The organism is Streptomyces deccanensis (genome assembly GCF_022385335.1).
GTDB lineage: Bacteria > Actinomycetota > Actinomycetes > Streptomycetales > Streptomycetaceae > Streptomyces > Streptomyces deccanensis.
The window spans coordinates 1,197,978-1,255,648 of sequence record NZ_CP092431.1 but is presented as its reverse complement, the minus strand read 5'-3'; the positions used below and the strand labels follow the sequence as shown (position 1 = coordinate 1,255,648).

48 protein-coding genes, 1 tRNA gene and 2 pseudogenes (2 of these 51 cut by a window edge) are annotated in these 57,671 nt (G+C 71.2%); 24 read left to right on the top strand and 27 right to left on the bottom strand.

The genetic code is table 11. The features are described from left to right. The 5 genes in view from L3078_RS05725 to L3078_RS05705 are tightly spaced (at most 57 nt apart) and all read right to left on the bottom strand, a layout consistent with a single transcriptional unit that may run on beyond the window. A protein-coding gene (locus L3078_RS05725) for an acetyl/propionyl/methylcrotonyl-CoA carboxylase subunit alpha (protein WP_239760226.1) crosses the window boundary here: on the bottom strand, positions 1-243 show its 5' end (the start). The gene continues 1,530 nt to the left of window position 1, outside the view; only the first 243 of its 1,773 coding nucleotides appear in the window; it begins with the start codon at positions 241-243; its stop codon lies beyond the left edge, outside the window. After that, a complete protein-coding gene (locus L3078_RS05720; RefSeq protein ID WP_239751456.1) occupies positions 240-704 on the bottom strand; it encodes a cobalamin B12-binding domain-containing protein in 465 nt (154 codons plus the stop codon). The genes L3078_RS05725 and L3078_RS05720 overlap by 4 nt, the downstream gene beginning before the upstream one ends. A gap of 38 nt (positions 705-742) precedes the next feature. Next, positions 743-955: an acyl-CoA carboxylase epsilon subunit gene (locus L3078_RS05715; RefSeq protein ID WP_239751454.1), complete on the bottom strand. Its 213-nt coding sequence runs from the start codon at positions 953-955 to the stop codon at positions 743-745. Positions 956-964: 9 nt separating this feature from the next. Next, positions 965-2,566 (bottom strand): acyl-CoA carboxylase subunit beta, encoded by a 1,602-nt coding sequence (locus L3078_RS05710; RefSeq protein WP_239751452.1) that lies wholly within the window; start codon positions 2,564-2,566, stop codon positions 965-967. A 57-nt stretch (positions 2,567-2,623) separates the two neighbouring features. Then, a complete protein-coding gene (locus tag L3078_RS05705) occupies positions 2,624-4,210 on the bottom strand; it encodes an acyl-CoA mutase large subunit family protein (protein ID WP_239751450.1) in 1,587 nt (528 codons plus the stop codon). Between the two features lie 101 nt (positions 4,211-4,311). Here L3078_RS05705 and L3078_RS05700 point away from each other — a divergent pair, with 101 nt between their 5' ends. Continuing rightward, complete coding sequence (locus L3078_RS05700; RefSeq protein ID WP_239751448.1) at positions 4,312-4,995, top strand: TetR/AcrR family transcriptional regulator; 684 nt, start codon at positions 4,312-4,314, stop codon at positions 4,993-4,995. A gap of 148 nt (positions 4,996-5,143) precedes the next feature. Next, complete coding sequence (locus L3078_RS05695; protein ID WP_239751445.1) at positions 5,144-6,472, top strand: cytochrome P450; 1,329 nt, start codon at positions 5,144-5,146, stop codon at positions 6,470-6,472. Positions 6,473-6,529: 57 nt separating this feature from the next. Here the strand turns inward: L3078_RS05695 and L3078_RS05690 are convergent. After that, positions 6,530-8,815: pseudogene (locus tag L3078_RS05690) on the bottom strand (family 43 glycosylhydrolase); the annotation flags it as partial. Between the two features lie 245 nt (positions 8,816-9,060). Then, the gene (locus L3078_RS05685; protein WP_239751441.1) at positions 9,061-10,491 is read right to left on the bottom strand and encodes a glycoside hydrolase family 43 protein; all 1,431 of its coding nucleotides are present in this window, start codon (positions 10,489-10,491) and stop codon (positions 9,061-9,063) included. A 578-nt stretch (positions 10,492-11,069) separates the two neighbouring features. Between L3078_RS05685 and L3078_RS05680 the strand changes: the two genes are divergently transcribed. Further along, positions 11,070-11,144: transfer RNA gene (locus L3078_RS05680), tRNA-Trp, on the top strand. Positions 11,145-11,278: 134 nt separating this feature from the next. On the opposite strand, the gene L3078_RS05675 is transcribed toward L3078_RS05680, so the two are convergent. The 4 genes from L3078_RS05675 to L3078_RS05660 form a co-directional block, all read right to left on the bottom strand. Further along, positions 11,279-12,580, bottom strand: a complete 1,302-nt coding sequence (locus L3078_RS05675) for a vanadium-dependent haloperoxidase (RefSeq protein WP_239751438.1) — start codon at positions 12,578-12,580, stop codon at positions 11,279-11,281. 194 nt (positions 12,581-12,774) lie between these two features. Then, on the bottom strand, positions 12,775-13,746 hold the full coding sequence (gene ligD / locus L3078_RS05670) for a non-homologous end-joining DNA ligase (protein ID WP_239751435.1): 972 nt from the start codon (positions 13,744-13,746) through the stop codon (positions 12,775-12,777). A 559-nt stretch (positions 13,747-14,305) separates the two neighbouring features. Continuing rightward, entirely contained in the window at positions 14,306-15,511 is a 1,206-nt protein-coding gene (locus L3078_RS05665) for a sensor histidine kinase (RefSeq protein ID WP_338059464.1), read from the bottom strand. Positions 15,512-15,838: 327 nt separating this feature from the next. Continuing rightward, positions 15,839-16,528, bottom strand: coding sequence for a response regulator transcription factor (locus L3078_RS05660; protein WP_239751432.1), 690 nt, complete (start codon positions 16,526-16,528; stop codon positions 15,839-15,841). Positions 16,529-16,708: 180 nt separating this feature from the next. Here L3078_RS05660 and L3078_RS05655 point away from each other — a divergent pair, with 180 nt between their 5' ends. The 6 genes from L3078_RS05655 to L3078_RS05630 all read left to right on the top strand — a co-directional run bounded on the left by L3078_RS05655 (position 16,709) and on the right by L3078_RS05630 (position 24,563). Next, positions 16,709-19,117 (top strand): MMPL family transporter, encoded by a 2,409-nt coding sequence (locus tag L3078_RS05655; protein ID WP_239760225.1) that lies wholly within the window; start codon positions 16,709-16,711, stop codon positions 19,115-19,117. 221 nt (positions 19,118-19,338) lie between these two features. Next, positions 19,339-19,680, top strand: coding sequence for a hypothetical protein (locus L3078_RS05650; RefSeq protein ID WP_239751430.1), 342 nt, complete (start codon positions 19,339-19,341; stop codon positions 19,678-19,680). A gap of 115 nt (positions 19,681-19,795) precedes the next feature. Then, positions 19,796-21,370 carry an alpha/beta hydrolase gene (locus L3078_RS05645; protein WP_239751427.1) on the top strand — a complete coding sequence of 525 codons (1,575 nt, stop codon included), beginning with the start codon at positions 19,796-19,798 and terminating at the stop codon, positions 21,368-21,370. Positions 21,371-21,951: 581 nt separating this feature from the next. Continuing rightward, positions 21,952-23,631: an MFS transporter gene (locus L3078_RS05640; RefSeq protein WP_239751423.1), complete on the top strand. Its 1,680-nt coding sequence runs from the start codon at positions 21,952-21,954 to the stop codon at positions 23,629-23,631. Positions 23,632-23,711: 80 nt separating this feature from the next. Beyond that, positions 23,712-24,233 carry a hypothetical protein gene (locus L3078_RS05635; protein ID WP_239751421.1) on the top strand — a complete coding sequence of 174 codons (522 nt, stop codon included), beginning with the start codon at positions 23,712-23,714 and terminating at the stop codon, positions 24,231-24,233. A gap of 132 nt (positions 24,234-24,365) precedes the next feature. Further along, entirely contained in the window at positions 24,366-24,563 is a 198-nt protein-coding gene (locus tag L3078_RS05630; protein ID WP_045560456.1) for a hypothetical protein, read from the top strand. A gap of 44 nt (positions 24,564-24,607) precedes the next feature. On the opposite strand, the gene L3078_RS05625 is transcribed toward L3078_RS05630, so the two are convergent. After that, complete coding sequence (locus L3078_RS05625; protein WP_239751418.1) at positions 24,608-26,023, bottom strand: DUF2252 domain-containing protein; 1,416 nt, start codon at positions 26,021-26,023, stop codon at positions 24,608-24,610. A gap of 227 nt (positions 26,024-26,250) precedes the next feature. On the opposite strand from L3078_RS05625, the gene L3078_RS05620 reads away from it, so the two are divergent. Next, positions 26,251-27,009 (top strand): HdeD family acid-resistance protein, encoded by a 759-nt coding sequence (locus L3078_RS05620; protein ID WP_239751382.1) that lies wholly within the window; start codon positions 26,251-26,253, stop codon positions 27,007-27,009. A gap of 267 nt (positions 27,010-27,276) precedes the next feature. On the opposite strand, the gene L3078_RS05615 is transcribed toward L3078_RS05620, so the two are convergent. Then, entirely contained in the window at positions 27,277-27,516 is a 240-nt protein-coding gene (locus tag L3078_RS05615) for a hypothetical protein (RefSeq protein ID WP_239751381.1), read from the bottom strand. Here L3078_RS05615 and L3078_RS05610 point away from each other — a divergent pair, their 5' ends adjacent. The 4 genes from L3078_RS05610 (at position 27,517) to L3078_RS05595 (ending at position 30,417) form a co-directional block, all read left to right on the top strand. Next, entirely contained in the window at positions 27,517-28,806 is a 1,290-nt protein-coding gene (locus L3078_RS05610) for a hypothetical protein (protein WP_239751378.1), read from the top strand. A gap of 112 nt (positions 28,807-28,918) precedes the next feature. Further along, positions 28,919-29,386 carry an SHOCT domain-containing protein gene (locus L3078_RS05605; protein ID WP_239751374.1) on the top strand — a complete coding sequence of 156 codons (468 nt, stop codon included), beginning with the start codon at positions 28,919-28,921 and terminating at the stop codon, positions 29,384-29,386. 46 nt (positions 29,387-29,432) lie between these two features. Beyond that, entirely contained in the window at positions 29,433-29,846 is a 414-nt protein-coding gene (locus L3078_RS05600; RefSeq protein WP_239751372.1) for a DUF7144 family membrane protein, read from the top strand. 115 nt (positions 29,847-29,961) lie between these two features. After that, on the top strand, positions 29,962-30,417 hold the full coding sequence (locus L3078_RS05595) for a BlaI/MecI/CopY family transcriptional regulator (protein WP_239751370.1): 456 nt from the start codon (positions 29,962-29,964) through the stop codon (positions 30,415-30,417). A gap of 164 nt (positions 30,418-30,581) precedes the next feature. Here the strand turns inward: L3078_RS05595 and L3078_RS44530 are convergent, their stop codons facing one another. Continuing rightward, positions 30,582-30,704 carry a hypothetical protein gene (locus L3078_RS44530; protein ID WP_275593125.1) on the bottom strand — a complete coding sequence of 41 codons (123 nt, stop codon included), beginning with the start codon at positions 30,702-30,704 and terminating at the stop codon, positions 30,582-30,584. Between L3078_RS44530 and L3078_RS05590 the strand changes: the two genes are divergently transcribed. After that, complete coding sequence (locus L3078_RS05590) at positions 30,647-32,032, top strand: LCP family protein (protein ID WP_468164599.1); 1,386 nt, start codon at positions 30,647-30,649, stop codon at positions 32,030-32,032. The genes L3078_RS44530 and L3078_RS05590 overlap by 58 nt on opposite strands. A gap of 60 nt (positions 32,033-32,092) precedes the next feature. Here the strand turns inward: L3078_RS05590 and L3078_RS05585 are convergent, their stop codons facing one another. After that, the gene (locus L3078_RS05585) at positions 32,093-32,956 is read right to left on the bottom strand and encodes a DUF4394 domain-containing protein (protein WP_239751366.1); all 864 of its coding nucleotides are present in this window, start codon (positions 32,954-32,956) and stop codon (positions 32,093-32,095) included. Between the two features lie 329 nt (positions 32,957-33,285). Between L3078_RS05585 and L3078_RS05580 the strand changes: the two genes are divergently transcribed. The 3 genes from L3078_RS05580 to L3078_RS05570 all read left to right on the top strand — a co-directional run bounded on the left by L3078_RS05580 (position 33,286) and on the right by L3078_RS05570 (position 36,836). Beyond that, positions 33,286-34,530 (top strand): PucR family transcriptional regulator, encoded by a 1,245-nt coding sequence (locus L3078_RS05580; RefSeq protein ID WP_239751365.1) that lies wholly within the window; start codon positions 33,286-33,288, stop codon positions 34,528-34,530. 93 nt (positions 34,531-34,623) lie between these two features. Further along, entirely contained in the window at positions 34,624-35,241 is a 618-nt protein-coding gene (locus L3078_RS05575) for a phosphoribosylanthranilate isomerase (protein WP_239751362.1), read from the top strand. Positions 35,242-35,402: 161 nt separating this feature from the next. Further along, positions 35,403-36,836 (top strand): cytochrome P450, encoded by a 1,434-nt coding sequence (locus L3078_RS05570; RefSeq protein WP_239760224.1) that lies wholly within the window; start codon positions 35,403-35,405, stop codon positions 36,834-36,836. A 96-nt stretch (positions 36,837-36,932) separates the two neighbouring features. Here L3078_RS05570 and L3078_RS05565 read toward each other — a convergent pair whose 3' ends face one another. Then, positions 36,933-37,838: an amidohydrolase family protein gene (locus L3078_RS05565; RefSeq protein WP_239751361.1), complete on the bottom strand. Its 906-nt coding sequence runs from the start codon at positions 37,836-37,838 to the stop codon at positions 36,933-36,935. 215 nt (positions 37,839-38,053) lie between these two features. Here L3078_RS05565 and L3078_RS05560 point away from each other — a divergent pair, with 215 nt between their 5' ends. The 5 genes from L3078_RS05560 to L3078_RS05540 all read left to right on the top strand — a co-directional run bounded on the left by L3078_RS05560 (position 38,054) and on the right by L3078_RS05540 (position 42,408). Further along, positions 38,054-39,160: an ABC transporter ATP-binding protein gene (locus L3078_RS05560; RefSeq protein WP_239751359.1), complete on the top strand. Its 1,107-nt coding sequence runs from the start codon at positions 38,054-38,056 to the stop codon at positions 39,158-39,160. Continuing rightward, positions 39,157-39,822 (top strand): ABC transporter permease, encoded by a 666-nt coding sequence (locus L3078_RS05555; protein ID WP_033532706.1) that lies wholly within the window; start codon positions 39,157-39,159, stop codon positions 39,820-39,822. The genes L3078_RS05560 and L3078_RS05555 overlap by 4 nt, the downstream gene beginning before the upstream one ends. Beyond that, positions 39,819-40,508, top strand: a complete 690-nt coding sequence (locus L3078_RS05550) for an ABC transporter permease (RefSeq protein ID WP_239751355.1) — start codon at positions 39,819-39,821, stop codon at positions 40,506-40,508. Before L3078_RS05555 ends, L3078_RS05550 begins: the two co-directional genes overlap by 4 nt. A 29-nt stretch (positions 40,509-40,537) precedes the next feature. Further along, positions 40,538-41,458, top strand: coding sequence for an ABC transporter substrate-binding protein (locus L3078_RS05545; protein ID WP_239760223.1), 921 nt, complete (start codon positions 40,538-40,540; stop codon positions 41,456-41,458). Between the two features lie 107 nt (positions 41,459-41,565). Further along, on the top strand, positions 41,566-42,408 hold the full coding sequence (locus L3078_RS05540) for a MurR/RpiR family transcriptional regulator (RefSeq protein ID WP_239751353.1): 843 nt from the start codon (positions 41,566-41,568) through the stop codon (positions 42,406-42,408). Positions 42,409-42,469: 61 nt separating this feature from the next. Here the strand turns inward: L3078_RS05540 and L3078_RS44715 are convergent, their stop codons facing one another. After that, positions 42,470-42,973 carry a peptidoglycan-binding domain-containing protein gene (locus tag L3078_RS44715; RefSeq protein ID WP_338059463.1) on the bottom strand — a complete coding sequence of 168 codons (504 nt, stop codon included), beginning with the start codon at positions 42,971-42,973 and terminating at the stop codon, positions 42,470-42,472. Between the two features lie 467 nt (positions 42,974-43,440). Next, positions 43,441-44,331: pseudogene (locus L3078_RS05535) on the bottom strand (serine/threonine-protein kinase); the annotation flags it as partial. Positions 44,332-44,962: 631 nt separating this feature from the next. On the opposite strand from L3078_RS05535, the gene L3078_RS05530 reads away from it, so the two are divergent. Beyond that, positions 44,963-48,337: a pyruvate carboxylase gene (locus tag L3078_RS05530; protein WP_239751351.1), complete on the top strand. Its 3,375-nt coding sequence runs from the start codon at positions 44,963-44,965 to the stop codon at positions 48,335-48,337. Between the two features lie 17 nt (positions 48,338-48,354). Here the strand turns inward: L3078_RS05530 and L3078_RS05525 are convergent, their stop codons facing one another. From L3078_RS05525 to L3078_RS05485, 9 genes are all read right to left on the bottom strand, one after another. Continuing rightward, positions 48,355-48,897: a hypothetical protein gene (locus tag L3078_RS05525; protein WP_239751348.1), complete on the bottom strand. Its 543-nt coding sequence runs from the start codon at positions 48,895-48,897 to the stop codon at positions 48,355-48,357. Between the two features lie 64 nt (positions 48,898-48,961). Then, entirely contained in the window at positions 48,962-50,590 is a 1,629-nt protein-coding gene (locus L3078_RS05520) for an ABC transporter ATP-binding protein (RefSeq protein ID WP_239751346.1), read from the bottom strand. After that, on the bottom strand, positions 50,587-51,459 hold the full coding sequence (locus L3078_RS05515; RefSeq protein ID WP_420864042.1) for an ABC transporter permease: 873 nt from the start codon (positions 51,457-51,459) through the stop codon (positions 50,587-50,589). The genes L3078_RS05520 and L3078_RS05515 overlap by 4 nt, the downstream gene beginning before the upstream one ends. After that, positions 51,456-52,448 carry an ABC transporter permease gene (locus tag L3078_RS05510; protein ID WP_239760221.1) on the bottom strand — a complete coding sequence of 331 codons (993 nt, stop codon included), beginning with the start codon at positions 52,446-52,448 and terminating at the stop codon, positions 51,456-51,458. Before L3078_RS05510 ends, L3078_RS05515 begins: the two co-directional genes overlap by 4 nt. A gap of 38 nt (positions 52,449-52,486) precedes the next feature. After that, positions 52,487-54,073, bottom strand: coding sequence for an ABC transporter substrate-binding protein (locus L3078_RS05505; RefSeq protein WP_239751344.1), 1,587 nt, complete (start codon positions 54,071-54,073; stop codon positions 52,487-52,489). A 39-nt stretch (positions 54,074-54,112) separates the two neighbouring features. Next, positions 54,113-54,907, bottom strand: a complete 795-nt coding sequence (locus tag L3078_RS05500; RefSeq protein WP_239751342.1) for a class I SAM-dependent DNA methyltransferase — start codon at positions 54,905-54,907, stop codon at positions 54,113-54,115. Further along, the gene (locus L3078_RS05495; protein WP_239751339.1) at positions 54,904-56,175 is read right to left on the bottom strand and encodes an MFS transporter; all 1,272 of its coding nucleotides are present in this window, start codon (positions 56,173-56,175) and stop codon (positions 54,904-54,906) included. The genes L3078_RS05500 and L3078_RS05495 overlap by 4 nt, the downstream gene beginning before the upstream one ends. Then, positions 56,159-57,244 carry a mandelate racemase/muconate lactonizing enzyme family protein gene (locus L3078_RS05490; protein WP_239751337.1) on the bottom strand — a complete coding sequence of 362 codons (1,086 nt, stop codon included), beginning with the start codon at positions 57,242-57,244 and terminating at the stop codon, positions 56,159-56,161. Before L3078_RS05490 ends, L3078_RS05495 begins: the two co-directional genes overlap by 17 nt. After that, positions 57,241-57,671, bottom strand: the end of a protein-coding gene (locus L3078_RS05485) for a PLP-dependent cysteine synthase family protein (protein WP_239751335.1). It continues 658 nt past the right edge of the window; 431 of the gene's 1,089 nt are visible here — the last part of the coding sequence; the start codon falls outside the window, past its right edge; its stop codon occupies positions 57,241-57,243. Before L3078_RS05485 ends, L3078_RS05490 begins: the two co-directional genes overlap by 4 nt.

Below are 57,671 nucleotides of genomic sequence, written 5' to 3'. Positions count from 1 at the left end.
ATAACCCGGGTGGACCGCGTCCGCGCCCGCGTCCTTCGCCGCCTGCAGGACCTTGCCCATGTCCAGGTAGCTGGTCGCCGGAGTGTCACCGCCCAACGCGAACGCCTCGTCCGCGGCCCGCACATGCAGCGCGTCCCGGTCCGGATCGGCGTACACGGCCACGCTCGCGATCCCGGCGTCCCGGCACGCCCGGGCGACGCGGACAGCGATTTCGCCTCGGTTGGCGATGAGCACCTTCGTCAGCATTCCGGCTCCAGCAAGTCGTTCGAAGTCGTAGTGAGTCTGCGCGCTGCGTCGACGATCCGGCCGATGTCCGAGCCGGGGGTGAAGACCGCGTCGACGCCCATGGCTTTGAGTACGGGGATGTCGCCGTCAGGGATGATGCCGCCGATGAGGATGCGGACGTCGCCGGCGTCTTCCTGCCTGAGCAGCTTGATCACCCGTTCCACGATCGTCAGATGGGCGCCTGACAGCACGGAGAGTCCCACCAACGGTGCGTCCTCGGCGATGACCGTGGCGACTATCTGTTCCGGTGTCTGGTGCAGGCCGGTGTAGATCACCTCGAAGCCGGCGTCACGCAGGGCCCGGGCGATGACCTTCGCACCGCGGTCGTGGCCGTCGAGGCCGGGTTTCGCGATCACCACGCGGGCATGCGGCGCCGGAGCGGTGCCGGCGCGCTCCGTGTGTTGTAGCAGGGCACTCATTCTCGCTCCAGGAGGGGTGGGGACCGGGGCTCGCTCGTTCAGTGGGGCCAGTAGGAGGTGCGCCAGGTCGTCGGCCCCGGCTGCGCGAGGGAGTCGCGGAGGATGTTGTGCTTCCTGTCCGCCCACTGGTTCAGGCGCTCGGGCCCCTCGATGACGGTTCCGGCCGCCGCCGCGGCGCGGGCTCGGACGACGGCGAGGGCGGCGGCGAGTTCCTCGGGGGTGGGGTTGCCCCGTACGACCTTGATGGTCACAGCGGCTCCTTACAGGGGGATGTTGCCGTGCTTCTTGGGGGGCAGGGATTCGCGCTTGGTGCGGAGTTGGCGCAGGCCGCGGACGAGGTGGCGGCGGGTGTCGGAGGGGGTGATGACGGCGTCGACGTAGCCGCGTTCGGCTGCGGTGTAGGGGTTGAGGAGGGTGTCCTCGTACTCCTGGATGAGGCGGGCGCGGACGGCTTCGCGTTCGGTTTCGGGGGTGGCGGCGATGGTGCGGCGGTGCAGGATGTTGACGGCTCCCTGGGCGCCCATGACGGCGATCTGGGCGGTGGGCCAGGCGAGGTTGAGGTCGGCGCCGAGGTGTTTGGAGCCCATGACGTCGTAGGCGCCGCCGAAGGCCTTGCGGGTGATGACGGTGATGAGGGGGACGGTGGCTTCGGCGTAGGCGTAGATGAGTTTGGCGCCGCGGCGGATGATGCCCTCGTGTTCCTGGCCGACGCCGGGGAGGAAGCCGGGGACGTCGACGAAGGTCAGCACGGGGACGTTGAAGGCGTCGCAGGTGCGCACGAAGCGGGCTGCTTTTTCGGAGGCGTCGATGTCCAGGCAGCCGGCGAACTGCATCGGCTGGTTGGCGACGATGCCGACGGGGTGGCCCTCGATGCGGCCGAAGCCGGTGAGGATGTTGGGTGCGAACAGGGCCTGGGTCTCGAAGAACTCGCCGTCGTCCAGGACGTGTTCGATGACGGTGTGCATGTCGTAGGGCTGGTTGGCGCTGTCGGGGACGAGGGTGTCGAGTTCGCGGTCCTCGTCGGTGACGGTGAGGTCGGCCTGTTCGGGGAAGGCGGGGGGCTCGCTGAGGTTGTTGGAGGGCAGGTAGGACAGCAGCTGCTTGACGTAGTCGATGGCGTCTTTTTCGTCGCCGGCCATGTGGTGGGCGACGCCGGAGGTGGCGTTGTGGGTGCGGGCACCGCCCAGTTCCTCGAAGCCGACGTCCTCGCCGGTGACGGTCTTGATGACGTCGGGGCCGGTGATGAACATGTGCGAGGTCTGGTCGACCATGACGGTGAAGTCGGTGATCGCGGGGGAGTACACCGCGCCGCCCGCGCACGGGCCGACGACGAGGCTGATCTGGGGGATGACGCCGCTCGCGTGGGTGTTGCGGCGGAAGATCTCGCCGTACATGCCCAGGGCCATGACGCCTTCCTGGATGCGGGCGCCGCCGGAGTCGTTGATGCCGATGACGGGGCAGCCCGTTTTGAGGGCGAAGTCCATGACTTTCATGATCTTCTGGCCGAAGACCTCGCCGAGGGAGCCGCCCAGGACGGTGAAGTCCTGGGAGAAGACGGCCACGGGGCGGCCGTCGACGGTGCCGTAGCCGGTGACGACTCCGTCGCCGTAGGGGCGGTTGTTCTCCATGCCGAAGTCGGTGGAGCGGTGGCGGGCGAACTCGTCGAACTCCACGAAGGAGTCGTCGTCGAGGAGCAGTTCGATCCGCTCGCGGGCCGTCAGCTTGCCCTTGGCGTGCTGCTTCTCCACCGCGCGCTCGGAGCCGGCGTGCGTCGCCTCATGGATACGGCGCTGCAGATCCGCGAGCTTCCCCGCAGTCGTGTGGATGTCGGTCTCGGGCGGATCTGGGAGGTCGGCGCTCACCGCATGGATCCCTTCTTGCTGAGGTTGTCGCGGGCTGCGGAATGTGACTCTGATGCGTCAGAAGGTGTCGCGAGGGACGTACACGCCCCAGACGTCGCGCAGGGCGTGGGAGACCTCGCCGACCGTGGCCCGCAGTGCCAGGGCCTCGCGCATCAGGGGCAGTACGTTGTCCGTGCCCCGCGCGGCGGACCGCAGGGCGTCGAGGGCGCGTGCGACGGCGTCGTTGTCGCGGTCGCGGCGCAGCACGGTGAGGCGTTCGCACTGGTCGGCCTCGATCTGGGGGTCCACGCGCAGGGGTTCGTAGGGTTCTTCCTCGTCGAGGACGTACTTATTGACCCCGACCACGGTGCGTTCCCGCTTGTCGATCTCCAGGGCGATCCGGTACGCGGACTTCTCGATCTCGGACTTCTGGAAACCCTGCTCGATCGCGGCGACCGCGCCGCCGCGGTCCTCGACGGCCTGGATCAGCTCCAGCGCCACCGCCTCCAGGTCGTCGGTCATCGACTCCATGACGTACGACCCGGCGAACGGGTCCACGGTGCTGGTCACGTCGGTCTCGTAGGCGATGACCTGCTGGGTGCGCAGGGCTAGCCGCGCCGCCTTCTGGGTCGGCAGGGCGATGGCCTCGTCGTAGGAGTTGGTGTGCAGGGACTGCGTACCGCCGAGGACCGCGCCCAGGCCCTGGAGGGCGACGCGGACGAGGTTGACCTCGGGCTGCTGCGCGGTCAGCTGGACGCCGGCGGTCTGGGTGTGGAAGCGCAGCATCTGGGACTTGGGGTTCCTGGCACCGAACTCGTCACGCATGATGCGGGCCCAGATACGGCGGGCGGCGCGGAACTTCGCGATCTCCTCCAGCAGCGTGGTCCGGGCGACGAAGAAGAACGACAGGCGGGGTGCGAAGTCGTCGACGTCCAGGCCCGCGGCGATCGCGGTGCGCACGTACTCCTTGGCGTTGGCCAGGGTGAAGGCGATCTCCTGCGCGGGCGTGGCTCCGGCCTCGGCCATGTGGTAGCCGGAGATGGAGATGGTGTTCCAGCGCGGCAGTTCCCGGTGGCAGTAGGCGAAGATGTCGCTGATCAACCGAAGGGACTGCTGGGGCGGGAAGATGTAGGTGCCGCGGGCGATGTACTCCTTGAGTACGTCGTTCTGGATCGTGCCGGTCAACTGGTCCCCGGAGACGCCCTGTTCGGCCGCGACCAGTTGGTACAGCAGAAGCAGGGTCGACGCCGGGGCGTTGATCGTCATCGACGTCGACACCTTGTCCAGCGGCAGCCCGTGGAACAGCGTCCGCATGTCCTCGATGGAGTCGATCGCCACGCCGACCTTGCCGACCTCGCCCCGGGCGATGGCCTCGTCGGAGTCGTAACCCATCTGTGTCGGCAGGTCGAAGGCCACGCTCAGGCCGCCGGTGCCGGCGCCGACCAGCTCGTGGTAGCGCTCGTTGGACTCCTTCGCCGTGCCGAAGCCGGCGTACTGCCGCATCGTCCAGGGCCGGCCGGTGTACATCGACGGGTACACGCCACGGGTGAACGGGAACCTGCCCGGAGCGCCCAGCTTGGCGTCCGCGTCGAAATCCGCCAGCGCCCGGCCGTCGTACACCGGCTGGATCGGCAGGCCGGACTCGCTCTCCGCTACGGAATCCACGCCGGAACCTCCTTGGTACTCGATATCTTCAGAACGGTACTCAGTACCATCGATGAGGGCAAGGGACATCCGGACACCGGGATGGGGGAGGATGAGTGGTCATGAGCAAGCCATCTGCGCGGATGCGACTCGCGGACGCCGCGTTCGCCCTGTTCGACGAGCGCGGATACGAGCAGACCACCGTGGACGACATCGCCGAACGGGCCGGTGTGGGACGTACCACGTTCTTCCGGCACTACCGGTCCAAGGAAGCGGTGATCTTCCCCGACCACGACCGGCTGCTGGAGCTGATCAGGGACCGGCTGGCGACCTCCAGCCACAGCACCGCACTGGTCGCCGTGTCCGACGCGGTCCGCCTGGTGCTGCTGCACTACATCGACGAAGGCGATCTCGCTCGGCGGCGATACGCGCTGACCAGCAAGGTGGCGGCGCTGCGCGACCGGGAGATCGCCAGTGTGGCGCGCTACCAGCGCCTGTTCCGTGAGTTCATCGCGGACTGGATGGGAGACCCGACGGAGTCGGCGTCGCTGAGGGCCGAACTCATGGCGGCGTCCGTCGTCGCGGCCCACAACCACGTGCTCCGCCGATGGCTGCGCGGAGACTCCTCCGATCCGGTCACCGAGGTCGACGAGGCCATGCGCGAGGTGCTCGCACTGTTCCCGGCACCCGGTTCCTCGCCGGAGGACGGGCGCGGTACCACCGTTGTCGCGTTCCGGACCGGTCGGGACATCGACGCCCTGCTCCCCGAGCTGCGGCGCCTCGTCGAGGGCGGGCTCGGGCGCTGAGCGTGTGGAGCCGTGCGTATGGGCGCGCGGCTCCGGCCGGTCGTCAGGCCGAGTCGGCGGATCCGGTGGGTGACCGACCCGGTGGGTGACCGAGTGATGCGGGGCACATACGCTCGGTACTGGATCCGGTGCGTGCTAGCTTCCGGCCGTGACTTCCCCAGCTCAGGACACATGGGAACCCGATGGAGGAGCGGCAGGGCACAGCCCTGGTCACGGATCTCCCCACACCGGTGATCCGCTCGGTCCGCTCAGTCCACTCGGTCTGCTCGACCTGTTCGGCGACCCTTTCGTCCGCGACCCCTACCCCTGGCTGGATCTCCTGCGGTCCGAGGCTCCCGTGCACCACGACCCGGTCACGGGGCTCTGGCTCGTCAGTCGCCACCGTGACGTGCGCCAAGTACTGCTGGACCCGGACGTTTTCCTTCCCGACAACGCCCAACACAGCGTCACCCCACTGCCCGTTGCCGTGTTGCGGATCCTCGCCCGTGGCGGTTTCTCCCTTCCGCCCGCGCTCGCCAACAACGGCAGTCCCACCCATGCCGGACTGCGTCGAGTGGTCACCCGGTTCTTCCACGCGAACCGTGTCGCGGACGCCGTACCGGTGATCGAGCGCATCGCCGACGAACTGCTCGACGAAGTACGGTCACGGATCGACTCGACCGGCGACAGCGACCTGTTCACCTCATTCGCCCAACTCCTCCCCTGCAGGGTGCTGATGGAGCTCCTCGGCATACGGGGAGTCGAACCGGACACCCTGATCCGCTGGAGCGACGCATCGCTGGAGCTGTTCTGGGGCAGGCCCACACCGGAGCGGCAACTGGAGCTGGCGAAACTCGTCGTGGACTTCCACCAGTGGCTCACCGCGACCGTGCGTGGCGGCATGGCCGCTTCGGACTCGTTCATCGGGGCGCTCGCCCGCCACCGGCTGCCCGACGGTGAGCCGTTGGACGTCGAGACCGCGGTCGGTGTGTGCTTCTTCGTCTTCATCGCCGGCCAGTCCACGACCGGGCAGCTGATCACCACCGTGCTGCGCCGGGCGTTGGCCGAGCCAGGCATGTGGTCGCGCGTGGCCGGCGAGGCGGGCCTGGCGGAGGCCTGGGTGGAAGAGGTTCTGCGGCGCGAGCCGCCCGTGACCACCTGGCGCCGGGTGACGGCGCGGGCCACCGAACTGAGCGGGGTACGACTGCCGGCGGGCGCACAGGTGCTGGTGATGCTCCTCGGCAGCGGATCCGATCCAGAGGTCTTCCCGTCCCCGGAACGCATGTGCCCGCACCGGGACAACATCCGCCACCACCTGGCCTTCGGCGCCGGCCGGCACCGCTGCCCCGGCGCCTCGCTGGCACGCACGGAAGCAGCAGTGGCCCTGCGGGCCGCAGCCCGCCGACTTCCGGGTATCCGACCGGCAGCCGGGGCCGGGGGACCGCCGATGCTCGGCCTGTTGTCGTTCCGAGCCCCCCTGAAGATGGTGGTGGAGTAGCCGCTGTGCGCCGAAGCCGTGAACCGTGCGGGGCAGCCGGCGAGTGAGGGAATGCGGTCAGGCCCAGGGGGTGACCGCCCTGAAGGAACTGTCGGCGCGGAAGGTGGCGTTGTCCTGGAAGGGGTCGAGGCGCAGCTCGTAGTTGTAGTGGCGGAGGTAGCGGCCGGGGTAGTTGGAGGACTCCAGGCTGACCGAGCCCGCGGCCGAGCCCGGCCGGGCGCAGTAGGTGGCGTCCTTGTGGAAGGCGGCCGTGCCGTTGTTCGCGTCGAAGCGGATCCGGAAGTCCTTGTGGCGCAGGTAGCGGCCGGAGGAGTCGCGGAACGAGTAGCAGGTGGGGTCGGCCAGGCCGGGGACGATGGTGAAGGTGGCGCTCTGCTTGACCGCCGTGGTGCTGGAGGAGGTCACCGGGTCGAGGTAGCCGAGGCCGTCCGACCGTACGTCGGCGTAGCGGCCGGTGAAGTTGACCGACTGGAGCGAGCGGTTGGTGTGCGTCGGCAGAGTGGCGCCGACGGAGACCGGGGCGATGCTGCTCAGCGTGGGGACGACCTTCTTGATCAGGCCATCGGCGTCGAACTCCAGCTTGTCGATGGTGGTTTCGCGGTGGGTGCCGTCGCCGCCGGGGATGGCGAAGCGGTGGTAGGCGATGTACCAGTCGTCGGTGTTCGGCACCTGCACCACGGAGTGGTGGCCGGGTCCCTTGATGCCCAGGTCGAGGCGTTTCTCCAGCATCACACCGCGCTTGGTCCAGGGACCGGTGGGCGAGGAGCCGGTGGCGTAGGCGACGCGGTAGTTCTCGTCACGTGTGTCGTTCTCCGACCACATGAAGTAGTAGATGCCGTCGCGCTTGACGACGAAGGCGCCCTCGCGGAAGCCGCTGGGGGTGATGTCGGTGACCTTGGAGGCGTCGAAGGAGACCATGTCGTCGTTCAGAGGGACCACGTACGCCCGGCCGTTGCCCCAGTAGAGGTACCGCTTACCGTCGTCGTCGGTGAAGACCGCCGGGTCGATCATCTGGCCGGTGTAGGCGCCGCCGGCGATCAGCGGTTTGCCCAGGGGGTCCGTGAACGGGCCGGTGGGCGAGTCGGAGACCGCGACACCGATGTTCGCGTCGGCGGAGAAGTAGAAGTAGTACTTCCCGTCCTTCTCGCCCATCGTCGGGGCCCAGGCCCGGGCATCGGCCCAGCTGACGTCGGGTCCGAGGTCCAGGATGACGCCGTGGTCCGTCCAGTGGACCAGGTCCTTGGAGGAGTACGCCTTGAACCGCGTGCCGCTCCAGCCCGCGAAGCCGTCGGTGGTCGGGTACATGTAGAAGGTGTCGCCGAACCGCACGATGTTCGGGTCGGCGGTGAGCCCGGGAAGTACCGGGCTCTTCATTTCCAGCGCCTCGACCGTCCAGGTGCGCTTCTCGCCGTCCGGGCCGGTCACCTCGTACGTCACGGGCGCGCTGAAGTCGCGTGGAGTGCCGGAGGACGGGCTGATGGACGCGTCCTGGGCGATGGTGAACTGCGGGGCGAGGGTGGTGAGGTCGGTGCCCTCGGTCAGTGGGAGGGTGATCTTGCTGTTGGCGTCGTCGACGATCGCGTCGATCTTCAGCTCGGGGTGGGTGGCCGCGCCGATGCCCGTGGTGTTCCCGCTGAGATCGAGAACCTCACCGGGTGCCAGCGCACGGTCGTAGACCCGGAAGTCGCGGATCTTGCCTTTGAAGAGCTTGTCACTGGTGTAGAGCGACTTGCCGATGTAGTTGGCCGTGGTGATGCCGGACCCGATGGAACCGGGGGTGAGGGTGACCGAGGTGTTGCGGGCCTTCTCGACGCCGTCCTCGTACAGGACACCCGTGGTGCCGGTCTGGGTGTAGGTGACGTGCTTCCAGACCGAGCGCTGCAGCGCGGCGGAGGTCCGGGTGTTCTGCTCGGTGGAATAGCCCCCGGAAGCGATGGCGGTCCGGAACGAGTCGCCGGTGGTGAACAGGTACCCGTTGCCGGTGCCGCCGCTCGCGGTGTTGCCGAAGCCGTAGAGGAAGTACGGCGTGGCCTGGGTCGCGTCGATCTGCACGTCCATCGAGACGGTGATCGAGTTCATGCCGCTCATGATGTTGTCCGGCACCTTGATGTAGGTGCTGGACCCGTTGAACGTGAGCCCCTCCCCGTTGCCCGACCAGTTCGCGGTGCCGTTGACGGTCCCGTTGCGGCCGTTGCCGGAGGCGTCCGCCGCCACGGTGCCCGAGGTGGCGTCGAGTTTGTACCAGAGAGCCAGGCCGTCGGTGATCTCCGCCGCCTGGGCGGGGGCCGCCGGGCCGACGACGCCGACCATGAGCGTGGCGGCGGCCGCGGCGGCCAGAGCGCCCTGCCTCATTCGTTGGCGGCACTGAAGTCCCACGCTGTGAAGTCTCACGCTGTGCATGGTTCACATCCCTGAAAAAGACATGCATGAGAAGGAGCGGGACGCGACGCCTCGGTCGAGGTGCCGCGTCCCGCCCCGAATGACATGTGGTGTCGCGTTGCGCTCGTGGGTGGGATGCCGGTGCCTTCCTCGCTCGAGGGCGGGCGGCAGGTGGGGCGTCGCCCGAGGGCGCCGGCATCCCTGTCGGGTCAGCTCGTCAGACGGAAGGTTGCGTCACCGCGTCCCGTCGCGGTGGTGATCGGTTCGAGCTTCAACTGGTAGGCGTAGTGGCGGATATAGCGGTCGGGGTGGTTGTACGACTGGAACGAGGACCAGGACGAGTCGGCGAGTCCGGCGACCTGACGGAAGGTGGCGTCCGCGGCGAACTGGGCGGTGCCGTCGTTGTAGGCCAGCTGGAAGTCGTAGTTGGAGTGCCGCAGGTAGTAGCCGGGGAAGTTGACCGACTCGAAGGAGACGGTGCCGGAGCCGGCCAGGCCCGGTCGGGGCCGGAACTTGGCGTCGTCGTTGGTGACGTTCTGGTCGATGCGCACGTCGAAGTTGGCGTGCCGCACGTAGCGGTCCTGGAAGTTGAAGGACTGCAGCCGCTGGGCCGGGGTGTTCGCCCAGCGCGCCTGGATCCGGGCGTCCTCTGCGGCCGTCAGGCTCAGGATCGAGCCGTGGCGCTTCTTGTTGCCGCCCAGGGAGTAGGTGCCCGACGTCGGGAGCTGGTAGGTGCCGGTGGCGGACGGGTTGGTCGTCGAGACCGGCATGTATCCCCTTCCGGCCGCGTACTGGTCGAGGTAGAGCGTCCACTCGTTGCGGTCCCGGAACTTCATCCACATCGGACCCTCGACCTGGGAGCCGGTCAGGCCGATGCCGGACAGGTTGCCGAGGTTGGTCCAGGTGCCGAGGATCGAGTTGCTGCCCTCAAGGGTGATCTGGCCGTCGCCGGAGGCGCGCACGTAGCGGTAGTTGCCGACGCCGGAGGGGACCTCGACGATCTGGGTGTCGATGATTTCCTGGGTGCCGGGGCGCTCGATGTAGATCTGCGGGGTGGTGATGGAGCGGAAGTCGGTGGTGCGGGCGTAGTAGATGCGGTGCTTCGTCGCGCCGTTGAGGGGCTTGTTCGTCGCCCAGTACAGGACATAGTTGTTGCCGGCCGGATCCCAGATCGCTTCCGGCGCCCAGGCGTTGCGTCCGTCGGGGATCGCGCCGGCGACGTTGAGCAGCCACGGCGCCGACCAGGTGACCAGGTCGCTCGACTCCCACACCACAAGACTGCGACTGCCGTCGTTGATGGACGAACTCCACGTCTGCCCGCAGTCGATGCACAGGTCGGTCGCGATGATCCAGTACTTGCTGCCGTCGGGCGAGCGGACCAGTGCGGGGTCGCGCACGCCGCGGGTGCCCACGGTGGAGCGCAGGGTCATCCCGCCGCCGTTGAGATCGGTCCAGTTCAGACCGTCCGCGCTGTACGAGAAGTACATCTGCTGACCGGTCGACCCCTCTCCGATGAAGTGCGTCATCAGGTAACCCGGGTCGGCGGCGGCGGCCCGCTGAGGTGCGGTCACGACTTGGGCGGTGAAGAGCAGGCAGGCGGCGACGAGTATCGCCGCCAGCCGGGAGAGAACCGCGGGCATGTGCGTTCCTGTCTTTTTGGGGTGCCGTGATCAGGTGCAGGTGCAGGTGCAGGTGCAGGTGCAGGTGTAATGGCAGGTGCGGGATCGAGGGTGGGGTCCGGCCTTCGTGCGGTTGGGGCAGGACCGGTTTCGCGCGAGGTGGGGGCGCCGCGTCGCGCTGGTCATCGGCCGACGTGGCGCGGTTTCCGCGTGAACGTGGCAGCGACCGGGGGCCCAGCCGTGGCGGGGCGGGTGTCGAAGGCAGCGGAGAGGGCCGCCGGAGCCGGCTCAGGAGTAGGCCGGAGACAGGTGCGTAACACGGGCAGTCCCCTTTGACGGCCGTGGTTCGAAAAATCGAACATTGTTCGCAAGTTCGATCAGAAGATAGGTCTCAGTCGGAAGCCCGTCAATGAAACCGGCAAGTTCGATTCCATGTGCTCGCACCCCGCAACCGTCCCATGACGGTGGGACTTTCTCTGCTGGACCTCTTGGATGCAGATCACCGGGCCCGTGCCGCCCGGCATCTGACCCTGAGCCCGCGTTCTGCCTGAAATCCGGTGGCGCAAGGATTCATCGCCGTGCCACGCTCCAACCACCGAAGGGGCGTAGCTCAGTTTGGCCAGAGCAGCGGACTCCAAACCCGCACGCCGCAGGTTCAAATCCTGCCGCCCCTGCGCGACAGCGAGTGGCCGGGTCCTCATGGGAACGCCGGCCACTCGCTCGTGCCGGACGAGCTGTGCTTCTGTCGCCGTCCCGGTGTTGGTGCTGTCCCGAGCTGTCCTGTCGGCGGTGGGGAGGGACGGCCGCGTCAGCGCCGCTCGAAGGCGCGGCTCAGGACGTCGGAGGTGACCGCCAGCCCGAGCCGGTGCCCGTGCTCGGAGGCGAAGCGGTAGTGCACGCCGGCCCAGACGCGCGCCTCCAGGAGTTCGGCCGTCGCCGCCCGAAGGCTGTCGTAGTGGCGGGTCGTGCCGGAGGCGGGGCTGTACGCGGCGAACGTGAGGTCGTCACGGCCGAAGAACGACCCCAGGGCCGTCATGACCGCCGTGGTGAAGCAGGCGTGGCCCGACGGGTACTCCGGCGACGGGGCGGTGACCCGCAGCGGCGTCCAGTCCGGGTCGGGATCGGTGGCCGCGTTGCCGTCGGTGCCGGCGAGCGGAATGGCCGTCACCGGGCGCCAGAAGTTCCAGTGCGCCTTGGCCTTGTAGCAGGCGATCAGGGTGTCGGCGGAGGCCACGTACACCATGGCGAGCAGCCGCGCCGTCCGGAGGCTGCCCAGGTGGTGCGCGCCGGCGAGTTGCCGGGTGATCGACCATTCGACCATCCGGGGGTCGTCCCACCAGATCGCCGCCTCGGTCTGGTCCTCGGTGCGGACGGTGCTGGTGGCCGCGCCGAGGCTCTTGACCTCGTTCAGGTCGCGGGCCCAGGCGGTACCGGTCAGGGCCGGCGGGGGCTTGACCCGGTAGGCGCCGGCGTCGGGGACGACGAACGGTTTCAGGTTCGGCACCCAGGCGCCGACGTTGACGTAGCCGGGCGGGGTGAGCCGGTATTGGCCCGGCTCGGTGCCGACGGTCCACGGCGCGGTGGGGTCGAAGCCGTCGGCACGGCGGCTCTCGGTCATCGCCGCGGCGGCGGCCCTGCCGACGGCCACCCCGCCGTCCTCGGCGCGGCCGTCGGGGATCGCGGCCAGCGCCTCCTCGTACCGGGCGTTCAGCGACTCGGCCTGCGCGGGGAAGAGCCACAGCAGCGTGTCGTGGGCGGCCGCGGCGACCGCCGCGGCGGTGGAGGACCCGGGGCGGCTGCGGGGCGCGCTGACCAGGGGCTCGTACGGACGGCCGGCGACGGCGTTGACCGCGTCGTACACGGCGCCCTGCACGATGGCGAAGCTGCGGGTGCTGGTGGTGGGCGACTGCTTGGCGGTGTCGTAGATGGCGCTCTGAGCGTGGATGTTCCAGGCGATGACGGGATTGCCCGGGGCAGCCTCCACGCCGCTGTGCGCCTGGGCGGTGGTGGCCGTCAGTGGGACGGTCAGGGCGAGTACGGTGAGGGCCGCGATACGGCGTAACCCTCTGAATGATCCGGTGAATGATCCGGCGAGCGGACGTTGTGTCACGAGACCCCCAGGGGCTTGTCGGTGACAGATTGTCCGAGCCTATCGGCGGGGGTGTTAGTTCTTGTCGTTACATCGACAATCCGACGGGATTCACACGCGGATGTCCTTGTCGCTCACCGTCAGGAAGCGCGACACCTCACCATGCGCGCCTACCGGTCGCACCCTCCAGGACACGCTTCTACGAGCGGTTGGCCTCAGCGGTTGGCCTCAGGCGAGTCGCCGGGGGTGAGGTCGGGACGGAGCCGGTGCCAGGAGGGGTGGCGCAGGTATCCGGCGCGGGTGCGGGTGGTGTAGGTGATCTCGGCGACGAGACGGGGCAGGACCCAGCGGGCTCCGGCCACCTTGGGGGCGGGGGTGAAGGGGCAGGTGGTCCAGGCGGCCACCGCGAGCAGGTCGGCGAGCCGGCGGCGTTCGCGGTCGCTCCAGCCGGTGCCGACCGAACCGATGTAGCGCAGCGGGCCGTCGCGGAGCTCGCCGAGGAGGACGGCGCCGGGCAGTCCGGCCAGCCGGCCGGTGCCGGGTACCCAGCCGCCGATGACGGCATCGGTGGTCCGCACGTTTTTGATCTTGATCCAGTCGGGGGAACGTACGCCCGGCCGGTAGGGCGACGTGAGCCGTTTCGCGATCACGCCCTCCAGCCCGGCTTCCCGGGTCGCCCGGAGTGCGCCTGCGGCGTGGTCGACGACGGCCGCGGGCACCGACCAGGCCGGTCCGTGCAGGCCGAGGCCGGTCAGGGCCCGGCGGCGTTCGGTCCAGGGCCGGCTGGTGAGGTCCCGGCCGTCGAGGTAGAGCACGTCGAACACCACCAGGTGCACGGGGACCCGCAGCGCCAGGCGGGCGGCGCGGTCGGGCTTGCGCGCCAGGCCCATGCGGGACTGAAGGAGTTCGAAGTCGGGGCGGCCGTCCGCGTCCGTGGCGATGATCTCCCCGTCCAGCACCGCCGACCGGCCGCCGAGCGCGGCGGGCAGGCCGTGCAGCTCGGGATAGGCGGCGGTGACCGCGTGCCCGCCCCGGGAGCGGATCGTCACCGTGCCGTCGCCGGGCAGGAAGGCCAGGGCGCGCTGGCCGTCCTGCTTGGTCTCCACCGCCCACTGTTCGTCGCCGCCGGGCAGCGGCAGATTCCCGGTGGAGGCGAGCATGGGTGCGAGGACGGGAAGCGGGTCCATGGGCCAGGTGTGGCCGCAGTCGTGCGCGGCGTCACCTGGGCAGCCGGACATTCCCCCGGACAGCCCCGCCATCAGCGCTGCGGATCAGCTGCGGCCGACCCTGCGGAGTGCTCTGCTGTCCATCGCCTGGACCTGCGGAGTGACTCTGCTGCTCGGCTCGTTCCCACCAGCCTCTGCCAGTGCCCCGGCATGCTTCTCCTCTCGGACGGACCCGGACCCGGACGGCCGGCACGTGGGAGGCGCGAGAGGTGACGACGTGCCTATGCACCGACGGTCAGCTGACGAGTAAGCGGCCGCGTTCTGGGACCGATTCGGCGGAGCATGGTCGATGAAGCGCTGGGGACGGCTCAGCCGCGAGTTCGTCCCGTGCCACGCCTGGGAAGCGCGGGTGTTTGCTGGGGCGGGTGTTCGAGAAGTCCGGGCGGGGGCTGTTCCTGGTGCGGCGCATCGTTTCCGCGTGGGCGGTGTGGAGCCGGGGGCGGCATGGGCAGACGGTTGGGTGCTTGTCGCTCCGCTCGGGGCGGGCTGACGCCTACGGACGTGGTGGGTCCTCGTGGGTTCACGGGTGTGCGTTGGTGGTGGTCGCTTGCGCGGTTCCCCGCGCCCGCAGGTGAGGGAGTGTGACCGTTGCCTTCAAGCCCTTGCCGGGAGTCGTGTGTACCTCCACCTCGCCACCGTGGGCTCGTACGACCCCCTGCACGATCGCCATCCCCAAACCGCTGCCCCCGCCCCCTCCCGCGCGGAAGAAGCGGTCGAAGACGCGGGAGGCGTCCTCCTCGGTGAGGCCCGGGCCCTCGTCCGCGACGCACAGGCGTACGGCACCGTCGGTGCGTTCCACGGTCAGCCGGACCGGGACGTCGGCGGGGGTGTGGGTGCGGACGTTGCCGATGAGGTTGCCCAGCACCTGGCGCAGCCCCGACTCGTCGGCGTGGACGAGGAGGCTGCCGTCCGCGTCGACGGTCACCGGGCGGTCGGGCTGCTGAGCGCGCAGGTCCTCGGCGGCGTCACGGACCAGACGCGCCAGGTCGACGTTGCGGAAGCGGAGTTCGGGGCTCTGGTCGAGGCGGGCGAGGGTGAGCAGCTCGTCGACGAGGCGGCCCATGCGGTCGGCCTCCCCGGTCATCCGGTCCCAGGCCCGCTCCCGCTCGGCCGGTTCGCGCAGCATCCCCTTGTCGAACAGCTGGTGGTAACCCCGGATCGCGGACAGCGGTGTGCGCAGCTCGTGCGAGGCGTCGGCGACGAAACGGCGCAGCTGGGCGGCGCTGCGCTCGCGCGTCCGGTACGCCGACTCGACCTGCTGGAGCATGGAGTTGAGGGCGAGCCGGAGCTGTTCGACCTCCTGCGCCGGGTGGGGGCTGGAAGGGACACGCCGCGTCAGGTCGCCCTCGGCGATCGCCGACGAGGTCTCCACCATGTCCTGCAGCGGCCGCAACCGGCGGCTCACACCGAACATCGTCAGGCAGCCGAGCAGAGCCAGCAGCAGTGCGCCGAAGACGAGGCCGACTTTGAGGGCCTTGGTGAGGACGTCGTGCAGCGTCCCGGTCGAAGTGGCGAGCAGCACGGTCGTACCGTCGTCGAGTCGGGCCGCCGTGACCCGGTAGGGGGAGCCCGCCACCCTGACGTCGTGCGGTTCGTCGTCCTTGACCAGTGCGGCCGGGTCGCCGACGGCGCCGGCGAGCGCGCTCTGCTGGGCGGTCGGCGTGAAACCGCCTACGGTCAGCGGCTTCCCCTTCTCGTCCAGGGCCGTGAAGAACGCGTGCCGCACGAGGGAGTCGGCGTCCTCGGCCGAGGAGGGGGGGCGAGTTGTCGTCCCGGACGGCGACCAGAGCGCCCAGCGAGTCGACCTGCTCCATGCCGATCCGTGCCTCGCCCATCGAGCCGCGCATCGACATCAACTCCGTGTCGACACTGTCGAGCAGGTACATCCGCATGCCCATCACGCTCACGGTGGTCGCGAGTCCGATGCCCAGGGTGAGCATGACCACGTACATCAGGGTGAGCTTGCCGCACAGGGAGTGGCTGCCACGACGGCAGCGGAAACGAGCGCGGAAGCGAGCGCGGGAACGGGTGACGAAGCGGGCGCGGCCTTCGCTCATGCCAGTCCGTATCCCACGCCCCGCCGGGTCGTGATCACCGGCGACCCGAGCGTGTCGAGCTTGCGGCGCAGATAACTGATGTAGGTCTCGACCACGGTCGACTCGGCCGGCGCGTGCTCGTAGCGCCAGACGTGGTGCAGAAGTTGCTCCTTCGACACGATGCGGCCGCGGTTGCGCACCAGGAATCTCAGCAGCGCGTACTCGGTGGGCGTCAGCTCCACGGTGCGGCCGGCGCGGTGCACCGAGTACGTCGTCTCGTCCAGCTCCAGGTCGCCGTAGGTCAGCGGCGGGCGCTGCGGCAGCACATCGGCCGGACGCGTACGGCGCAGGACGGCCGTGATCCGGGCGACCACCTCGTCGATGTTGAACGGCTTGGTGATGTAGTCGTCGCCGAAGCCGAGGGCGCCCACGATCTCCGCGGGCGAGTCGCGCGCGGTGAGGAAGACGAGCGCCAGGTCGGACCGGTCGGCGCGCAGTCGCTTTCCCAGGGCGCGGCCGTCGCCGTCGGGGAGCATCACGTCGAGCAGCGCCACGTCGGGCCGGGTGCGCTCGGCGAGTGCCAGCGCCTCGCGGACGGTGCCCGCCGTCATCACCTCGAAACGGTGGTAGCGCAGGGCGATGGCGAGGACGTCCGCGATGCTCTCCTCGTCCTCCACGACCAGCACGGTGCCAGGAGCCTTCGTCATGGCTCCAGTATCCGCGCGGCCGCTGACAGCAGGCCCTTTTCCTGCCTTGGAGTTTCTTGAGAGTCGTCGGCATGACGTTCCCACGCGTGCGTGCCGCCGCCAATTCTGTTGCCCAGGACCTGAGGGACCAACCGACCGACTCTTGACCAACGACTCTGGAGGAATACGAACGTGGTGGCATTGGCACGATGGTGCTATCAGCACCGGCTGGTGGTCCTGTTGCTGTGGGTGGGCGCGCTGCTCGGACTGGGCGCGGCGGGTGCGGCCGCCGGGACGACCTACACCAACGTCTTCTCCCTTCCGAACACGGACTCCCAGCACGCGAACGACCTGATGGTGAAGGCCTTCCCGCAGAGCTCCGGAGACACCGACACGGTGGTGTGGAAGGTGGAGGCGGGATCGGTACGGGACGAGTCCGTACGGTCCCGGATCCAGCCCGCGCTCGATGAGATCGGCAGGATGGAGGGCGTCGGGGTGGTCGCGAGCCCGTACGCGAAGGGGGGCGCCCCGCAGATCAGCCGGGACGGGCGGACCGCGTACGCCCAGGTGACGTTCGCCCATCAGGCCGACGCCGTCCCCAAGGAGCTGGTCGAGAACGTCATCGACACGGCCCAGAACGCCGAACGGGCCGGTCTGCGGGTGGAGTTGGGCGGCCAGGCCATCGCCACCGTCCAGCGACCCCCCGCGGGACTGTCCGAACTGGTCGGCATCGTGGCGGCGGGGGTGGTCCTCTTCCTCGCCTTCGGTTCGCTCTTCGCGATGCTGCTGCCGATCGTGGTGGCCGTCGCCGCGGTCGGCACCGCCACCATGGCGACGACGCTGCTCAGCCACGTCACGAACGTGCCCGAGATCGCCCCGCTGGTCGGCTCGTTGATCGGCCTGGGCGTCGGTATCGACTACGCCCTGTTCATCGTCACCCGGCACCGGCGCGGCATCCTGCGCGGGGTGAAGCCCGAGGATGCGGCGATCACGGCCCTGAACACCTCCGGTCGCGCGGTGCTGTTCGCGGGTGCCACGGTGTGCATCGCGCTCGGCGGCATGCTGGTGATGAACATGCGGTTCCTGGACGGGGTGGTCATCGCGGCCTCCTTGACCGTGGTGCTCAGCATCCTGGCCGCTGTCACCCTGCTGCCCGCCCTGCTGGGGATGCTCGGCATGCGGGTTCTCAGCCGCCGGGATCGGCACCGGCTCGCCACGTCCGGCCCCGAGCCGGAGGAGGCGAGCAATCTCGCGGCACGCTGGTCGTCGTACGTGCAGCGGCGCCCGCGCGCGGTCGCGGTGATCGCTTTCGTCGTCATGGCGGCCGTCGCCGTCCCCGTCCTGTCGCTCCGGCTCGGCACCTCGGACCAGGGCAACCAGGCGGAGTCGACGACGACGCGGCAGGCGTACGACCTGCTCTCCGAGGGGTTCGGCCCCGGCTTCAACGGGCCGTTGCAGGTGGTCGTGGACGGCTCGGCACCCGCGACGCTGGTGTCGGCCATCGGGAAGACCGAGGGCGTGGCCCAGGTCGCCGCCCTCCCGCCCGTGAACGGCGTCTCGGTGATCCGGGTGGTGCCCACGACATCACCACAGTCCGAAAGGACCGACCAGCTGATCGACCGCCTGCGCGACGAGGTGATCCCCCAGTCCGGGGCCACGGCTCACGTGGGTGGTGTCACGGCGGTCTACAAGGACTTCGCGACGGTGACCGGCGAACGGCTGCCGTACTTCATCGCGGCGATCGTCGCTCTCGGTTTCCTGTTGCTGCTGGTGGCCTTCCGCTCCCTGGTGGTTCCGCTGACGGCCGCGCTGATGAACCTCATCGCGGCGGCCGCGTCCTTCGGTGTGCTGGTGGCGATCTTCCAGTGGGGCTGGGGCCTGGATCTGCTCGGCGGCAAGGAAGGGCCGATCACGTCGTTCCTGCCGGTCATCATGCTGTCCTTGTTGTTCGGCCTGTCGATGGACTACCAGGTGTTCCTGGTGAGTCGGATCCACGAGGAGTGGGTCCACACGAAGGACAACGCACGGTCCGTGCGCGTGGGCCTCGCCGAGACGAGCCGGGTCATCAACTCCGCCGCCCTGATCATGATCTGCGTCTTCAGCGCCTTCGTCCTCAGTGGCACCCTCGATGGCGCGATGCTCGGCCTCGGCCTCGCGGCGGCGGTGGCCCTGGACGCGTTCATCCTCCGTACGGCGCTGGTCCCGGCGGCGATGCACCTGCTGGGCAAGGCGAACTGGTGGCTTCCGGCCGGGCTGGAGAAGCGGCTGCCGCATCTGGCGGTGGAACCGAAGGAGGACGAGGACGAGGTCCCGTCGCCGAGTGAGCCCGCTTCGGTGATCCGCGGCTTCATCCGCACGCAGGAGGGCGAGCCGGTGGAGGGCGCGGCGGTGACGCTCCTGACGAAGGAGGGGCGTCAGCTGGACCGGGTGACGTCGCTGGCGGACGGGTCGTACAGCGTTGCGGTGCCGGGGGCGGGGAAGTATCTGCTGGCGGCGACGGCGACGCCGTACGCGTCCCGAGCGGGCCAGGTGGTCGTGGGGGACGGACCCCTCGTGCACGACGTGGAGTTGGCGGAAGCGCCGGAGAACGAGGTGGACACGGTCAATTAGCTCAGGCCAGTGCGGCTTTGAGGACGCGCTCGACGTCCAGCACGCCCTTGCCGCCCACATCCCTGGGGAGTGTGACGAGCTCCCCGGGGATGTGGCTGCGGTGCTTGGCGTAGCGCCCCGGTCGGTTCGGTCAGCAGGTGGAGGCGCTGGTGCTTTCGGTCGACGATGACACAGGTTCGCCCTACCGGTAGTTCGGCACCTGTAGCGGTCTGCTGATCGCGGTGCTGGACGCTTTCAACCAACGGCTTGGTGCCGCGGCGGTCCTGCGCGAGTACGACTCGCTGGGAGGCCTGATCGGCGCCGCGGAGGTCGCCGCGGCCAACACACGTCAGCTGCACACGCTCATCGAACTGGGCGCCCGCGATATGGCGCATGCCCAGCACGCCGGCGGACTGTCGGCCGACCGCGATCCGGAATTCCTCGCCGATACTGCTCCGATGAGCGATGGTTCGGCCGGGCTCGCACCGCTGTCGACTGCGGTTGTCCGCTCTTACGGGCACACGCGGTGGCCCATTACCCGGCAGACGACCCCGATGCTTCGGAGTTGCGTGGGCACCATCTGATTCACCATCATTTCCTTGATTTATCAAGCACCTTGGGCCCATGCTCTGTTTCGTCTGTTGACTTCTGATGCACTGAGGAACACCTGTGCCATTCAACCCCCCACTGTTCCCGCGCGTGCAAGCGCGCAGACGACTGGCTGTCGGAGCGCTCGTCACCGCACTGTTCAGCCAGTTGCTCGTCGGGACGGCCGTGGCCGCCCCTTCCGCCAAGACCTCGTCACCTGGGCGAATAGCCTGGACGCCCTGTGAACCGTCCTCCGACCAGGGCGCTTCGGGCACTTTCGAGTGCGCCACCCTCAAGGTGCCCGTCAACTGGAAGCGACCCCACGGCGCCACCGTCGACCTGGCCCTCGCCCGCCACCTCGCCACCGACCCCGAGCGCCGGATCGGCTCGCTGCTGATCAACCCCGGTGGCCCGGGCGGCTCGGGTGTGAACTTCGCGTTCAGCGCTCCCGACTCCTTCTCGCCCGAACTGCTGGCGCGCTTCGACATCGTGGGCTTCGACCCGCGTGGAGTCGGCCGCAGCAACCCCGTGAAGTGCGACGAGGACCTCCTGAACGCCCAGTGGCAGGCGATGGACCCGGACAGTGCCGCCTCCTTCGCCGCCCTCCGCGACGCGAACCGCGCGCTCGGCGAGAGCTGCCGCGACCTCACGGGACCGCTCGTCGACCACGTGGACACCTCGAGCGTCGTTCGGGACATGGACGCGATCCGCGCCGGCCTCGGCGAGAAGCGGATCAGCTACTACGGCGTCTCCTACGGCACTTTGATCGGCCAGCAGTACGCCGAGCGCTACCCGAACCGCATCCGCGCGATGACCATCGACTCCAACATGGACCACAGCCTGGGCACGTGGGCCTACCAGAAGACCAACACCATCGCGGTGGAGGAGTCGTACGGCCAGTTCGCCGACTGGTGCGCCCGTACGCCGTCCTGCGCGCTCCACGGCCGGGACGCCCGCGCCCTCTTCGACTCGCTGTACAAGCGCGCTGAGGCCGGTGAACTGGTCCTGCCGGGCGACCCGCCCCAGAAGGCCACCCCCCTGGACCTCCAGGGCATCGTCGTGCAGTACATGTACGACCCGTCCGACTGGTTCAGGTTCGCTCAGACCCTCAAGGACATCGACGCCGCCGACCCGGCGTCGGCACGGTCCGGCAAGAAGCACGGCGAGCCGACCGAGTTCGCGTACTTGCCGGTGCTGTGCCAGGACTACGACCTCAACGTCCGGTCCTATGCCACCCTCGCCCGCCACGAACGCGAACTGGCCCGCCTGGCCCCCGTCACCCGTCGCAGCTTCATCGGCTGGATGGACGTGACCGGCTGCCAGAACTGGCCGACGAAGGTGACCAACCCGCAGGACAGGCTCCGTGTCGACGGCACCCCGAAGATCCTGGTGACCAACAGCCGCTATGACGTGGCCACGCCGTACTCCTGGGGCTCCAACGCGGCCCGCCAGATCGGCCGCGAGGCCGCCTTCCTCACCTACGACGGTGCCGGGCACGGCACCTACTGGCTGAGCCCATGCGCGCGGGACGCCATCGACACATACCTCCTCACTCTGAAGACCCCCCGCAAGGGCACCCACTGCCCCGCGGTCTGGCCGACCGGCCCCACCGCCCAGCGGCAGTCGCCGACCGGCGGTCTCATCAACCCGCTGCCCGAACTGCTGGGCACGGGGACATACCGGTGAACCGCGTGACGCGGCATCCTCGGACCTGGTCCTGAGCGACGGGGCGCGGCCCGACCGGGTTCCGGCCGGGCCGCGCCCCATGACTCAGGAGCCGTGAGAGCGGCGTACACCGTACCCATACCGCCGGATCCGGGCCGCCCCACGATGCGGTAGGGGCCCACCCGGCGCGGATCGCCGGGCTGGAGCGGCTGAACACGGTGGGACACGACGGCTCCCCCAGGCGGCTCACGGCGCACATCAGCCGCAACGGTGGGCAGGATCGCTACTGTCCGGTGCCCGTGTTCACCACGCGATTCGGCAATGCCATCGCGGTAGTCGGGTGGAACACCAACACGTGGTAGCCCGCGCCGGCCAAGGCCGGCGTCATCCCGCCGCACCCCGTAGGGGCGAAGCCGGGAGCGGCCGCCGCGGTGATCGGCTCGGTGCTCCTGCGGGCTCGGGTTTCCCGGTTGTGGGGTGGCTGCCTCGCCCGTGGCGGGTGAGGCGGGGAAAGGGCTTCTGAGCTGCGATAGAGGTGGCGAACGGGTCGCCGCCGGTCACCCCCTGTCGGGGTTCCGGGTCGAGTCGGCGAGGTGGATGCCGTGAAGCACTGGCGGGCTCTGATCGTGCTCGGGACGGCGCAGTTCCTGATGGTGCTGGACACGTCCGTCATGAACGTCTCGATCAGCCAACTGGTCGAGGACTTCGACACCGAGGTCACCGCCATCCAGGCCGTCATCACGCTGTACGCGCTGGTCATGGCCGCTTTTATGATCATCGGCGGCAGGTTCGGCGACATCCTCGGCCGCCGGCGGCTCTTCTTCCTCGGCCTGGTGGTCTACGGCACCGGCTCGGCCCTGACCGCCGTCGCGCCCACCCTGTGGGTCCTCGCCCTCGGCTGGTCGGTCATCGAGGGCCTCGGCGCCGCGATGGTGCTCCCGGCCATGGCCGCTCTCGTCGCCGAGGCCTACCGGGGCCGGGACCGGGCTGTCGCCTACGGCGTCATCGGCGGGCTGGCCGGGGCCGGGATCGCCGTCGGCCCGCTGCTGGGCGGCTGGGTGACGACTTACCTCACCTGGCGGCTGGTCTTCGCCGGCGAGGTCGTGGTCGTCCTGGCCGTGCTGTGCTTCCGCCGGGCGATCACCGAGGCGCCCCGGACCGGGCCTCGTCCCCCGATGGACGCCGTCGGCGCCGTACTGTCGGCGGCGGGCCTGGGGCTGGGTGTGCTCGGTGTGCTGCAGAGCAGCAGCTGGGGCTGGGTTCAGCCCCGCAACCCGCCCTTCACCGTCATGGGCTTCGCACCGACCCTGTTCGTCATCGGCGCCGGGGTGCTCGTCCTGGCCGCCTTCGCGCGCTGGGAGCACCGACGGGCGGCCCATGGCACCGAACCCCTGGTCCACCTGGACCTCCTGCACCGACCCCCGCTGCGGTCCGGACTGCTGGCCCTGCTCAGTCAGAACCTGATCCTGCTCGGGCTGTTCTTCACCATCCCGCTCTACCTCCAGGTCGTGCAGGGCTTCAACGCCTTCCAGACCGGACTGCGGCTGCTCCCCGTCTCCGTCACCATGCTGGTCGCTTCCCTGCTCGCCGCCCGGCTGGGCCGACGGGCCGGACCGCGCCGCGTGGTGCGGCTGGCCCTGGTGACCCTGGCCGGGGCCATCGTGTGGCTGCTGGCCACCATCGACCCCGTCATCGACGACACCCAGTTCGCGCTGGCCATGGCACTGCTCGGCGTCGGCATGGGGCTGCTCGCCTCGCAACTGGGGAACGTGGTGCAGTCCAGCGTGGGAGAAGAGGAGCGCAGCGAGGTCGGCGGACTGCAGTTCACGGCCCAGAACCTGGGGTCCGCCCTCGGCACCGCGCTCATCGGATCGCTGCTCATCGGCGCCCTGGCCCATGCCCTCACCTCACAGGTGGAGGACGATCCGGCGCTGTCGCAGGAGGCCAAGCAGCAGACGAGTGTCGCGCTCCAGGCCGGGATCAGCTTCGTCCCCACCGATCAGGTGCGTACGGCCGCCGAGCGGGCCGGGCTGCCGCCGTCCGAGGTCGACGCCCTCGCCGACTCCTACGCCTCGGCCCAGCTGGACGGCCTGAAGGCGGCCATCCTCGCCACCGGCGGCATCACCCTCGCCGCGTTCCTGGTCACCCCACGACTGCCGGGCGCCCGGACGGACGGTCCGACACCGACGGGGCCCGAACGTCCGACACCACCGGGCGGCCAGGATCCCTCCAAGTCGCCCGGCACCGGCGCACCGGCCGCGCCGCGCCGCTCGGAGCATTGAGGGCGGGGGCGGCCGGTGCGGCTTGTCGGTCGGCTCGGTCTGTCGGCCGGGTCCGTCGGTGTGGAGAGGAGGCGGAGACCATGGCCACGTCAGGGCGAGCCGAGTCCCGGGAGGGGCGCGCCGCGGAGCGTCGGGCCCGTACCGACTACACCGGCGGCGTCTACGGATCGATGCTCGCCTCCTCCGTGATCATCGGAGCCGGGGCCCCGGGGGCCTACCCCCGTCTGGAGATCGTCCTTCTGCTGCTGCTCACCGGTCTGGTGTTCTGGATCGCGCATGTGCACGCCCAACTGTTCGGCGCCCGGCTGGCGCAGCGTTCCCCGGACCGCCGGATCGTGCTGGAGGTGTGCCGCGACGAGTGGCCGATCGTCAAGGCCGCCGTCCCGCCGGCCGCCGCCGTCGCGGTCAGCCCGCTTCTCGGCCTCGATGTGCAGGGCTCCCTCTGGCTCGCGCTCGCCGTGGCCGTGGTGGGGCAGGTGGGCTGGTCGGTGGCCGCGGCCCGCCGGGCCCACGCCCCGCGGGGCCTGGTCGCCGTCACGGCCTCGGTGAACCTGCTGCTCGGCCTCCTGATCGTCGCGCTCAAGCTCTACCTGACCCATTGACCGCCGGCGCGTCGATGCACCTTCCGGGGGCGACTCACCTCCCCGGGGTGAGGCCAGGCCGGTGCCCCAGGACGGACGATCGCAGAGAAGGGGCGCAGCCCGCCCGTACCCGGCCATGGGGGCACACCACTCATGCGCTACGAGATCCGCGTCGACGGAAAGCTGTCGAAGGCGCTGACCGGTGCCTTCCCCGAACTGGACCATGTGGTGATGTCCGGCCACACCGTCCTGTTCGGGCACGTCGTCGACGAGGCACATCTGTACGGGCTGTTGGCTCGCTGCCAGTCCCTGGGCCTGCGCGTCCTGGAGATGCGGCAACTGCCGGAGTGAGCCGGGGCCGCGGGAATCCTCGTAGAGGGGTGGCCCGGGGTGGTTCAGAGGCTCTCGGCGTGGATCCGGCCCGTGTGCGCGGCCACGTTCAGCGCCTCGAAGTCGCGGTCGTTCCGGTCGGCGTAGGACTGCGCGAACTCGGCGAGCGCGCGATCGAAGCGGTCGCTGCCGCCCAGGTACGCGGCGATGGCGATGGGATCGCCGGATCGGGCATGGGCGCGTGCCAGGCCGGCGCCGCACAACCGGGCGAAGAGCCGCAGCAGGCCCGGATCCATGGTCTCGGGGCGCGCGATGCCCTTCCAGTCACGCAACTGCCGTACGTAGAAGTCACGTTCGCGGCCGTCCAGACCGAGGACATGGGTCCAGCCGAGGAAGATGTCGCTGGTCGTCTGCATCAGTCGCTGACCGGACACCACCCGGCGGCCCTGGTTGTCGTAGCTGTCACCGCCGAGCTGGGCGGAGAGGACGGACCGCTGCGCCTCCTTGGCCTGGAGCAGCAGCGGATCGCTGTCGTCGCGGCCGAGCAGCAGCACGATCCAGCAGCGCGTGCCGACACTGCCGACGCCCACCACCTTCCGGGCCATGTCGACCACGTGGTAGCGACGCAGCAGATGCCGGCGCTCGGACGACAGGGTCCGCACGTACTGGTCCAGCACCTTCCGCAGCTCCTTCTCCTGGCCCTCGACCGAGGAGTCCGCCAGCAGGTCCCGCAGCGGGGTGATCAGCGGGGGGTCGGGGGCGATCAGCCGGCCCTCGGCCGTGACCCGGGTCAGCTTCTCGAAGGCCTGGAGATGGGTGCGCGTACGGGCCTTCGCGGCCGCCTCGGCCGTACGGCGCCGGCTCTCCTCGTCCATCGACGACGCCATCAGCTCGCGCAGCCGGTCCGCGTCGTCCTGGGCGTACCAGATGTCCAGGGTGCGCATGCCGGCGAACTCGCGCATACGGCGCCGGTACGTCTTCACGCACGTCCGTACCGCCCTGTCCTGCTCCTCGGTCGAGAAGCCGTTGGCCCGGCTCGCGATCACGAAGCTGGCGGCCAGCCGTTTCACATCCCATTCGAACGGGCCGGCCAGGGTCTCGTCGAAGTCGTTGATGTCGAAGACGAGATGGCGTTCGGGCGAGGCCAGCAGCCGGAAGTTGAGCAGATGGGCGTCACCGCAGAGCTGCACGGTCAGACCGGTGTTGGGGAGGGGGCCGAGATCCGACGCCATGATGGCCGCCGCGCCCCGGTAGAAGCGGAACGGGGATTCGAGCATGCGGCCGTAGCGGATCGGCACCAACTCCGGTACTCGAGTGGCCGACTGACGCTCGATCACCTCGATGGGGTCGGCCCGGTCGGCGTCCGCGTCCGACTCGAACCAGCCGTGGCAGGACCGGGAGGCACGCTTGCGCGCCGCGCGGCCGTGCGCCGCCCTCTCGGCCACCGTCGGTGACGCCGTGGATGCGCTCGCACTGGTCATGACACACCTCCTGAACCGGCGGCCCGGCGGCCCGGCGTACCGTCCACCCTCCTCGGCCGCGCGGTGCGCGGGGATCACCCGCCGGGGGTGATCCGGGGGGCGGGGTGGGGCGGGACGCTGGGCCGGTGAGGTGCCCACGCGCCGCCGTGTACCGGCGGGGCGGAGCGGCCCGCCCGGCCGCGAGGAGGAACCGGTGACCGAGGCGGAGCGATGACCGAGGAGGAGCCATGACCGAGTCTCCTGGTCCGGCGCGGCGTTCCGGGGCGGACGACTACCGGCCTGGCGAGGCCGAGGCGAGCCCCATGGCGGCGGGCGGTGCGGCCGGTGGGGTGGACCGTGGGGTCGGGGAGGCGGATCGGGACCGGATGGCCGGCGGGGAGGCCGCCGGGCTGATGGGTGACCCGGCCGAGGCGCTGGGGAAGGTCGGCCGGTCCTGGAAGTGGATCCTCGGTTCGGCGCTGGCCACGCTCGTGCCCGGCGTCATCCTCCTGGTCTGGCCGGACGGGACCCTGCATGTCATCGCGGTCCTGCTCGGGCTGTATCTGCTCGCGATCGGGGCGTTCCGGTTCGTGGACGTCTTCGCCCGGGAAGAGCCGGGCGAGCGGGTGCCGGGGCTGCTCCTCGCGCTGCTGTACGTCCTGGCCGGCGTCCTGTGCCTGCGGCACCCGCTGCAGACCATCACCGCGCTCTCGCTGATCGTGGGGATCGTCTGGCTGTCGACCGGGATCCTCACGCTGTACACCGCGCTCGCCACGAAGAACCTGCCCCACCGGGGCTTCGTCCTCGGCGTGGCGGTGCTCGGCGTCGTCGCGGGGATCGTGGTGCTGGCCCTGCCGACCGAGTCGGCCACGGCACTGACCCGGCTGCTCGGCCTGTGGCTCGTCCTGCTCGGCCTGGCCGAGGCGACGGTCGCCCTCGCCTGGCGGGCCGCCCTGCGCCGGGCGGGCCTCACGGGCTCCCGCGCGCCGACCACGGGCGCCGCCTGAGCCTCCGGCACACCCCGAGGAGGACCCATGCCCCCGGACAACGACCCCGTACCACCGAACCCCGACCAGCCCGACAGCACCGACCCGAAAGACCCAACCGGCCCGGACGATGTGGCCACGCCGAGCGGCGGGCCCGGGCGGGGCGATGCCACCGGGCGGGACGGCGCCGAGTGGGGCGCGTCCGGCCCACGTGCGAACGAGCCGGGCGGCGGCGGCGGCCCGGGTGGGACCGGGCCGGGCGGTGGTGCCGGGGCGGGAGGGTCCGGATCAGGTGGGTTCGGGCCCGGTGATGCCGCCCCGGATGGTGGCGCCGAACCAGGTGGGACCGAGCCCGGCGGGTCTGGGCCGGGCGGTGATGCCGGGCCGGTAGGTGGTGGCGGACCTGGGCGGTCCCGGGCTGGTGGGGCCGGGCCGGGAGACGGGGCCGGGCCGGGTCGGGCCGAGGCTGGTGGGGCCGGGCCGGCAGGTGGCGGCGGGGCTGGCGGGACGGGTGGGGCCGGGTGGCATGTGTTCAGTGCTGCGGAGCGGGAGGAGTATGAGCGGTTGCGGCGGCATGCCGGGGTACGGCATCGGCGGTTGCGCAAGGCGGGTGCCGCTCTTCTGCTCGTGGTGACCCTGCTGCTCGCGCCCCTCGCCGTCGTCGCGGCCTGGGTGGAGGACACCGTCGCCGACACCGACCGGTACGTCGAGACGGTCGCCCCGCTGGCGTCCGACCCGGCGGTCCAGAACGTCGTGATCGAGCGGCTGACCGACGAGGTCGTCAAGAACGTGGACGTCAAGGCGGTGACGGACGCCCTCACCAAGGTGCTCGCCGACAGCGGCGCGCCACCCCAGGTCGTGGCCGGCGCCGGAGCCCTGGACGGCCCGCTGCGCTCCGTGGTCCACACCGTCGTCGACCGCAACGTCACCCGCGTCATCACCAGCGAGTTCTTCCAACAGGTCTGGGAGAACGCGAACCGGCAGGCACACGCGGCCGTGGTGCACATGCTCACCGGCGAACGGGAGGGCGCCCTGCGCGCCACCGGCGACACGATCCAGCTCGACGTCGGCGCCGTCGTCGACCAGGTGCGGGAACGTCTCGTCGACGCGGGCTTCGACAAGGCCGCCGCCATCCCCGACAGCGACCGGACGATCACCCTGTTCCACACCGACGAACTCGGCAAGGCCCAGGACGCCATGCGGCTGCTGAACATCCTCGGCACCTGGCTGCCCGTCATCACGATCGCCCTCGCCGCCCTCGCCGTGTGGACCGCGCCCGGCCACCGGGTGATGCTGCTGATCACGGCCCTCGGCATCAGCGTGATGATGGGCGTGCTGCTCGTCGCGCTGGCCGTGGTCCGCCGCGTCTACCTGGACGCCGTACCCGCCGCGACCCTGCCACCCGACGCCGCCGCGGCTGTCTTCGACACCTTCCTGCGCTTCCTGCGCGACAGCACGCGCACCCTGCTCGTCCTCTTCCTGGCCACCGCCCTCGCCGCCTATCTGTACGGTCCCGGGCGGGTCGCCCGGTGGGTGCGGGGCGTGGCCCGGCGCGGAACCACGGCGGCCGGCCGGTCGCTGCGGAGCGTCGGAGTGAGCACCGGCCGGACCGGACGCGAGCTGGCGGCGCACCCCCGCTGGACCACCGGCGTCGTCCTCGGCGCGGGCGCGCTGGCCCTCCTGCTCTGGAACCGTCCCACGGTCGGCGCGGTCGTCCTCGTCGCCGTCCTCGTCATGGTCGTACTGGCGCTGGTGGCGGTGGCCGCCGCCGCGGCTGCTCCCGACCCGGAGGAGCCCGCTCTCACCCGCCCGGGGTGAGGCCGCCCGGCTCCGGTCGTGGGCACGCTGAGAACGGCGCCGACCGTGGCGCCACGGGCGCGTGGAGGACGGCAGAGCACCTGCCGGGCGACGCCCGGGACGGAGGAGAGACATGAGTGGTCCGACGTACCTCGCGTACGACTACCCGCTGCTGAGCGTCTTCTGGTCCATGCTCCTGCTGTTCCTGTGGATCATGTGGTTCGTGCTGCTCTTCCGGGTCGTCGTCGACATCTTCCGCGACGACGACATGAACGGCTGGGCCAAGGCGGGCTGGCTGGTCTTCACGATCCTGCTGCCGTTCCTGGGCGTGTTCGTCTATGTGATCGCCCGGGGCAAGAACATGGGCCGCCGCGAGGTGGCACAGGCGCGTGCCCAGCAGTCGGCGTTCGACGACTACATCCGGCAGACGGCCAGGGGCGGCGACGGACGGTCCAGCGTCGACGAACTCGCCAGGCTGTCCGAGATCCGCTCACGCGGCGACATCACGGACGACGAGTTCCGCCGCGCGAAGGAACTGGTCCTGAGCGGCCACGGAGCCTCGGCGGGCACGGGCGGCGGCCCGACCGCCGCCGGCCGCTGAGGACGGATCCGACAACCACCGCACGACACCGAATCGAGGCAACGGTATGACCGCCACACACACCGGACGCATGCACTCGACCAAGCGGTCACGGCCCTTCGCCGAGGGGCTGACGGCCTTCGCAGCCGTCATGCTCATGATCGCGGGCGTCCTCGACATCTGCCGGGGCGTCATGGCCATCGCCGAGGACGACGTCTTCGTCTCCACCCGCGACTACGTCTTCCAGTTCGACCTCACCGGCTGGGGCTGGGTCCATCTCGCCCTCGGCGCCGTGGCCGTGCTCGTCAGCCTGGGCCTCTTCCAGGAGTCCCTGTGGGCCCGCGTCGCGGGCGTCGCCATCGCGGGCCTGATCATCGTCGCCAACTTCCTGTCCCTGCCGTACTACCCCGTCTGGTCCATCGTGATGATCGCCTTCTCGGCCTTCATCATCTGGGCCCTGTGCGTGGTCAGGCGGGACTGACGCCGGGGACGCGCTCCGCTGAGCGACGTCGGTGTCTCCCTTCTCCTCCCTTCTACAATCCCGTCCCGTAGATCGTGAGGTGGCCGCGGTCGGGGTGGTGGAAGGGAGACCGGGCGTGACGGACCAGCGGCGTCCCCGGCGCCGGGGACGGGGCGAACTGGAGACGCTCGTCCTGTCCGCGCTGCGCGAGGCGGACGGCCCCGAGAACGCGGGGTGGGTGCGGGAGCGCCTCGGCGGAGACCTCGCCTACACGACCGTGATCACGATCCTCACCCGACTGCTGGCCAAGGGCGCGGTGACCCGGGAGCGCTCCGGCCGTTCCTTCGTGTGGACCCCGGCCTCCGACCGGGCGGGCCTGGCCGCGCACCGGATGCGCAGGGTCCTCGACGGCGAAGGGGACCGCCGGGCGGTGCTGGCCAGCTTCGTCACCTCCCTGGAGCCTGCCGACGAGCGTCTGCTGCGCGAGCTCCTCGGCGAGGCGGAGGAGACGGAGGGGACAGAGGAGGCGGAGGGCGCGAGGGGCGGCTCGAAGAGGGCGAGAGGCAGCGCGGCGCGTACGAGGGGCGACTGACTTCTCCCGGGACCGACGGTGTTCGAGGCAACCTGGACGTGGCGACGGTCGTCCTTCTGTACGCAGCGACGCCTCCGTGCCGTTCACGCGTGCGAGGCGTGGTGAGTCGCCTGCGGCGCCGATCCGTATATCTACATGCATGTAGAGTCCTGCGCGTTCGGTGATCACGACCGCCGGACGTCCAGGGGGCAGTCGACCGGCCGGGTGCGGCCGAAGTGGGGGAGGGCCGGTGAGTGGTACGGGTAGGCGGCGCGCGGGTGCCGGAGGCGGCGGGACGCGGCTGACACGGCGGGGCCGTACGGTGAGCTGGCTCGCCGGCGGCGCGGCACTGGTGGTCCTCGGCGTGGGCGGGGTCGGCGCCTGGGTCTACAAGGACCTGGACAACAACATCACGGGCGCCGACGTCGACAGCAAGCTCGGCGGGGACCGCCCGGTCAATCTGAGCCCCGGTTCGAAGAACATCATGGTGGTCGGCTCGGACAGCCGCGACGGTGCCAACGCGAAGTACGGCAGCGACCTGACCACCATGCAGTCCGACACGCTCATGGTGCTGCACCTCCCGGCGAACCGGGAGTGGGCCACCGTGGTGTCGTTCCCGCGTGACTCCTGGGTCGAGATAGCGGCGTGCGAGAAGGGCGACGGCAGTACGTCGGGCCCGCACCTGGCGAAGATCAACGAGGCGTTCGCGATCGGCGGTTCGAGCGGCGAGGTCGCCGGCGCGGCCGCCTGCTCGATCAGGACGGTCGAGGCCAACACCGGTCTGCGCATCGACAACTTCATGTCCGTCGACTTCCAGGGCTTCAAGGGAATGGTCGACGCCCTGGACGGCATCGAGGTCTGCCCCGAGCAGGCCATCAAGGACGACAACGCCCTCCTCGACATGGAGGCCGGCTGCCAGACCGTCGACGGCGAGACGGCACTCGGCTACGTGCGGACCCGCTACGCCGTCGGCGACGGCTCCGACATCGGACGCATCGGCCGGCAGCAGGAGTTCCTGGAGACCCTGGCGGCCAAGGCCAAGTCCCGTCTGACCAGCCCCACTTCGCTCTACAGCTTCCTGAAGTCCGCCACCAAGTCGCTGACCACGGACGAGGATCTCGACGGTATCGACCCGCTCTACGACCTCGCCTCCCAGCTCAAGGGCATCCCGAGCGACCGGCTGACCTTCCTGACCGTCCCCAACTACCCCCGTGAGGCCGACGTCCCGACCGACAGGGCCAACATCGTCTGGCAGTACCCGCAGGCCGCCGACCTGTTCACCTCCCTGGCCAACGACAAGGAGGTCGACAAGAAGAAGCTCCAGGCACAGGCCAAGAACGACCTGATCTACGCCTCCGACGTGCGCGTCCAGGTCCTCAACGGCACCGGCGTCTCCGGGCGGGCCGCCGCCGTCGCCGAGAAGCTGCGCGAGGCGGGGTTCACCGTCGTCGGCACGGGCAACGCGCCCGAGAACACGGACACCACCACGGTCTCCCATCCGGCCGACCTCGCCAAACAGGCGAGGGTCCTCGCCTCACGGCTGCCCGACGCCAAGGCCACGCGGTCGGCGGAGGCGGGGGCGGGAGTGGTGACCCTGGTGGTGGGGTCGGACCTCGACCTGGAGAAACTGCGGTGACGGGAACGGACTCGCCGCGGGCCGGTGGTGGCCGGGCCGCGGCGAGGGTGCGGTACGGGCTCAGCTGCCGGTCAGGGACACGGCCACGTCCGTGATGTTCAGGGGGAACTTGGACTTGGCGGCGTCGTTCACGAGCGTGGCCTGCCCGGTGAAGACGTTGAGGGTGTAGAGGGACGGGGTGCTCGCGCCATAGGGCGTGAGGGAGGCGAAGGCGGTGTTGTCCACCGTCTTTCCGCCGCTCAGGGTGCTGTAGATGTCCGCCCCGGCGTTGATCTGGGCGTCCAGGCCGAGGTTGCCGGTCGGGGAGAGGGTGCCGTTGTTGGCCGGCGCCTGGATGACGACCTGGTCGCTGGTCGTGTTGATGTCGAACAGCGTGGTCGCCGTGGTCCCGTCGAGGTCGTTGTTGGTGTAGGCGGCGGCGGAGACGCCCTTGGTCGTGCCCTCGATCGGCGGGGTGGTGAGATTCAGGTCCTGGATGGTCGTGTTGTCGTTCAGGTTGTGGCGCAGGTTCTGGCCGTTGTCGCTGATCACGCGCAGTCGGTCGGCCGCCGGGTTGAAGTCGACACCGAAGTTCGCCCCGTTCAGCGCGTACTGGAGCTGGGACACCTTGGTGACCACGACGTCCTGGGTGCCCGTCGGGATCTTGATCGTGTAGATGCCGCCCTTGTTGCCCACGCCGTACAGCGTGCCGTTCTGCACCCGGAAGTCGATGCCGACCAGGGCCGTGTCGCCGCTGAGCCCGGTGACGGCCCTGACCCAGTTGAGCACGTCCGCCCGGTCGGTCCAGAACGCGGCCATCAGGGTGCCGTCACCGGTGATCCCGTACGCGCGCAGGCTGGGGGCGGCGGCGGGGGCGGCCGAACCGCTGCCCGGCGCGGCGAGCATGAGCGTGGTCGACGTGACCATGACCGCCATCGCCGCCATGATTCTCTTTCGCGTTCCAGCTTTCATCGGAGTTTCCCTCCCGTTTGGGCGTGCGCCGACGTCCGACGCTCGGTTGAGGAATTTCCGTACTCCGGCCCGTACTGATGATTGCGGCGTTCTTCCCCCACGGGCGGGTACGCGGCTCTCATTAAGGCCGCTTTACGACTCCTACACAAGCGGAAGAGGTGACGGGAACGACCCGATGCGGGAATTTTGCGCACGGTGACAAAAGCCCGGTCGGCCTACTTGCCGCCGATTTATGCGAAGTGATGAACGCCGTCCGGATCTCGACTGTCGGCCCGTTCGGCCGGAATGACATGCTCGCGGTCATGGGGAGCCTCTTCGCCGAACTGGCCCGTCAGGCGTCGACCAACGCCCGCCGGGAGGTAGAGGCATACACGCGCGAGATCGCGGAGTTCGGGTTCCTGGACAAGGACCCCCGGGCGCGGGCCGAGACCTTCGACCACTCGGTCTGGCTCCGGCACCGCACGGTCGAACTGTCGCCGGACAACGCCGAGTTGAGCGATGAAGATCTTGAATACATCGCGTCCATGGGGGAGTTGCGGGCCGGCGCGGGCATGTCGCTCGACGCACGGCAGCAGGTGCTGCGGCTGCACACCGCGCTCATGCTGCGCGAGATCAACGAGGCGACCGAGGCCCAGCGCGGCGCCGGTGTGGACGAACTCATGCGGATGATGACCTGGTTCGCCCCGCAGGGCGAGCGCGGCATCGTCGCCTACCGACACGGATTCGTCCGAGTACTGCGCCGTCGAATGCCGTACGTCGAACAGGTCGCCCTGCTGGCCCGGTCATTGCTGAACGGGGATCCGATAGCGGCGGAACTCGCCGAGGCCATCGACATGGAACTGTCGGACCGGTACGCGGTGACCGTGTTCCGGTTGCCGGACCCTCCCCCCGTCGACCGCATCCTGGAAAACGAGCTCGAGACACTGGTGAAGAGTCATCGGACCCCGATCGTATGGGGTTCGCGGGGCGGCGACGGAAGCGGTGAGCTGATCGCTCTCGTCCCGGTGCGCTCGGCTGCCGAGCGGGCGGAGGACGTGCCGCCGCACACCGTTCCCGACCTCCTGCCCGATCTCGCCCCGGACCACGTGGCCGACTGCGTCCGGGACGTGGCCCAGGCTCTCGGTCGGCCCTGTGCCGTCGGCACCGCCACCGCGCCGCTGCCCGAGCTGCCCGACGCGCTCGACAGGGCCCGGCGGATCAGTGACACTGCCCCGCTGCGCCGGGCCTCCGCCCGGTCGCGGCCGCACACCCTGGCGGACGTCTTCGTCGAACTCGCCGTCGCGGACGTGCCGTTCGTCGACGCGTGGCTGCGCGCGCTGTCCGATCGGCTGGCCTCCGGCCCGGACCTGCTGGTCACGCTCGACATGTACTACCGCCACGACATGCACCGCGGCGCCACGGCCACCGCCCTGAACGTCCACACCCGCACCCTCGACTACCGCCTGCGCCGGGCGCGCGAGCTCACCGGCATCGACCCCGGCTCGACCCGGGGGGTGCGCACGCTCAGCGCGGCCGTCACCCGGCGCCTGTCGGGAGCGTGGCGCTGACCGTGCCGAGCGCCGCGCCCGGTGGACGTGGGGCGGCTCCCCGACCGTACGGCCGCCGTCCCCGGGCCGGCGGCGATACGGCAGGCTGGGACCGTGAGCAACAGTGACTCCCTCTTCATCAAGATCTGCGGCCTGAAGACCGAGCAGGACGTCGACACCGCCGTCGAGGCGGGCGCCGACGCCATCGGCTTCGTCTTCTCGGCCAGCCCCCGCCGTATCGACGCCGCGACCGCCGCACGGCTGGGCCGCCGCGTGCCGGAGCACGTCCTGACGGTGGGCGTCTTCCGCCAGGAGCCCCTGGACGACGTGCGCTCCCTGGCCGCCGAGTCGGGGATCCGGGCGATCCAGCTGCACGGCCCCGACGACCGCGCCTACTACGACGAGCTGGCGAGCGACGACCGGACGCTGATCCGGGCCGCCGCGTTCGGCGACTCCGTCCCGCGCTGCGGCGAGTTCGGGGAGGACATGCTCCTCCTCGACGCGCCCGTCCCCGGTTCGGGCATCGCCTGGGACTGGGCCGGCAAGCCGCTGGCGGCCGCCGGGGAGAAGTGGCTCCTCGCCGGCGGCCTCACGCCGGAGAACGTGCGCGACGCCATCGCCGCCACCGACCCCTGGGGTGTCGACGTCTCCAGCGGCGTGGAACAGCGCCGAGGGGTCAAGGACCCCGCTCTGATCAGGGAGTTCATCAGGGCGGCCCGCTCCGGCAGGTGACGGGCGGCGGTGGCGGAGCCCCGTCGGCGGCTGTGCGTCACGGGGCTGGAGCTGTGAGTGGTGCTGCCCGCCGTTCCCCCGGAAGTGACCCTGGGGTAGGGTCCCACCGTTCCGGCTACCGGCTGAAGGTGGGCCGGTACGGGGAGTGTCGGAGGGGCGGCATCGTGAGGGAAACCCACTCGGGTGAGGACGTGTCCGTGGAGTTGGCCGGTGCGCGGTTGGAGGAGATGTCTCCCGAACCGCTGCTGACCCGGGACTACGAGACACGTCCGTCGTTGGTGTACGAGCGGCTGAGGCAGCGGCACGGCGCGGTGGCGCCGGTCGATCTGCTGGGCGTCCCCGCCTGGCTGGTGCTGGGCTACCGCGAGGCGCTCCAGGTGCTGCAGGACGACGCCGGCTGGCCCAAGGGCCTGGAGAACTGGCGGGCCAGGACCGAGGGCCGTGTCCCCGCCGACTGGCCGCTCGGCCCGTCCCTGGAGGTCAACCACGTCCTCATCCAGGGCGGACCCGGCTACCGGACCCTGCGGACCGCGTGGGACCAGGCGCTCAAGCCCTTCCAGGACCCGCGCAATCCCCAGGCCAAGCGGCTGAAGTGGGCCGTCACCGCCTACGCCGACGAGCTGATCACCCTCATGGGCGAGGCGGGCGGTACGGGGCTGGCGGACCTGTCGGCCCAGTTCTCGCGGCCGCTGCCGCTGATGGTGGCCAGCCATCTGCTGGGCTTCCCCGGCTCCCAGGGCGACGACGCGCTCATGGACATGTGGCGGGTGCTGGACGCCGGTCCCGACGCGGGGCCCGCCCTGGACCGGCTGCTGGGCGCGCTGGCGGAACTCGGCGAGCTGAAGCTGAAGACGCCGGGCGAGGACTTCCCCTCCTACCTGCTGGCCGCCCACCCGGACCTCTCGCTCGACGAACTGGCCCGCGAACTCTTCATGCTGCTGGGCATGACCTCCGACCACGTCGGCATCCTCGTCTCCAACACGGTCGTCGAGGTCCTCTCCGGCGAGGACAGCGTGCGGGCCAGTCTCTCCGCCGGCATGGTCCGGGAGGCCATGAACCGGGTCGTCATGCGCAAGCCGCCCCTGGTGAACTTCGTGCCGAGGTTCGCCGCCGAGGACACCAGGCTCGGTGAGTACACGATCCGCGCGGGTGACCCGGTCTGGGTCTCCTCCGCGGCGGCGCACGCCGACCCGCTCTTCGCCGACCACGTGGCGCCCAGCACCACGGTCAGCACCCGGGCGCACCTGTCCTGGGGCGCGGGCCCGCGTCAGTGCCCGGCCCGCGAGCTGGCCTCGACGGTCGCGGCCGTCGGGGTAGGCCGGCTGTTCGAGCGGTTCGCCCACCTGGACCTCGCCCTCCCCGTCGACCAACTGCCCTGGCGTTCCTCGCCCTTCATGCGGGGCCTGCGCTCGCTGCCCGTACGGTACGAACTCGCGCCGACGCCACACGGCTCGGCGGGGAAGCCGTCGGAGGCGGCGGAGGCGGAGGAGGCGGAGGACACGGGCACGGCGGTGACGGTGACGCCGGACGCGTCCGCCCGGCAGCGCTCCTCGCTGTGGCGCTACCTCACGGGCCTGATCCGCTCCGGCCGCTGACCGAAGCCCGGCGTGCCGGGCCGTGCCCGACGCCTCGGCTCGCCGGGTCGGTCGTCGCGGAGGCCCGCCGTGTCGTCGTCGCGGCGGCGCGCCGGGTCAGTCGTCCGTGCCGGTGAGCAGGCGGCGTGGGTTGGTGATGCGGAAGGCGTACGCGGCCGCGCCGCCCAGGCCGAAGCCGGGCTGCTGCGGTGGTTCGGCGTAGGGGCGGTCGGAGCCCTGGACGACGGCGTCCACGCCCAGGGCGCGGACCACGGCTTCGACGGCGGTCGGCCCGTAGGACGACGTCTCCACGAAGACATCGCGGTCCACCCCGGCATCGCGGCCGTCCCCGCGGGCGGCGAACCGCTCCCCGTGCAGCGGGGCGAGCCCGGCCAGCAGGGCGAAGCAGACCCGCAGCCGGGGGTGGCGGGGGCGGCCGAACGCGCGGAAGGCGAACCACGCGGAGTGCATCTGCTGGACGTAGGGGACCATCGCGGGCCACCAGCCGGGCCCCTCGGCGCCGCCGGGGGCGGGACCCGGGTGAATGAACAGGGGCAGGTCGCGCTCTTCGAGGAGGTCGAGGAGCGGGGCGCAGCGGGCATGACCGGCCGCGTCGGCGAGGGCGTTCGCCGGGAGCTGGAGGCCGACGAAGCCCCGGTCGAGGTCCTCGGCGGTCGCCTTCGCGTCGATGTCCCGGACGCAGGCCGCGGCCCAGGCACCGAACGGCTCGGGGAGTGCCGCGGCGCCCTCGTGGTAGGCGTCGAGCAGGGGGCGCGCCTCGGCCGCGGGCAGCCACTCCACGCCGATCGGGGAGGAGAGCGAGACGAGGGCCCGGCCCAGACCGTCGCTGTCGGCGAGCGCGGCACGGCGGGCGACGTCGTGGTCGGCGGGCGGCAGCTCGTAGGGCGGCTCGCCGTCGAGGAACAGGGTCCAGCCGTCCAGGAACGGCGGCTCGCGGCGTGACCTGAGGGCCGCCACCAGCGCGGGGGTCCACAGATGCTGGTGCACGTCGCAGTTGGTCATGACGCTCCTCCCACCAAGGCCGGCGCTACGGTACCGCCCCGGCGCCGCGGCCGTGGCCTCGCACACAAGGGAGAAAAGCTGCAGAAGATGGCGAAAACGGGCACCCCTCGATGCGGCTCGGTGTGAACGTAACGTGCCGTTCACGTAATTCCATTGACTGTCATTCAGGCACCGACAACTCTGAATGGCCATATGCAGTCAGGTAAGGGGCAGCCTTGATCAGATTCGACGCGGTGAGCAAAAAATATCCCAACGGCACGACAGCGGTGGACGACCTGTCCCTGGAGCTGGCCGAGGGCGGCATCACGGTCCTGGTCGGTCCTTCCGGCTGCGGCAAGACCACCACCCTGCGCATGATCAACCGCATGGTGGAGCCGACCAGCGGCACGGTGAGCCTGCGCGGACGGGACATCCGGGAGGTCAACGCGCCCGAGCTGCGCCGGGGCATCGGATATGTGATCCAGCACGCGGGACTGTTCCCGCACCGCACCATCCTGGACAACATAGCCACGGTCCCGCTGCTGCTGGGCTGGGGCCGCAAGAAGGCCCGCGCCCGGGCCGCGGAGCTGCTCGAACTCGTGGGCCTGCCCGCCGAGATGGCCAAGCGCTACCCCAACCAGCTCTCCGGCGGACAGCAGCAGCGCGTCGGCGTGGCCAGGGCGCTGGGCGCCGATCCGCCGGTGCTGCTGATGGACGAGCCGTTCAGCGCGGTCGACCCGATCGTCCGGGCGGAGTTGCAGGCCGAGTTCGTCCGGCTGCAGAAGGAGCTCCACAAGACGATCGTGTTCGTCACCCATGACATCGACGAGGCGATCCGACTCGGCGACAACATCGCGGTGTTCCGCACCGGCGGCAGACTCGCGCAGTTCGACACCCCCGAGCGGCTGCTCGGCAGCCCCGCCGACGACTTCGTGGCCGACTTCGTGGGCCAGGACCGGGGGATCCGCAGGCTCTCCTTCGTCGACGCGGCCCGACTGCCGCTGCGCGACGGCCCGGTGCTGCCGTCCGGGGCCCCCGTCGCCGAGGCCAGGGCGGCGGCCGCTCCCTGGGTGCTCGTGGTCGACGACGCGCGACGGCCGCTCGGCTGGGCCGCCACCGCCGACCTCCCGTCGACCGGCACCCTCGCCGACGCCCCCCTGACCCCCCTCGGCCACACGTTCAGCCTGGTCGGGGACTCCGCGCGGGCCGCCCTCGACTCGGCCCTCCTCTCACCCGCCCGACTCGCCGTCGCCGTCGACGCGGAGGGCGCGGTCGCGGGAGTCGTGGACGCCCACGAACTCTCGACCGCGGCGAACGGCACCCCGGGCGGTGGTGACCGATGACCGGTGACGAGCCGCTCGTGCGGTGGCAGTGGATCGCCGATCACACGGGCGAACTCGCCGAGTACACCGGCATCCACCTCAGACTCGGCCTGCTGCCCGTGCTGTTCGGACTGATCGTCTCCGTGCCGCTCGGCATCCTGTGCCACCGCTGGCGCTGGCTCTACCCGCCGGTGCTGACCGTGTCCAACATCCTCTACTCGATCCCGTCGCTCGCCCTGTTCATGATCTTCGTCCGGTACACGGGTCTGACCGAACAGACCGTGATGATCCCGCTGACGCTCTACACCCTGTCCGTGCTGGTCCCCAACGTCGTCGACGGACTCGCCTCCGTCCCCGAGCCCGTCCGGCTCGCGGCGACCGCGATGGGCTTCGGCGCCGTACGCAGGGTCGTCCAGGTCGAGCTGCCGATCGCCGTCCCCGTCGTCATCGCCGGCGTACGGGTCGCCGCCGTCTCCTCCATCAGCCTCGTCGCGGTGGGACAGCTGATCGGGCAGGGCGGCCTCGGCTACTACATCACCCGCGGTCTCCAACTCGACTTCCCCACCCCGATCGTCACCGCGATCGTCCTGATCATGCTGCTCGCGCTCGCCACCGACGCGTTGCTGGTGCTGGCGCAGCGACTGCTCACCCCGTGGTCCCGGAACAAGGTGACGTCGGCATGAACGACTTCCTGAACCAGATGGAGCTCGTGGGGGAGTGGCTGACCTCCTCCGCGCAGTGGCACGGCGACGAGGGCATCCCCCGGCGGCTCCTGGAGCATCTCACCTACAGCGGACTGTCGTTGCTGTTCGCCGCCCTCATCGGGCTGACGTTCGGACTGCTCGTCGGACACACCGGCCGGGGCGCCTTCGCCGTGGCCAGTGTGGCGAACCTCGCCCGCGCGATCCCCACCTTCGGCCTGGTCGTCCTCGTCGTCACGCTCGCCGGGCTCAGCACCACGCCCGTCCTGGTCGCCCTCGTCGCGCTCGCCGTACCCCCGATCCTCATCAACACCTTCGAGGGCGTACGGGGCGTGGACCCGGCCACCCGGGACGCCGCGCGCGGCGTCGGCATGACCGAGTGGGAGGTCCTCACACGGGTCGAGGTGCCGATGGCGCTGCCTCTGATCCTGCTGGGCCTGCGGGTCGCCGCGATCCAGGTCGTGGCCACCGCGACCGTGGCCGCGTACCCGGGCCTCGGCGGTCTGGGCCGCTACATCGTCGACGGACTCTCCCGCAACGACTACGAGTTGGTCATCGGCGGCTCCACGGTCGTCGTCGTCCTCGCGCTCGTCGTCCAGCTCGTGTTCACCGCGTTGCGACGCGTCGTCGTCTCGCCGGGCCTTCGGGTCTCGGCGTCGAAGTCCTGAAATCCAGAGAGGAACATTCCATGAGAGCCATATACCGAGGCGCCGCGTTCGGCCTCATCACCGCGCTCACGCTGACCGCCTGCGGAGGGGGCGGCGACACCGACGACAACCCGCTGGCGGAGGGCGGCGACGGCGGCGGCCAGTCGATCGTCGTCGGCTCGGCGAACTTCCCCGAGAACCAGCTGCTCGCCGAGATCTACGCGCAGGCCCTGGAGAGCAAGGGCCTGAAGGTGACCCGCAAGTTCGACATCGGGGCCCGCGAGGTCTACTACGACCAGGTCGTCAAGGGCGGCATCGGCGTCCTCCCCGAGTACAACGGCGCCCTGCTGTCGGTGGCGGTCGACAAGAACAGCACCGCGACCAGCACCGAGGACATCAACGCCGAACTGAAGGAGAAACTCCCGTCCTCGGTGGAGATCCTCGACTCCGCAGCGGCCGAGGACAAGGACTCGGTGACCGTCACCGCCGAGACCGCCGCCAAGTACAAGCTCAAGACCCTCGCCGACCTCAAGCCCGTCGCGGGCGACCTGACGCTCGGCGCCGGATCGGAGTTCAAGACCCGTACGCAGGGCGGTGTCGGCCTGGAGAAGGTCTACGGCGTCAAGTTCGGCAAGTTCCAGCCGCTCGACGCGGGTGCCCAGAGCACCCTGGTGAAGCTGCTCAAGGACGACAAGGTGCAGGCCGCCAACCTGTACACCACCGACCCCGCCATCGTCGCGGACAAGCTGGTGGTCCTGGAGGACCCGAAGAACCTCTTCTCCTCGCAGAACGTCACCCCGCTCGTCTACAAGGCCGCGGTGGACGACAAGGCCAAGGAGGCGCTCAACGCCGTCTCCGCCAAGCTCACCACCGAGGACCTGCTGGAGATGATGAAGAAGCTCGTCAACGACAAGGAGGACGCCGACACCGTCGCCGAGGAGTGGCTGAGTTCGGCCGGTCTGGTGAAGTGAGCCGCGCCGACGGGATCGGCTGATCACCCCACCCCACCCCGCCCGGCACCGCGCACTCCGCCGGGCGGGGGGAGGGGACCGAGCACGACGACCGGCTGGAGGACCGGATGACGGACGCCGTCGGCGCGGCCGCGCGGCTTCAGGGGCTCTTCGCAGGACGTCGGCTCACCCCCACCCAGCGCCGCATCGCGGCCTGCCTGGTCCGGCGGGCCGCGGAGGCGCCGTACCTGTCCAGCGTGGAACTCGCCCGGGTGGCCGGGGTCAGCCAGCCGTCGGTGACCCGTTTCGCGGTCGCCCTCGGCTTCGACAGCTATCCGGCCCTGCGCGACCACCTGCGGGCGGTCGCAGCCACCGGGCACGGCTTCGACGAACCGCTGTCCAACCCCTACCAGCGCGCCGTACAAGCCGAGATCGACAATCTGCGGCACCTGGCGTCCCTGCTCACGGACCCCGAACCCGTCGAACGCGCCGGGCGTCTGCTCGCCGCCTCCCGGCCCCTCCCCGTGCTCGGCCTGCGCGCCTCCGCCGCCCAGGCACGCGGCTTCGCCTACTTCGCGGCGAAGGTCCACCCCGACGTACGGCTCCTCGACGAGGGCGGTTCCCTGCTCGCCGACCGCGTCGACGCCGCCCGCCGGGCCGGCGCCAGCGCGCTGCTGTGCTTCGCGCTGCCCCGCCATCCGCGTGAACTGCTCGACGCGCTCGCCCACGCCCGGGCCGCCGGCCTGACGGTGGTGACCGTCGCCGACGGCACCTTCTCCCCGGTGGCCGCCCACAGCGACCTGCTGCTGCCCGCCGCCGTGGGCACCGGCCTGGTCTTCGACACCGCGGGCGCTCCCCAGCTGCTGGGCCAGGTCCTCCTGGAGACGATGTGCGACGCCCTGCCGGACGCCCAGGCCCACCTGGAGGACTTCGACACCCGGGCCGCCGCGCGCGGCCTGTTCGCCGAGTGACGGGCCCGGCCGCGCCGGCGGACGGACACGGCAGTGGCAGCGGCCGTGGCAGCTGTGCGGCTCACTCGGTGGAGCGCAACGCCTTCCAGACACGCGGCCGTACGACACCGTCGGCGACCAGGAGACCCTTGTCCTGCTGGAAGCTCTGCACCGCGGCCTCCGTGTCGGCGTCGAACTCGCCGTCCACGTCGACGCCGTAGCCGCGCTTGCTCAGCATGCACTGGGCCTGGAGGACGCGGTCGCCGCTGTCGCCGAGGCGGGTGCGTCCGTTGCCGTAGTAGTACGTGCAGTCGGTCAGCCAGGCCGGGGTCGAGGGCTCGGTGGACGTGTCGGTCGGCTCCTGGGACGGCTCGGTGGGGGCGTCGCTCCCGGCCGCGGGCGCGGACGGGTCGGTGTGCGGGTCGTCGGCCGTGCCCTTGCCCGCGCCGGGGTCGGAGGCCTTCGCGCCGGGGCGCGTCGGATCGGCGTCGACGGAGGTCCGGTCGTCCTTGCCGGACACCTCCGAGTCGCTCGATCCGCCGTCGGGGGCCGCGTCCGCGCCGTCCTGGCGCGAGGCCGCCGGCACGGTGACGTCGTCGTCGGGCGCCGCGTCGGCGGACCGTGTCGTACCTCTCTGCGGCGAGGCGGTGGTGGTGGCGGGGCTCAGCAGGGTGAGGACGACGACACCGGCGGTCGCCGTGCAGACGGCGGCGCCGGCGGCGCCGACCAGCAGGCGTTTGCGGCGGAGTCGGGGGCGGGGTGGTGCCGCCGCGGCGGCGGGGGGGCCGGGGGTGGGGCTGCGGCGGGGGGTTGTGCTTCCCCTTCGGGGGCGGGCTGTTCGAGGGGGAGGCGGCGTAGGGTCTCGTAGGCGTGGTGGCGGGTGCGGAGTCTGGTGGCCAGGGGTTCGGGCCACGACGTGTTCTCGCCCCCGCCGCCCCTACCCGTCCCATCCTCAAGGGGCTGCGCCCCTTTGACCCCCAAGCGTCCGTTCGGTGGGGGCTGGTCGCGCAGTTCCCCGCGCCCCTCTGGGGGAAGCGGGGGCTGCGCCCCGCTTCCCCCAGAGGGCAATTCCTCGATCAGCTGTTCCGGGGTCGGGCGCTGTTCCGGGTCCTTGGCCAGACATGCGGCGAGTAGGGCGGCGAGTGGGGCGTCGGCCTCCGCTATCTCTGCCAGCACCTTCGGGTTGGGCTCCTCGAAGGCCACTCGGTGCATGACGTCTACGCCGGTGCCGTCGCCGAACGGGGCGCTGCCGGTTGCCGCGAAGATCAGGGCGCAGGCCAGTGAGAAGACGTCCGACGCCGTGTCGCAGGCGCCCGTGCGCAGGTACTCCGGCGACATGTAGGCCGGGGTGCCGACCCGGTTGCCGGTGCCGGTGATCGCGCTCGCGTCGGCGGCCTTCGCGATACCGAAGTCGATGACGTGCGCGCCCCACGTGGACAGCAGGACGTTGGACGGCTTCAGGTCCCGGTGCACGATCCCGGCGGCGGAGAGGTCGGCGAGGGCCTGTCCCAGCTCCGCCACCAGCCGCCGGACGGCGACGACGGGCAGCGGACCGTCCTCGTGCACGGCCGCCGCCAGATCCAGCCCCGGCAGGAACTCGGTGGCCATCCAGAGCAGTTCGTCCCGGAAGCCCGTCCCGGCCAGCCGCGGCATGCGCGGCGTGCGCACCCGGCCGTGGACCGACGCCTCCCGCTCGAACCGGCGGCGGAACCGCTCGTCCTCCGCGTACTCGGGCCGGATCACCTTCACCGCGACGAGGTGCGGGCCGCCGTCGGCGGGACGCGCCAGATAGACGCGCCCCATACCGCCGCTGCCGAGCAGCCCCAGCGACACATACGGACCGATCCGGTCCGGGTCGCCGGGGCGCAGGGGCAACGCCCCCGCCTGCCGCAGCGCCGGAGCCCTGTCCGCCGAACCCGGTGGCACCGGCCGCTGGTCTGACACAACACCCCCGAAATGACTTTTGGCGTACGTCAGTTCGCCCCCAAGAAGGCTGAGGCTAGCTCAGCAAGCGCTCGCGGTCCGGGTTTCGGCCACTTCCGGGTCCCTCGACGGCTCAGGAGGCCGTGCGTCGCACCTCCGTCGTGCCCGAGCCGACCGGACCGATCCGCGGCACCGTGCCCGTGAGATCGGTGAACGACTCGACCCGTCCGGTGGGCGCGGGCGGCTTCCCGGCGGCGCCGGCGGCCGCGCGCGGTGCCGCCGAGCCGGCACCTTCGGTTCTCTGGAGTCGTGCGGTGAAAGGTTTCAATGGGATGACCCGGAGGTTGAAACTGCGCGTCGAAGCCGGTCAAAAGTCGAGTGTCGTCGAAGCGATCGGGAATGAAACGATTCAATCGGTGGGCTGTCGCGGCCATATGGGTCGCCGGCGTGGCACTGAGGGTCACATGAGCCCGGTGAGTCACACGCGCGAAACTGGCCGTGAGTGTGCTGACCGGGCGGAATGTCCAGCAGTCGTATGGTCTGGCCGCGGAAGTGACGGGGCTCACATGGCACTGAGTGACACGATTGCTGTGGTGCGACGGCATCATTGCCGGGACCATGGTGTCCTCATGGCAGCTCGAAGGGATCAGGGATGCTCCGCAAGGTACTGGTCGCCAACCGTGGCGAGATCGCCATCCGCGCGTTCCGCGCCGGGTACGAAGTGGGTGCGCGGACGGTCGCCGTCTTCCCCCACGAGGACCGCAACTCGCTGCACCGGCTCAAGGCCGACGAGGCCTACGAGATCGGCGAACCCGGGCATCCCGTCCGCGCGTACCTCTCCGTCGAGGAGATCATGCGCGCCGCCCGGCTGGCGGGCGCCGACGCCGTCTACCCGGGCTACGGCTTCCTCTCCGAGAACCCCGAGCTGGCCCGCGCGTGCGAGGAGGCCGGCATCACCTTCGTCGGCCCCAGCGCGCACATCCTGGAGCTGACCGGCAACAAGGCACGCGCGGTCGCCGCCGCCCGCGCCGCCGGCGTACCGGTTCTCGGTTCCTCCGAGCCCTCCACCGACGTCGACGAACTGGTCCGCGCCGCCGACGAGATCGGCTTCCCCGTCTTCGTCAAGGCCGTCGCGGGCGGTGGCGGTCGCGGTATGCGCCGCGTCGAGGACCCGGCGGCGCTGCGCGAGTCCATCGAGGCGGCGTCCCGTGAGGCGGCCTCCGCCTTCGGCGACCCGACCGTCTTCCTGGAGAAGGCCGTCGTCGAGCCCCGCCACATCGAGGTGCAGATCCTCGCCGACGGCCACGGCAACGTCATCCACCTCTTCGAGCGCGACTGTTCGGTGCAGCGCCGCCACCAGAAGGTCATCGAGCTGGCGCCCGCCCCGAACCTCGATCCGGCCCTGCGCGAGCGGATCTGCGCCGACGCCGTCCGCTTCGCCCGGGAGATCGGCTACCGCAACGCGGGCACCGTCGAGTTCCTCCTCGACCGCGACGGCAACCACGTCTTCATCGAGATGAACCCCCGTATCCAGGTCGAGCACACGGTCACCGAGGAGGTCACCGACGTCGACCTCGTGCAGTCCCAGCTCCGGATCGCCGCCGGGGCCACCCTCGCCGACCTCGGACTCTCCCAGGAGACCGTCACCCTGCGCGGCGCGGCCCTCCAGTGCCGCATCACCACCGAGGATCCCGCCAACGGCTTCCGCCCGGACACCGGCCGCATCAGCGCCTACCGTTCGCCCGGCGGCTCCGGCATCCGGCTCGACGGCGGCACCACCCACGCCGGTACGGAGATCAGCGCCCACTTCGACTCCATGCTGGTCAAGCTGACCTGCCGGGGCCGGGACTTCACCACCGCCGTCAACCGGGCCCGCCGCGCGGTCGCCGAGTTCCGTATCCGCGGTGTCGCCACGAACATCCCGTTCCTGCAAGCCGTTCTCGACGACCCGGACTTCCAGGCGGGCAACGTCACCACGTCGTTCATCGAGCAGCGCCCGCACCTGCTCACCTCCCGGCACTCCGCCGACCGGGGCACCAAGCTCCTCACCTATCTGGCCGACGTGACGGTCAACAAGCCCAACGGCCCGCGCCCCGACCTGATCGACCCCTCCACCAAGCTGCCGAGGCCCACCACCACGGAACCCCCGGCCGGCTCCAAGCAGAAGCTCGTCGAACTCGGCCCCGAGGGCTTCGCCCGCTGGCTGCGCGAGTCCCCGACCATCGGCGTCACCGACACCACCTTCCGTGACGCCCACCAGTCGCTGCTCGCCACCCGGGTCCGCACCAAGGACATGCTCGCCGTCGCTCCCGTGGTCGCCCGGACCCTGCCGCAGCTGCTCTCGCTGGAGTGCTGGGGCGGCGCCACCTACGACGTCGCCCTCCGCTTCCTCGCCGAGGACCCCTGGGAGCGGCTGGCCGCCTTCCGGGCCGCCGCACCCAACATCTGCCTCCAGATGCTGCTGCGCGGCCGCAACACCGTCGGCTACACGCCGTACCCGACCGAGGTGACCGACGCCTTCGTCCAGGAGGCCACCGAGACCGGCATCGACATCTTCCGGATCTTCGACGCGCTCAACGACGTGGGCCAGATGCGGCCCGCCATCGACGCCGTACGCGCCACCGGCACGGCCGTCGCCGAGGTCGCCCTCTGCTACACCTCGGATCTCTCCAACCCGGCCGAGCAGCTCTACACCCTCGACTACTACCTCCGGCTGGCCGAGCAGATCGTCGAGGCGGGCGCCCACGTCCTCGCCGTCAAGGACATGGCCGGACTGCTGCGCGCCCCCGCCGCCACCAAGCTCGTCACCGCCCTGCGCCGCGAGTTCGACCTGCCCGTGCACATCCACACCCACGACACGGCGGGCGGCCAGCTCGCCACCTACCTCGCCGCGATCCAGGCCGGCGCCGACGCCGTCGACGGGGCCGTGGCCTCCATGGCGGGCACCACCTCGCAGCCGTCGCTGTCGGCGATCGTCGCCGCGACGGACTACTCCGACCGGCCCACCGGCCTGGACCTCCAGGCCGTCGGCGACCTGGAGCCGTACTGGGAGAGCGTCCGCCGCATCTACGCCCCCTTCGAGGCGGGCCTCGCCTCCCCGACCGGCCGCGTCTACGACCACGAGATCCCCGGCGGCCAGCTCTCCAACCTGCGCACCCAGGCCGTCGCGCTCGGCCTCGGCGACCGCTTCGAGGACATCGAGGCGATGTACACCGCCGCCGACCGCATCCTCGGTCACCTGGTGAAGGTCACCCCCTCCTCCAAGGTGGTCGGTGACCTCGCGCTGCACCTCGTCGGCGCCGGAGTGACACCCGCCGACTTCGAGGCCACGCCCGACCGGTTCGACATCCCCGACTCCGTCATCGGCTTCCTGCGCGGCGAACTGGGCACCCCGCCCGGTGGCTGGCCCGAGCCGTTCCGCAGCAAGGCCCTCCAGGGCCGCGCCGACGCCAAGCCCGTCCAGGACCTCACCGCCGAGGACCGCGCGGGACTGGAGAAGGACTGCCGCGCCACCCTCAACCGGCTCCTCTTCCCCGGCCCGACGCGCGAGTTCGAGAACCACCGCCAGACCTACGGCGACACCAGCGTCCTCGACAGCAAGGACTTCTTCTACGGCCTCGGCCCCGGCAAGGAGTACGCCGTCGACCTGGAGCCCGGTGTGCGGCTCCTCATCGGTCTGGAGGCCGTCGGCGAGGCGGACGAACGCGGTATGCGTACGGTGATGTCGACCCTGAACGGCCAGCTGCGGCCGATCCAGATCCGTGACAAGGCCGCCTCCACCGACATCCCCGTCACCGAGAAGGCCGACCGCTCCAACCCGGGCCACGTCGCCGCCCCCTTCGCCGGGGTGGTCACCCTCGCGGTCGCCGAGGGCGACGAGGTCGCCGCCGGTGCCACGGTCGCCACCATCGAGGCCATGAAGATGGAGGCCACCATCACCGTCGCGAAGGCCGGCCGGGTCTCCCGCCTCGCCATCAACAAGATCCAGCAGGTGGAGGGCGGCGATCTGCTCGTCGAGATCGTCTGACGCCACCTGAGGCCGGCTCAGGCGCGGGGGAAGAACTCCAGCACCGCCGCGCCGCCGTCGAGGGACTTCACCCGGAAGCCGAGGCCGTTGAGGCCGCCGGTGCCGCCCTCGCCGACCGAGGAGCTGAGGTGCGTACCGGCTCCCGAGGACCGGAGGACGACGGTGTCGTCGGTGATCTTCGTGACGCGGAGATCACCGACGCCGAAACGGCTGTCGACCTCGATGGACAGCGGCTCGGACACGGTGAGTTCGCACCGGCCGTCGAAGCAAGCCTTGGTGCCGGTGCCGGTGCCGGTGCCGGTGCCTGTGCCTGTGCTTGTGGCGGGGCCTGCGGCCGTGCCTCGACGACCGTCGTCGTCGCTCTTGTCGGCGGCTTCGGGCTCGGCCTCGGCGGCCGTGGTGGATGTCGGGGTCGTCGTCGGCCGCTGCCGCGTCTTCGCCGGCGGCCTGTCCCCGCCGCCGGAGCCGTCGTGCCGAACGCCGTCGCCGCCGCAGCCGGTGAGCGCCCATGCCAGGGTCGCCGCCACCAGGACGCCGAACCGGCCCCTCCCCGTGCCCATACGCCCACCTTTCAACTCGTACGCCCGTACGCCCTGTTGGCGCCTCGTTACGGAACGCGTCCCTTTATACGCGGTCCGTGGCGACGAGCGAAGCCGTGAAGGGGTGCTCTGGTGTGGTGAGGAGTTGACGGGCGGGGCCCTGTTCGACGATCTCCCCCGCGTCCATGACGGCGATGCGATGGGCGACGGAGGCGGTGTCCAGGTCGTGGGTGATCAGGACCAGCGCCGGTGCGGCGGGAGCCGTTCCGGTGTCCGGGCCGGCGTCGAGCAGGCCCGTGAGGACGTCGAGGATGCCGCGTCGGCTGACCGTGTCGAGGCCCGAGGTGATCTCGTCGCAGATCAGGACGCGGGGGTGGGCGAGGAGCGCGCGGGCCAGGGCGGCGCGCTGGAGTTCGCCGCCGGAAAGCCGGCCGGGGCGACGGTGGGCGAGTTCCGGGAGGAGGCCCAGACGGCCCAGGGTAGCCAGCGCCTCGGTCTCGGCTGTCCCGGCGTCGACTCCGCGCAGCCGGACCGCCGTGCGGGCGACCTGCCGCAGGACCGGGCGGTGCTCGTCGAACGCGGCACGGGCGTCCTGGAAGACGTACTGCACGGCCGCCAACTGCCCCCGTGCGCGGTGGCGCAGGCTGCGGGGCAGGGGAGTGCCGTCGAGGAGGACCTCGCCGTCGTGGTCGCGGTGGAGTCCGGCGAGGCAGCGGGCCAGCGTGGTCTTGCCGCTGCCCGAACGGCCGACGACGGCCAGCAACTGCCCCGCCTGCAAGTCGAGTTCGGGCGCCCGCACGGTCACTGCGGCACTCCGTGAGCCGTCGCGGTGGCGGGCGACGAGGCCCCGTACGCGCAGCACCGGTCGGTCGCCGCGCGCGGCCGCTGTTCCGTCGGGCTCGTCCGTGGTGCCTCGGTCGGTGAACGACGCCTGGGCGCTCAGGAGTTGGCGCGTCCATGCATGCCGGGGCGCCGACCACACCTGCTGTGTGGGTCCGGATTCCACGACACGTCCCGCTCGCATGACATGGACCTCGTCGGCGAGCGAGCGGACGACGTCGAGGTCGTGGCTGAGCAGGACGACCGCGATGCCGCGCGCGGCGATCGTCGCCAGCTGTTCGACGACGAGGCTCTTGGTCAGCGCGTCCTGGCCGGTGGTGGGCTCGTCGGCGACGACGACCTCGGCGCCGAGCAGGAGGGCCTGGGCGAGGACGACGCGTTGCTGCTGACCGCCGGAGAGCTGGTGCGGGTGGCGGCGCAACAGGGCCTCGGCGTCCGGGAGTCGGGCGTCGGCGAGAGCGCGGAGCACCTGTGCCCGCGCGGCCGCCCGGCGCCGGCCGCGCGGCAGATGACGTACGCGTGGGCGGGCGATGTCGGTCAGGAGGGCGCCGATCCGACGGGCCGGGTTGAGGACGGAGGCCGGATGCTGGGGCACGTATCCGACGAGGCCGCCGACTCCGCCGCGCCCTTCGGCCGCCGAGCGGACCGCGCCGGTGACGCGTGCGCCCACCGGGAACTCCCCGAGCAGCGCCAGCCCGGTGGTCGTCTTCCCGCTGCCCGAGGCACCCACCAGCGCGGTGACCCTGCCGGGCAGCACCCGCAGACTCACCCCGTCCACGATCGCCCGTCCGCCCACCTCGACCTGGAGGTCCGTGAGTTCGGCCAGGGGGGCGGCCGGTGCGGTCGTGCCGCTCCCGTCGTCGTACCGCGTCACGAACGTCGTTCCTTCCGTACCTGTCGCCCGGCGGGCTTCTCCAGCGCCGCGTCGAAAAGGAGATTCGTGCCCGTGGTGAGGGCGACGATCAGCAGGGCGGGGACGACCACCGCCCACGGCTGCACGAACAGGCCCGTGCGGTTGCGGTCGACCATCACCGCCCAGTCGGCGGCGTCCGGGGTCACCCCGACGCCGAGGAAGGCGGCCGTGGCGACCAGGTAGAGCACCCCGGTCAGCCGGGTGCCGGCGTCGGCGCCCAGGGTGCGCAAAATCGTCCGGCCGACGTAGCCGACGGCCGTGCGCCACCAGCTCTCGCCCTGGAGACGCAGCGCCTCGACGACCGGCCGGGCCGCGGCCTCCGTGGCGGCGGCGCGGACGAGGCGGGCCGCGTCGGGCACGTTGATCAGCGCGACGAGCAGGGCGAGGCCGACGGCTCCCGGCGTGAGCACCGACGCGACCAGCAGGATCAGCAGCAGTGACGGGACGGCGATCAGCACGTCCAGCGGTCGCATCAGCAGTTCCTCCAGCCAGCGCCGGTGCGTCAGCGCGGCGACGAGACCGACCGGCAGGGCGATGAGATAGGCCAGAACTCCGGCGCCGAGCGCGGTCAGCACGACCGGCCGACCACCGTGCAGCACCTGCTGCCACACGTCCCGGCCCACGAAGTCCGTGCCGAGCCAGTGCCCGTCGCCGAGCGTGAAGGAAGCGGCCCGTGCGGTCGGCTCGCCCGCGAGCACCGGTCCCAGCAGGGCGAGGAGGAGGGGGACGGCGATGACCGTGAGGCCGAGCGCGAAACGGCCCGTGGCCCGGCGCCGGGTGCGCGCGGCGGCGCCCGCGGCGGGCGTGTCGACGTCGGTGCCCGTGGTCACGCCGCCACCCCCGCCCGGGGTGCCAGCCGGCGGGCGACCACGTCCGCGCCCAGGTTGAGCACGACGGTCAGGACGCCGAAGACCACGGCGAGGCCCTGGACGACGGGGACATCGCGCTCGGCCACGGCGTTGAGGAGGACGGTGCCGAGTCCGGGGATCACGTAGAGGGCCTCCACGACGATGACGCCGCACAGCAACCAGTCGATGGTGCGGGCGAGTTGCTGGGCGGCCGGGGCGAGGGCGTTCGGGAGGGCGTGGGTGTAGAGGACGCGGGCGCCGGACACGCCGTACCGGCGGGCGTGGGCGACGTACGGGGAGGCGAGGGCGTCGACCATGCCGGCCCGGACCAGCCGGACGAGGGAGCAGACGGGCCGGGACAGCAGGACGAGGACGGGCAGGACGAGGGCGGTCGGGTGGGCGAGGAGGTCGGTGCCGTAGCCGACGGCGGTCGGCGGCAGCCAGCCCAGTCGCAGCGCGAACACGGTCACCAGAAGCACCCCGAGGGCGAACTCGGGAACCGCGTACACGGCGAGCGTCAGTGAGCTGACCAGGCGGTCGACCGGCCCGCCCTCGTGGCGGGCGGCCAGCACCCCGAGCCCGAAGCCGATCGGGACGAGCAGTGCCACCGTGAGCGAAGCGAGCAGCAGCGTCGGCCCGAAACCGTCGGCGATGTACTGGGCGACCGGGCGGCCGGAGGTCAGCGAGGTGCCGAAGTCACCGTGCAGCAGACCCGTCGCCCAGTCGGCCAGTCGTTCGTGCACCGGCCGGTCGAGGTGCATCGCCTCGCGGATGGCGGCGATGCGCGCCGGATCGGGCTGATCCCCGGCCAGCGCGACCGCGGCGTCGCCCGGCAGCGCCTCCGTGAGCGCGAACACCAGCAGCACGACGGCGGCGGTCTGCGCGACACCGAGGAACAGCCGCCGGACGACGAACGACGTGCCACGATCCGTCGTCCGGCGGCCGGGGCGCCGTGGTGGCCGGTCGCGCAGTTCCCCGCGCCCCTTCGGGGCGCGGGTGAACCCTGGGGTCACGCCAGCCACACCTTGTCGAAGCGGGCCCAGTCGAGCGTGTTGGCGGGGGCCTTGGTCTCCACTCCCTTCACCGTCTTGGCCGTGCCGAGGATCCAGTCGGCGAACCCCCAGATCAGGAAGCCGCCCTCGGTGTACAGCCGGCGCTGCATCCGCTCGTAGACGGCCGCCCGCTGTGTCTTGTCCCGCGTCGACTGGGCCTGCTGGTACAGGGCGTCGAAGTCCTTGTGGTGCCACTTGGTGGCGTTGGTGGTGGAGTCGGTGAGCAGCCGCTGCGAGATGTGGGCCTCGATGGGCATGGCGCCGGACCGGTAGCAGGCGAGGGTGCCGGAGTCGAGGATGTCGCTCCAGTACGAGTCCTTGCTGCCCATCCGCACGTCGACGGTGACGCCCGCCTTGGCGGCCTGGTCCTTGAAGATGCTGGCGGCCTCGGTGAACCCGGCGGCCACGGCGGAGGTGTCCAGGGTGACCTTCAGCTTCTCCGCGCCGGCCTGCTTCAGCAGGGCCCGGGCCCGGTCGAGGTCCTGCTCGCGCTGCGGGAGGTCGGCGGCGTAGTACTCGTAGCCCTTGCCGAACAGGTCGTTGCCGACGACGCCCGCGCCGGACAGGGCGCCGTCGACGAGTTCCTGCCGGTCGGCGATCAGGAAGAACGCCTCCCGGACCCGCTTGTCGTCGAAGGGCGGCCGGTCGGTCTTCATGCAGAACCCCTGCATGGCGCTGCCCCGCAGCCGGACGATCTGGATCTGTCCCTTGTCCTCATGGGCGCGGGCGGTGGTGGGGTTGAGCTCGTGGGCGTACTCGACCTGGCCGCCCAGCAGCGCGTTGACCCGGGCCGACTCCTCGTTGGCGACGACGAACTCGAGCTCGTCGAGATGCGGCGCGCCCTCCCAGTAGGCGTCGAAGCGGCGGAAGACGGCCGTGCGACCGGGGGAGAAGGAGACGAAGCGGAAGGGGCCGGAGCCGATCGGCTTCTTGTCGAAGTCGCCGGCGTTCTTCCCCGCGTCCTTCGGCACGATGTACGCGCCGAACGCGGCCAGCACGTTGGGGAATTCGGCGGTCGGCCGCTTCAGCACGAACTCGACGGACCGCTCACCGATGGCCCGGCTCGCGTCGAGGTCGATGGGCTCCAGGGACGCCTTCGCGCGGAACGCCTTCTCGGGGTCGGCGATCCGGCGGTAGCTGTAGAGGACGTCCTCGGCGGTGACCGGCCTGCCGTCGTGGAAGGTGGCCTCGCGCAGGGTGACCTGCCAGCGGTCCAGGGTCTTGTTCGACTCCCACTTGGTGGCGAGGCGCGGTTGGGCGGACAGATCGGCCCCGTAGTCGGCGAGCTTGTCGTACAGGGCCTTGGCCCGGGCGACGTCGGCGAACAGATTGGCCAGGTGCGGATCGAGGGTCTCGCTGGCGCCGCCGCCCGCGAACGCGGCCCGCAGCCGCCCGCCCCGCTTGGGGGTGCCGCTGTCGCCGCTCGCTTCGGAGTCGGTGCCGTCCGCGCCGCACGCGGTCAGGGCGAGCGCGCCGAGGGTGGCGGCGCCCGCGGCGGTGAGGAAGCCGCGTCGGCGCAGGCCGGGGAGACGTTCGTCGTGCATGAGGGTTCCTTGGGTGTCGAGAGGGAGGAAGGGCAGGGATCAGTGGGTGGGGGAGGCGAGGCGCGCGACGACGTGCAGGCGGTCCGCGTCCGCCGTACCGCCCGGCAACCGGCCCTCCCGCCACGGCGGTTCGGTGCGAGGGCCCGGCCCGTCGTGCAGTTCGAGCACCTCGAAACCGTGCGCGGTCAGGAGGTGGCGCAGCTCCTGCGGGAACAACAGCCGCCAGGCGGACCGCTGTTCGACGGGGGCCGCGCCGTCGTCGGAGGTCCAGACGCGGGTACGGCGCAGCAGTTGGGCGGTGCGGTCGACGGTGAGGGTGGTGGTGGACCGGTAGGCGGTGCCCTGCCAGGTGAAGGCGTGGACGGTCGGGGTGTCGAGCAGGTCGGTACGGCCCAGGAAGTAGGCGCCGTTGCGCATCTCGGCGACCAGCAGCCCGCCGGGTGCCAGTGCCCGGCGGCAGGAGGAGAGGAAGCCGTCGAGCTGGGCGTTGGTGTGGCAGTACAGCGGGGAGCTGTCCAGGCAGACCACCGCGTCGAAGGCCGCCCGGCCGAGGTCGAAGCCGTGCAGATCGGCCCGCACGTACGCCGGGCCGGGATGCCGGGCGCGGGCGTGGGCGAGCATCGCCTCGGAGAGGTCGGCGCCGGTCACCGTACGGCCGACGGTGTGCAGGTGGGCGGCATCGCGTCCGGTGCCGCAGCCCAGGTCCAGGACCCGTGGTCCGGCCCCGTGGCGCCGCAGACAGTCCTCGGCCCAGCGCCCGGCCAGCCGTTCGGGGTCGGGGAAGCGGGCCTCGTACAGCTCCGGGTTGTCGGTGAGGAGGTTGGCGTGCGTCATGCGCTGCTCTTCTCGGCGGCCTCGGCGGCTGTGGCGGGGACGGCGGCTTCGGGGTTCGCGGGCAGCGCCCCCAGTCGGCGCAGCCAGCCGATGCCGGCCGCCGACATCAGGCCGAACACGGCGCAGCACACCCACGGCAGCCACGTGTGGCCGCCGCCCTCCCCGGCGTCCATGGCCCACCCGACGACGGTGTTGCCGACGGCGGCCGCGACACCGGAGACGACGTAGAAGATCCCGAAGTACGTGCCGGTCAGCTCCGGGCGGCCGAAGCGGGGGATCAGCTCCATCACGAACGGCGAGGCCACCATGAGGCCCAGGTAGAGGAGCAGTGCGCCGAGGAGGACGGGTACGGCGGCGGTCCACCCGGAGACGCCGAGCCCGGCCCCGACCGCCGGCGGCAGGAACGCCAGACCGGTCACGGCGAGCCCCACACCGATCCAACGCGTCCTGTCACCACGCGACTTGAGTGCCTTGGTGATGCGCAGCTGCAGCGCGAGGTTGGCGAGTGTCCCGACGAGGAAGACGAGACCGGCGGCCCCGTCCCAGCCGGTGGCCTCCCGGGCCCCGGCCGGCAGCAACAGGTACAGCTGGTTCTCCAGGGTGAACATGCCGACCATGGCGAGCGCGAAGGCCAGGAACGCCCGGTTGCCCAGCACCTCCCGCCAGTCCCCGAGGACACCGCCGCCGCTCGGCTCGACCTGCCGCGCGGGCAGGACGAGTGCCTGGGCGACGGTCAGCACGGCGAAGATCCCGGCAGCCGTGAGGGCGGACGTACGGAAGTCCACCAGCAGCAGGGCGCTGCCCAGCAGTGGCCCGATGAGGGCACCGGTCGTGGCGAAGACGTTGAACAGCGCGAACGCCTCCGCCTTGCGCTCCCCGGCCTCCTGCGCCAGATACGCCCGCACCGCCGGGTTGAACAGCGCCCCGGCGAGCCCGCTGAGCACCGACGCGGCGAGCAGCACCGCCAGCCCGTCGCCGAGGGCGAACAGCCCGAACCCGACGGTCCGCAGGGCGCATCCGGCGATGATGACGCCCCGCGCGCCGAGCCGGTCCGAGGCGGAGCCGCCGATGATGAACAGGCCCTGCTGACTGAGGTTGCGGACACCCAGGACGATGCCGACCACGGCCGCCGACATGCCCAGGTTCTCGGTGAGGTGCGTGGCGAGGTAGGGGATCAGCAGGTAGAACCCGATGTTGACGCCGAGTTGGTTGATCAGCAGCAGGCGGACCGCGAACGGGAAGCGGCGTATCTCATGCCACGTCTGCACGGTGGGCCTCCTCCGTCTCGTGGGCCGCGCGGAGCCGAACTCCGAGGCCGGGTGCGTCCGTTGTGCGTACGACGCCGTCGGTGCCGCCGATGCCGGTCCACGGGTCGTCGGCGAGCAGGAGATGCCCGTCGAGGTCGACCCAGCGGGCGCGGTCCACGAGGTGGACGGCCGGGGCCAGCCCGAGGCTGCTGGCGGTGAGGCAGCCGAGCATCAGCTCGGTCCCGCTGCCCTCGATCAGCTCGGCGATCCGCAGCGCCGCGTGGACACCGCCGCACTTGGCGAGCTTGACGTTGACCCCGTGCACCCGTCCGGCCAGCCGCTGGACGTCCGCCAGCCCCACGGCGTCCTCGTCGGCGACGATCGGCAGCGGGGAGCGCTCGGCCAGGGCGGCGAGCGTCTCCGGGTCGCCCGGGGCGACGGGCTGTTCGACGGCCTCCACGCCCAAGTCCGCGAAGCGCGGCAGCAAGGCGTCCGCCTGGGCCGGTGTCCAGGCGCCGTTCGGGTCGAGGAGGAGCCGGATCCGGGGTGCGGCCTCGCGGACGGCCCGTACGCGGGCGATGTCGCTCTCGGGGTCGGGTGCCCCGGCCTTGACCTTGACGACCTCGAAGCCGCTCGCGGCGAGGCGGCCCGCCTCGGCCGCGGCACGCGCGGGCGGGGTGATGCCGATGGTCCGGGCGGTCGCGGCCGCCGGCGCGCCGGGCGCGCCCAGCAGTCGGTGCACCGGGGTTCCGGCCCGCTTGCCGACGAGATCGAGGAGCGCGGCGTCGACGGCGGCGGTCACGGCCGGGGGAGCGTCGGGAGAACCGGCCGGTCCGCCGCCGCGCAGGGCCTCCAGGGCGCTCTCCGGATCGGGGAACCGCCGTAGCTCGGCGGCGGCGTCCGTGAGGAGCCGGCCCAGGGTGTCGGTGTCGAGGCCGTAGTAGACGCTGGTGACGGCCTCACCGTGGCCCTGGACCCCGTCGTCGTCCCGCACGGTGAGCCAGACCGCGTCACGCGCGGACATGGTGGAGCGGGAGATGCGCAACGGTTCGGCGAGTTCGAGGCGTACGGTGCGCAGGCTTGCCTTCACAGTCTCTCTTCCGAAGGGGGGACGTCGAGCGGGTCGGCGACCCTGCCGCAGCGCACCCAGCCGACGGCCTCGGCCGCGCGGGGATGGGGGATCTCCACGGGGCGCGCGGCGGCGGAGGCCGGGTCGAGGCCGTGGGCGGCGGCGAAGTCGTCGTCGAAGACGCTGCCGAGGTAGCGGTGCGGGCCGTCCGGGAAGACGGTGGCGACGACGGCACCCGGGTGGACGCGGGCCGCCCAGGCGGCGACGAGCGCGACCGCGCCGGTGCTCCAGCCGCCGCTGACGAAGCTGCCGCGGGCGAGGCGACGACAGCTGTCGACGGCCTCCGCCGGGCCGACCCAGTGCACCTCGTCGAAGGCGTCGTAGGCGACGTTGCGCGGATGGATGCTGCTGCCGAGGCCGCGCATCAGTCTCGGCCGGGCCGGCTGAC

Excerpts from the sequence above, each read along its gene's own strand:
- L3078_RS05550 (WP_239751355.1), top strand. The coding sequence starts at position 39,819 with ATGAACGACTTCCTGAACCAGATGGAGCTCGTGGGGGAGTGGCTGACC.
- L3078_RS05605 (WP_239751374.1), top strand. The coding sequence starts at position 28,919 with ATGAGTGGTCCGACGTACCTCGCGTACGACTACCCGCTGCTGAGCGTC.
- L3078_RS05585 (WP_239751366.1), bottom strand. The coding sequence starts at position 32,956 with ATGGCGGCGATGGCGGTCATGGTCACGTCGACCACGCTCATGCTCGCC.
- L3078_RS05530 (WP_239751351.1), top strand. The coding sequence starts at position 44,963 with ATGCTCCGCAAGGTACTGGTCGCCAACCGTGGCGAGATCGCCATCCGC.
- L3078_RS05505 (WP_239751344.1), bottom strand. The coding sequence starts at position 54,073 with ATGCACGACGAACGTCTCCCCGGCCTGCGCCGACGCGGCTTCCTCACC.
- L3078_RS05620 (WP_239751382.1), top strand. The coding sequence starts at position 26,251 with ATGACCGAGTCTCCTGGTCCGGCGCGGCGTTCCGGGGCGGACGACTAC.
- ligD (WP_239751435.1), bottom strand. The coding sequence starts at position 13,746 with ATGGACCCGCTTCCCGTCCTCGCACCCATGCTCGCCTCCACCGGGAAT.
- L3078_RS05580 (WP_239751365.1), top strand. The coding sequence starts at position 33,286 with ATGGGGAGCCTCTTCGCCGAACTGGCCCGTCAGGCGTCGACCAACGCC.
- L3078_RS05565 (WP_239751361.1), bottom strand. The coding sequence starts at position 37,838 with ATGACCAACTGCGACGTGCACCAGCATCTGTGGACCCCCGCGCTGGTG.
- L3078_RS05685 (WP_239751441.1), bottom strand. The coding sequence starts at position 10,491 with ATGCCCGCGGTTCTCTCCCGGCTGGCGGCGATACTCGTCGCCGCCTGC.
- L3078_RS05630 (WP_045560456.1), top strand. The coding sequence starts at position 24,366 with ATGCGCTACGAGATCCGCGTCGACGGAAAGCTGTCGAAGGCGCTGACC.
- L3078_RS05555 (WP_033532706.1), top strand. The coding sequence starts at position 39,157 with ATGACCGGTGACGAGCCGCTCGTGCGGTGGCAGTGGATCGCCGATCAC.
- L3078_RS05700 (WP_239751448.1), top strand. The coding sequence starts at position 4,312 with ATGAGCAAGCCATCTGCGCGGATGCGACTCGCGGACGCCGCGTTCGCC.
- L3078_RS05600 (WP_239751372.1), top strand. The coding sequence starts at position 29,433 with ATGACCGCCACACACACCGGACGCATGCACTCGACCAAGCGGTCACGG.
- L3078_RS05720 (WP_239751456.1), bottom strand. The coding sequence starts at position 704 with ATGAGTGCCCTGCTACAACACACGGAGCGCGCCGGCACCGCTCCGGCG.
- L3078_RS05625 (WP_239751418.1), bottom strand. The coding sequence starts at position 26,023 with ATGACCAGTGCGAGCGCATCCACGGCGTCACCGACGGTGGCCGAGAGG.
- L3078_RS05660 (WP_239751432.1), bottom strand. The coding sequence starts at position 16,528 with ATGACGAAGGCTCCTGGCACCGTGCTGGTCGTGGAGGACGAGGAGAGC.
- L3078_RS05615 (WP_239751381.1), bottom strand. The coding sequence starts at position 27,516 with ATGCCACCCGGCCCCACCCGTCCCGCCAGCCCCGCCGCCACCTGCCGG.
- L3078_RS05635 (WP_239751421.1), top strand. The coding sequence starts at position 23,712 with ATGGCCACGTCAGGGCGAGCCGAGTCCCGGGAGGGGCGCGCCGCGGAG.
- L3078_RS05500 (WP_239751342.1), bottom strand. The coding sequence starts at position 54,907 with ATGACGCACGCCAACCTCCTCACCGACAACCCGGAGCTGTACGAGGCC.
- L3078_RS05525 (WP_239751348.1), bottom strand. The coding sequence starts at position 48,897 with ATGGGCACGGGGAGGGGCCGGTTCGGCGTCCTGGTGGCGGCGACCCTG.
- L3078_RS05540 (WP_239751353.1), top strand. The coding sequence starts at position 41,566 with ATGACGGACGCCGTCGGCGCGGCCGCGCGGCTTCAGGGGCTCTTCGCA.